Source organism: Haemophilus haemolyticus (assembly GCF_001008205.1).
GTDB classification, from domain to species: Bacteria; Pseudomonadota; Gammaproteobacteria; order Enterobacterales; family Pasteurellaceae; genus Haemophilus; species Haemophilus haemolyticus_Q.
In genome coordinates this window covers 1-42,749 of record NZ_LCTK01000024.1, presented here as the reverse complement: position 1 = coordinate 42,749, position 42,749 = coordinate 1, and the positions used below count along the sequence as shown (strand labels likewise).

The following is a 42,749-nucleotide window of genomic DNA, read 5'->3' as shown; positions in this document are numbered from 1 at the left end:
TTTTTTTAGTTTATTCATTGAGTAAATTAAAAAAATAAAAATTTTTGGCAGAGATAGTGCAATAGATCCACCTGATACCATACCGAACTCAGAAGTGAAATGTTGTAACGCTGATGGTAGTGTGGGGTATCCCCATGTGAGAGTAAGGCACTGCCAATTACTACATTTAGCGGAGTGGTAGTTCAGCTGGTTAGAATACCTGCCTGTCACGCAGGGGGTCGCGGGTTCGAGTCCCGTCCATTCCGCCAATTTATTCATACCAATAGGGGCGTAGTTCAATTGGTAGAGCACCGGTCTCCAAAACCGGGTGTTGGGAGTTCGAGCCTCTCCGCCCCTGCCATTAAAATATTCTTTTCGATTAATCATAAAATATCTTTATACTCATACCTTTTTCATATTATTTAATAATTCTTTTTATTTTTCTTTTTGAATTAGATATATAATTATCAAATTTTAAATATAAAAATAATTAGTATGAAACCTCAATATTATCTTGGCATGATGTCTGGAACTAGTCTAGATGGAGTAGATATTGTTCTCGCTGATTTTTCTCTAGAGCCTCGACTTATCTTATCTGATTTTTTTCCTATGCCAGAAAATTTACGTCATAAATTAACCAAACTCATTCAAGCTGGTGAAACAACTCTACAAAATTTAGGCGAACTCGATCATGAGCTTGCTTTATTGTATTGCGATTGTGTAAATACTTTTCTACAAAAATATAATCTTATTCCAAGCCAAATTGAAGCTATTGGTTGTCATGGGCAGACTGTATGGCATTCTCCTGCTTCAGCATTTCCTTTCACGATGCAACTAGGCGATATGAATTTATTGGCAGCGAAAACGGGAATATCTGTTATTGGTGATTTTCGTCGTAAAGATATGGCTTTAGGCGGACAAGGGGCTCCTCTTGTACCCGCTTTCCACAAAGCTGTATTCTCAAATCCTAATTTTGCCACAGTTGTTTTAAATATTGGTGGGATTAGTAATGTTTCCATATTGTTTCCTAATCAACCTGTAATTGGCTTTGATACGGGGCCAGGTAATACATTATTAGATCAATGGATAGAAAAACACCAAGGTCTTCGCTATGACAAAAATGGTGATTGGGCTTCAAAAGGTAAAGTGAATCAAGTTCTGCTTAATGAATTATTAAATGAACCTTTTTTCTCTTTATCAGCCCCAAAAAGTACAGGGAGAGAATTATTTAATTTTGATTGGTTAATTGGCAAAATAGAAAAAACATCTGAAAAACTTACCGAGCTTTGCTCCAAAATCACATTATCCCCAGAAGATGTGCAAGCGACGCTTGTTGAATTGACGGTAACAAGCATTGTTAATGCACTAAATCAACTTCAAACAGATTTACCAAAACGTTTACTAGTATGTGGCGGCGGTGCAAAGAATAGCTTAATTATGCGTGGATTGCATGATAATTTACTCGATTGGCAGGTTGGTACAACGACAGAGCAAGGTTTTAATATTGATTATGTAGAGGCCGCTGCTTTTGCTTGGTTGGCTTATTGTCGAATGAACAATTTACCAGCAAACCTGCCTAGCGTAACTGGCGCAAAAAGTGCGGTTAGTTTGGGGGCTATTTTTCCTAAAGACTAAGGTCAAAATATGAATGACATTATATTAAAAAGTTTATCCACGTTAATTACGGAACAACGAAATCCGAACTCAGTTGATATTGATCGTCAAAGTGCTTTAGATATTGTTCGATTAATGAATAAGGAAGATAAACAAGTTCCTTTAGCTATTGAAGCATGTTTGCCAGAGATTTCGTTAGCGGTAGATAAAATCGTTCATGCTTTTAAACAGGGCGGGCGTCTAGTATATATTGGGGCTGGGACGAGCGGTCGTCTCGGCGTATTGGATGCGTCAGAATGCCCCCCGACATTTGGTGTGTCTTCGGAAATGGTCAAAGGTATTATTGCGGGGGGCGGACATGCTATCCGCCATCCCGTAGAAGGGGCGGAAGACAATACGAAAGCTGTACTTGAGGATCTACAAAGCATAAATTTTTCAAAAAATGATGTATTAGTAGGCATCGCTGCAAGTGGCCGGACACCCTATGTTATTGCAGGTCTTCGGTACGCTAAATCTATTGGTGCTTTGACAATTTCTATTGCGAGCAATCCAAAATCAGCGATGGCTGAGATAGCCAATATTGCGATAGAGACTATTGTTGGTCCTGAAATATTGACGGGTTCTAGCCGCTTAAAATCTGGCACAGCACAAAAAATGGTACTGAATATGCTGACTACGGCAAGTATGATTTTATTGGGTAAATGTTACGAAAATTTGATGGTCGATGTACAAGCCAGTAATGAAAAGCTTAAAGCACGCGCTGTGCGTATTGTGATGCAAGCAACAGATTGCGATAAAGTGCTCGCTGAGCAGACATTAATTGAAGCAGAGCAAAATGCCAAGCTTGCAATTATGATGATTTTAAGTAATTTATCAAAATTAGAGGCGAAGGCATTATTAGAAAGACATCAAGGTAAATTAAGAAATGCACTTTCTAAATAACAATCCGCACGTTTTACGTGCGGATTGTTATTTTGGAATTCCACGTAGTAATCCTACGGGCTTAAAAGGTTCCATTGAAGTTGGCGCAGGCATTTCTGTAAATAATAAAATAAATGGTTTAGGCGGGATTACTTTTTCATTACGCCATAAATTGCCCATTCCGACAAGTTGGATATCTGCTGGTAAATTGTTAAGACCTGCTTGTAACACCGCTATTGTATTTGGACGAGGATGTCCTATCGCAATCGCGGTACCATGTTTCCTTGCATATTGAATTGCAGCTTGAAATTGATGTTGAACGTCAGCTAGTTCGTTACTATCATCTAAAAATACGTGGCGATCTAATGAACGAACCCCTTGTTCTTTTGCTATTTTTCCAGCTACAGATTTTCCTATTGTTCGACTATCTAAAAAGAATAAATGTTTTTCTTGAAGTGCGGTCATTAAATAAGTCATTAATTGGGGATCGGCTGTAGCTGCACTACCCATATGATTATTCATGCCAATTGCATCATTCACGATATTTTTGGCTGTATTTACCCGATCATTGACCTGTGCTGAAGACATTCCTAAATGTAGTCCTCCATCCTCTATTTTCACCGCACTCATAGGTTGCATCGGCATATGAATTAAAATGTCTCGGCCTTGAGATTTGGCTTCTTGATTACGTGCTCGAGCATGAGGCGCAGCAGGAATAATGGCGACGGAAATTTCACGCGGCATTGCAAAAATAGCAGCATCTTCTTTGAGATGATAGCCGACATCATCAATAACAATAGCAAGTTTATTTTGCGCAAGGGAGATGGAAGTATAAAGTGCGATAGAAAAAACGATGAAATTTTTCACCGCACTTTTTATGAGAAGTTTCATTAACGAATCCATCCAGTTGGATTCACTGGTGTGCCTTTTCGGCTAATTCCAAAATAGAGTGCGGAACGCGAAATTTCACCAGTATTGCCCACTTGAGCAATAGTTTGTCCCGCAGAAACAAGTTGACCAACTTTTACCAATACGGCTTGATTAAAACCATATAAACTTAAGTCGGTTTCACCATGTTTGACGATGACCATATAACCGTAGCCATTCAAATACCCAGCTAAAATGACACGTCCAGCTGCAATGGCTTTGACTGCAGTTCCAGATGAGGCACCAATAACCATACCTTTCCAACGAACTTCACCTGCCTGAATAGTTCCAAAATTATGTAAAGTTGGCCCTGAAACTGGTGCTGAATATTGTTTTTTGGCAATCCCTAAACCACTTGTACTGTTAAGCAATTGACGTTCTTGTGCTGTCGGTTGATAAGGTTTTGAAGTCCGTTTTTCTTCAGCTTGTTGTCGCTGTGAAAGCGCGTCACGCTCTCTTTTTTCTTGTTCTAAAGCCGCTTTTTCTGCACGTTGAATTTCTTGACGGAGCGCTTGTTCATTAGCCTTTAGGCTATCCAATTTATTTTGATCTCTCGCCAAATTCTTATTAAGTTCATTTAGCATAGATTGACGTTCTTGTTGTGATTTTTGTAATTCTTGTTGCTGTTTTTTTTGCGTTAAAAGTTGATCTCGATGATTTTTTTGCTGACCTAAAATTGATTCTTTTTGGGATACAATTTGAGCTTGTGTTGCTTTTAAACTATCAATTATTTCTATTCGAACTTGGTTTAAATGTTGATAGTACACTTTCATGCGTTCTGCTTTTTCCGCATTTTTAGAAAACATTCTTTCAATGACGGAAGGATTTAAACCTGATCGATAAATCATATCCATTTGTTTCGCTAAGCGTGATTTTTGTTCAGATTCTTGTTTTTCCAATTGTTTGAGTTGTTTATCTGAGTCAGAAATTTGCTTACGAATTTCTTTCAAGCTTATTTCTGTTTCATGCAGTTCACCCACGACAGCATTAATTTTACTTTCATGGTTTTTCAAATTAGCTTGTAACTTAGCTTGCACGCGTTTTTGTTCAGCAATTTTAGATTCTTGTTGCTTAATTTGCTTTTGAATCTGGTTAAGATCGGAGGCATGGCTTATTGGGGAAAAAATCAACAAACCGCAGCTAAAAAGTGCGGTGAAAAATGGCGATATTTTTTTGTTTAATCCCGAATACAGCATAATTTTTCCTAAATTCTTAAAATCGCACAAATCTTATCATATTTGTTAAAAGGCGAAAAAGTTTAGCCTCTATTTTTTGCTAAAGATCAGGAAAACTCGCCTTTCTGCTTTTAAACATACTCAATTTTTGCTATAAAGTGTGAGTTATCTTTTACTTAAATTTTAGGAGATTCTTATGGAATTAGTATTTATCCGTCACGGTTTTAGTGAATGGAATGCGAAAAACTTGTTCACTGGCTGGCGTGATGTAAATTTAACAGAACGTGGTGTAGAAGAAGCAAAAGCAGCGGGCAAAAAATTATTAGATGCTGGCTATGAGTTTGATATCGCATTTACATCTGTGCTAACTCGTGCAATCAAAACTTGTAACATCGTATTAGAAGAATCCCATCAATTATGGATTCCTCAAGTGAAAAACTGGCGTTTAAATGAACGTCATTATGGTGCTTTACAAGGTTTAGATAAAAAAGCGACTGCGGAACAATACGGTGACGAACAAGTTCATATTTGGCGTCGTTCTTATGACATTTCTCCACCAGATCTAGATCCACAAGATCCAAATTCTGCACACAATGACCGTCGTTACGCAAATATTCCATCCGACGTAGTGCCAAATGCAGAAAACTTAAAAATTACTTTAGAGCGTGCACTTCCATTCTGGGAAGACCAAATTGCACCAGCAATGCTTTCTGGCAAACGTGTTTTAGTTGTTGCTCACGGTAACTCACTCCGTGCGTTGGCAAAACATATTATCGGTATTTCTGATGCTGAAATTATGGATTTTGAAATTCCAACAGGTCAACCTTTAGTATTAAAACTAGATGATAAATTAAATTACGTAGAACATTACTACCTTTAATTTATCGCTTTACTTTTTTAATTTAACATTCAAAGTGCGGTTAATTTTAACCGCACTTTACGTTTAAGGAGACATGAATGAGAAAATTGATAACGTTCATTTTGGTGTGGTTGCCATTTTTTACAACATCAGTTACTGCAGCACCAGTACATAAAAATCAAATAAATAAAAAAATTGTAGTAACCAAATCTTTAGATAAAAAACAACAAACTAAAAAAACAAAAGAAACTAAATTAGTTCTAACCAAGAAAATGAGTACTAAAAATAAAAAACAAGCTGTGAAATTGACAGACAAAAAGCCTAAAGCTTTGGTAAAGGAAATTAGTTCGAAACCTAAGACATCTATTGAGAAAAAACCGACAACAGTTGTTTCAGCAAAACATAAAAAAGCTATAAAGGAGAAATCAGTTTATAAGCCCGTGATCGTACCACAGTGTAATGATTTTTCTGTGTCAAAAGTGCTATCTGATGCATTTAAGCAGCAAGGAGATTCAACCAAAACCAGCATGATGGTGAAACAAATTCTTCAAGCAAGAGAAACGCAATTTTATCCACAAAAAGGCATTCGAAGCTGCCATGCTTTAGTAGTGACGGATGGAAAAAGTTATCAAACAGATTACAGCATTATTTTGAATGATAAAGGCTTTTTCGTTCAGGTTGAGAATGCGATGAGTTTGTAAACTAGTTTGTTGAAATGAGCAACATTTTATCTTATTGATAAAACAAAACCCCGCAAATTGGCGGGGTTTTTTAAACAAGTCCAAATTATTTTGTGCTTGGAATTTTGAAACGGCTGTTGAAACGCTCAACACGACCACCAGTATCAACAACACGTTGTTTACCAGTGTAGAATGGGTGGCAGTTACCACATACATCAAGATTGATGTCTTTACCTAAAGTTGAACGAGTTTTGATCACATTACCACAAGAACAGGTTGCTGTGATTTCTTTATATTCAGGATGAATACCTTGTTTCATAGAAAACCTCAAAATGAAGCCACGCCGCTATAAGAACTTTCTCCTCACACCGCGTGAGTTAATAATACGCCATAATTGGCACCAAATAGATCGCGGATTATACTGAAAAAATACAGATAAACAAGCCCTATTTTCGTGTAAAATCATTCGGATTTTTAATCCGCACTTTTCTTTTATGTTAGCAAAATCTTCAAGTAACGCACCTTTTGCACAATCGGTGCTGAAATGGTATGACAAATTTGGCCGCAAACATTTGCCGTGGCAACAAGATAAAACGCTTTATGGTGTGTGGCTTTCTGAGGTGATGTTACAACAAACACAAGTCGCGACAGTCATTCCTTATTTTGAGCGATTTATTAAAACATTTCCAAATATCACCGCACTTGCCAATGCTTCGCAAGACGAAGTTTTGCATTTATGGTCTGGTTTAGGCTATTACGCTCGGGCGCGTAATTTGCATAAGGCTGCTCAGAAAGTGCGGGATGAATTTAATGGAAATTTCCCAACAAATTTTGACCAGGTTTGGGCGTTACCAGGCGTGGGGCGCTCGACAGCTGGGGCCGTTTTATCTTCCGTATTAAATCAGCCTTATCCAATTTTAGACGGCAACGTAAAGCGAGTGTTAGCTCGCTATTTTACTGTTGAAGGGTGGCCTGGTGAGAAAAAAGTAGAAAATCATTTGTGGACGTTGACGGAACAGGTTACACCCATAGATCGTGTGGCGGATTTTAATCAAGCTATGATGGATATTGGCGCGATGGTATGTACGCGAACCAAACCAAAATGTGAGCTTTGCCCATTAAATTTGGAGTGCTTAGCTTATCAAAATCATAGTTGGGAAACGTTTCCTGCCAAAAAGCCTAAAAAAGATATGCCTGAAAAAGACACTTATTTTTTGATTTTATCTAAAAATGGCAAAGTGTGCTTAGAGCAGCGAGAAAACTCGGGGTTATGGGGCGGATTATTTTGTTTTCCACAATTTGAAGATAAAGCTTCGTTACTTAATTTTTTAGCGCAAGAAAAAGTCAGCTATTATCAAGAATGGCCAGCTTTTCGTCATACCTTTAGCCATTTTCATTTAGATATCCATCCTATTTATGCAGAAATGGACGGTGGAATTAATATTGAGCAAGTGAATTTAGATTGGCGCAAAATCATGGAAAGCCCAAAAGAATATCAATCAAATCTATCAAGTGTGGTCAAATATTGGTATGATCCGCAAAATCCTGAACAGATCGGGCTGGCTCAGCCTGTGAAGAATCTTTTAATACAATTTGCAAGGAATTATTATGGCAAGAATGGTCTTTTGTGAGTATCTCAAACAAGAAGCGGAAGGTTTAGATTTCCAACTTTATCCTGGAGAACTAGGTAAACGAATTTTTGATTCAGTGAGTAAGAAAGCTTGGGGCGAATGGATTAAGAAACAGACAATGTTAGTGAATGAGAAAAAACTTAATATGATGAATGCGGAACACCGTAAATTATTAGAACAAGAAATGGTAAATTTTTTGTTTGAGGGTAAAGATGTTCATATTGAAGGTTATGTTCCTCCATCAAATTAATTGGCTGTTATACAATGAAAAAGTATTTAGTATTAGCGTTATTACCGCTTTTGTATGCTTGTAGCGATTCGTTGAATCGTGGAGGCATGAATTATGATGAGTCCTTTGCAAAAGACACGCAAGGCTTAGATATCCTCACAGGGCAATTCTCGCATAATATTGACCGTATTTGGGGCGTAAATGAATTGTTAGTAGCTAGTCGAAAAGATTACGTGAAATATACAGATTCTTTTTATACGCGTAGCCACGTGAGTTTTGATGAAGGTAATATCGTTATTGAAACCCAGCAAGATCTCAATCGATTACACAATGCGATTGTCCATACCTTGTTAATGGGGGCGGATGCAAAAGGTATTGATTTATTTGCATCTGGCGATGTGCCGATTAGCTCTCGCCCATTCCTTTTAGGACAGGTTGTGGATCATCAAGGGCAACAAATTGCTAATCAAGTTATTGCAAGTAATTTCGCCACTTACTTGATTCAAAATAAATTACAAACTCGTCGATTACAAAACGGGAATACTGTGCAATTTGTTGCGATTCCAATGATTGCAAATCACGTAGAAGTGCGCGCACAGAAATATCTACCATTAGTTCGTAAAGCGGCTGAACGTTATGGCATTGATGAAAGCTTGATCTTAGGTATTATGCAAACAGAATCTAGTTTTAACCCATATGCGATTAGCTATGCAAATGCTATTGGATTAATGCAAGTCGTGCCTCATACGGCGGGTCGAGATGTGTTTGCAATGAAAGGAAAGGGCGGTCAACCATCAACGCGTTATTTATATGATCCTGCGAATAATATTGATTCTGGCGTATCTTATTTGTGGATTTTACAAAATCAATATTTAGATGGAATTACGAATCCAACCTCAAAACGTTTTGCAATGATTTCTGCTTATAATAGCGGTGCGGGTGCTGTATTACGTGTTTTTGATAATGATAAGGATATGGCAATTTACAAAATTAACCAAATGTATCCAGAGCAAGTTTATCGCATTCTAACGACAGCTCACCCATCATCACAAGCTCGCAATTATTTGTTGAAAGTTGATAAGGCACAGAAAAAATTCCGTGTCAGACGATAGTTGGATTTTTTCAGATAATTAAAAATGCTCGCTGGGAAATGCCATCGAGCATTTTTTTATAATAAGTGCAGTTTATTTTAAAATAATTTTATTATTTCGTTGTTTTAATAAACATATTGATGATTAACTATTCAAACGCAACGTTTTTTTGTATTTTTTTAAATTTAGGTGTTGACCGAATCCCGAAAAAATAGTTTAATACGCTCCGTTGTCAGGCAGTAGCCAATAACGATAACGCCTCGATAGCTCAGTCGGTAGAGCAGGGGATTGAAAATCCCCGTGTCGGTGGTTCGATTCCGCCTCGAGGCACCATTTCCTCCTTAGTTCAGTCGGTAGAACGGTGGACTGTTAATCCATATGTCGCAGGTTCGAGTCCCGCAGGAGGAGCCAAATTCAGAAAAGCCGCTAAAGAAATTTAGCGGCTTTTTGCTATCTCTTGTTCCAGCACATAAATCATTTTCTCATTTAAAACGGAAGTTATTAAGCATTAGAATTAATTCTCTTTCTTCCAATCCCTTTGTTTTTTTATCTTCTTTCTTTTGTATTTACATTGATGATTTAAATTAATAAAGAAAAACGTTCATATGGACCTTGTGTACATTTATAAGGATTAGATCTTGTTATAGCAGGGATAATTTCTTTGATATGTTGTACAGCTTGTAATAATGAAATAAGGCCTTTGGATGGCATTCAAGGAAAACTCTTTGCTATATCTAATAATACAGGTTTTATCTTCTATAGTTTGTCGTTCTTGATATTGAATCCTGGAGAGCGTATTGTGATGGAATATGAGACGGGAAATAAGATAAATCCAATAATAGTAGATAAAACAAAACCCAGCGATTAGTCGCGGGGTTACGTTCAGTCAAATGGTGCCTGGGCGAGAAGTAAATTGGTTGTATAAGATATCGATTTAAAATAAGTTTATTTTAGTTCATTTATTTTTGGTTACTATTTTGGTTACTAAGGCAAAATCTGATAAATCACAGTATATCAAAAAACTTTTTTTCTATTATAGTCTTCACCTCTTCACTTTTGCTAAAAAAATAAGAAAAAATCCTTATTTATTATATATTTATAATGGTGAAGACTACTTATTCAAGTCTTCACCAAGTCTTCACCAAGTCTTCACCTATAAAAAATAGATAAATTCCTATCTTAAATTATCTTTTCAAACCCAAAATCACCTAAAAAAATCACTAAATAAAATATTTTACTCAACGTATCTAAACGTATCTAAACTATTGAAATTTAAGGTGTTTACTTTATATTTTTTGTATATATATTGTTCTATGGGCTTTTTATAAGCCGTCTTAATTAAGGCTAAATAAAGGACAAGTTATGCTTAAAAAATTAATTGAGTTACGCCAACAAAAGGCAGAAAAAGTCGCAGAAATGCGAGCAATGCTTGATAAAGCAGAAAAAGAAAATCGTTCATTGGATGAAACTGAATCAGTAGATTTTGATAAATTGAAAGATTTAGTGAAACAATTGAGTGATGAAATCAATAAATACGAGACCGTAGCAGATGAAGAACGTAATCTTGGTGCGCAATCTAACCCATTAGAAACCCGCAGCACGAAACAATTTTCAAATGATGAATTGCGCCATTACATTAAAACTGGTGAACTTCGCAATTTAACGACGGCTAACGGTGAAGATGGCGGCTATTCAGTCATTCCTCAATTAGATAAAGAGGTCATGAAACGCTTAACAGACGATAGCGTCATGCGCCAGCTTTGTAATGTCGTTCGCTTGCCTATCGGTGCGAAAGAATACAAAAAATTAGTATCTGCTGGCGGTGCAACCGTTGAACATGGCACAGAAGGCACAGCGCGCAACGGCACTGCAAGCCCGAAACTGCATGAAGTAACCATTGCATTAAATTCAATCTATGCTTATCCGAAAACCACTCAAGAGATTTTGGACTTCTCAAGCATTGATGTTTTAGGTTGGCTTACTGATGAAATCACTGAGACCTTCACTGAAACAGAAGAAGTAGATTTAACCTCTGGTGATGGTAACAAAAAATCAAAAGGTTTATTGACCTACGAACGCACAACTGAAAACGATAAAGTGCGCCCATTCGGCAAACTTCAAAAAATCGAAGTAGCGGGTGTGGCAAAAATTGAGGCAGACACTTTAATCGATGCATTCTATACCCTTCACAGTAAATACCGCAAAAATGCCGTTTGGGTGATGTCATCAACCATTGCAGCCGCATTACAAAAACTCAAAAACAAAAATGGCGATTATATCTGGCGCGATGGTTTAACAACCGATGCACCCGCTACATTATTAGGCCGTCCAGTTTACTTCTTAGAGACAATGCCGATTGGTGGTGCAAATCAAGCGGTAATTGCCTTTGGTGATTTCAAACGAGGTTACTTCATTGTCGATCATGAAACAGGCGTGCGAACTCGACCAGACAACTTAACCGAGCCAGGATTCTATAAAGTCCACACCGATAAATATTTGGGTGGTGGCGTAGTAGATTCCAACGCAATTAAAGTGATTGAGACAACGGCATAAATCATAGAGGGGCGAAAGCCCCTTTTTTGCTTAATAGGTGAAAAATGAAGAAAGAATTTGAAATCCGCTCTGCAACCATTTCAACGGATGAAGAGAATCAAAAGCTCGTTGGTTATGCGGTCAAATGGAACAGCCCTTCACAAGTGCTTTACTGTGATTTTGTAGAATCCTTTGCGCCTAAAGCATTCAGTGAAAGTTTAGCCAGTGGCGAAGATGTTCGAGCACTCTTTGAACACGACTACACCAAGTTACTCGGTCGAACAAGTGCGGGAACCTTAAAACTAGAAGAAGATTCAATCGGCTTACGTTTTGAACTCACACCGCCTAATACAACTATTGGGAAAGATTTATTGGTGAGTGTGGCGCGTGGTGATATTACAGGTATGTCATTTGGATTTAGAGCCAGTCAAGAAGAATGGGATTTTGATGTAGAGCCTTGCCAACGAACTGTACAAAAAGCTGAACTCTTTGAAGTTACCGTAACAAGCATTCCCGCCTATCCTGAAAGTAGCGTAGAAATCGCTAAACGTTCGATGATTGCAGCAAAAGAAAAAACACAAGAACACTCTACCGCACTTTTGAAACAGTGGCTTGATGTGATGGAGGCTTAATATGTGGAATCCTTTTAGACGAAAAGAGCAACGTAGCGAGCCAACCTCAATCGAAGAGCTTTTATCTTACATGGGCGTAAACAATACAGGTGCGGGCGAATTTGTCAGTCCACAAACTGCAGAATCGTTACCTGCAGTAATGAATGCCGTTACCGTCATTTCAGAGGCGGTCGCATCAATGCCTTGTTATCTATACGCACTAAAAGAAGATGGCCGAGAAAGAATCTATCGTCATCCTGTTGAATATCTTCTTAATGAAATGCCAAACCGCAGCCAAACACCGTATCAATTCAAAAATACGATGATGCGCCATTGTTTGCTAAATGGTAACGCTTATGCCGTGATTGAGTGGAATAACAAAGGCGAACCAATAAGCCTTACTCCCTATCAACCCAGTGCGGTAAATATCTTCCGTAAAGTAACGGGTGAATATATTTATCAAATCACAGACTTAAACGGGGTAACAAAAAACTATCTTCAAGATGAGATTTTGCATTTACGCCATAGTTCTGTTGATGGATTTATGGGGCGTTCTCCGATAACAGTTTGTCGTGAAACGGTGGGATTAGGTTTAGCCCAACAACGCCATGGCGCAGCCATTATGAAAAATGGATTGATGGCAAGCGGGCTTATTTCAACAGCAGAATGGTTAGATGATGCAAAAGCGCAGAAAGCCGTCAAAGCTCTTGAACGTTACAAGGGGGCAAAGAATGCGGGTAAAACGCCTATTCTTGAAGGCTCAATGGAATATAAACAATTAGGCATGACAAACCAAGATGCAGAATGGTTAGCCAGTCGCACGTTCACCATTTCCGATATAGCCCGAATCTACAATATTAGCCCGATTTTCTTACAAGATTATTCTAATAGTAGCTATGCGAATTTCAGTGAGGCAAGCCGCGCATTTCTTTCTCAAACCTTGCGCCCCTGGCTTACTAACTTTGAACAACAACTCAAAGATGCCTTGATGATTGATTTAGGCAGCAACAGCAATAAACGTTACTTAATCGAATTTGATACAAGCGACCTACTTCGCACCAGTCAGAGCGAACGTTTCAGTAGCTATGATATAGCAATCAAAGCGGGAGTGATGTCTCCAAATGAAGTTCGCCGCCGTGAAGGTTTACCGCCTTATGAAGGTGGAGATGAATTTAGCCAGGCTTGGAAACAAACCGTAGAAGTTAAACGCGGTGATGAACAAGAACAGGGGGCAAGCAATGGCAGTGATGCTTAAGGCTGGCAAGTATAACAAGGTGATTGGTTTACAAAAGCAAGTAAACGAACCGAACGACTATGGCGGCATTGTGAGTAAATGGAGAACTATCGCTAATGTTCGAGCTGCAGTTGAGCCATTACAAGGTAGAGAGTTCTTCTCTGGGGCAGTGCCTCTAGGGGAGAACATTGTAAGGGTTAGGGTTCGTTATGGGATAGAAGTCGATCGCACTATGCGAGTGAAGTATGGCACAAGGCTACTTGAGATAACCAATATCATAGACAGCAAGGAATCTCACCGTGAACTTCAACTAATCTGTAAGGAGTTATTAGGCAATGGCACAAATTGAACTAGAAGAAATTAAGCAACATTTAAATCTCGATCATGATTTAGATGATACGTTACTCGAAACCTATAAGGTCGCTACATTGGAAGTATGCCAAAAGCATATAGGCAAAACCTTTGGTGATGAAGAAACAGAAAATACCGTTCCGTTTACGCCATCAATTAAAGTCGGCTGCTTAATGTATATTGCCTACCTTTACACAAACCGTGAGGCTATAACAGATTTAGCCAATCTTAAACAAGCACCCATGACGATTTCCGCATTATGGGAAGTCTATAGAGAGCCTTGCGCTTACTAAGGATTTAGTAACCGATATGCCTTATCAACCGTTAAGACGTTGTAGTTATCCAGGATGTAGAAATAAAGTGAAGTCGGGCAGATGTGAAGAGCATAAGCCAAAGGACAATCGCCCAAACAGCAGCGCACGAGGTTACGATCACAAGTGGAGCAAATACCGCGAGCAATACTTAAAGCATCACCCTCTTTGCGTGATGTGCTTAGAAAAAGGTATCTACACGCCCGCTACAGTGATAGACCATATCAAGCCAGTTGAGAACGGACAAGCAGACCCGCTATTTTGGGTTGGATCTAATCATCAATCTTTATGTCGTGATTGCCATAGCTATAAAACACGAGTGATAGACCAACGCGGATTTGGTGCGAAGAAGATTGATTAGACAAGGTGGGGGAGTTTTTGAAAGAAAGTGGCAAGCCTAAAGAACCGCCCGCCCCCTTTAATTTTTATGCAAGGTAATTTTTTTGAAAATAAGGAAACACAATGACAGCCAAAAAGAAGAATTTACACACCCCGCCAAGTTTTTTAGATCCGATTGCTAAATCAGTATGGAAAGAGCGCATCCCTCAACTTCTTGAACGAGGTGATATTCAAGATGCCGATTTAATTCACCTTGAGTTATATTGCGTGAACTATTCTCTTTTCCGTGCAGCCGTTGAAGATATTCATAAAAACGGCTTTTCAATCGTCAATAGCCAAGGCACGCAATCAAGAAACCCCGCATTATCCGCGAAAGCTGATGCAGAAAAAGTGATGGTGAAAATGTCCTCACTATTAGGCTTTGATCCTGTTAGCCGTAGAAAAAATCCTGTTGAAGTTGATTCAACCGATATGATTGATGAAATCCTCACAATGTAGGCTAAATATGGCAATCTGGCACGAATACGCAGAGAAAATTCAATCAGGTGAAATAGTGGCTTGTAAGAAGATAAAACAAGCCGTAGCGCGTTATTTTAACGATTTAAACAACCCCGATTATTTCTTTGATCAAAGTGCGGTAGAAAAATTTATCGCTTTCTCGAAACTATGCCCACACGTTAAAGGACACTTACGCGGTGAGCCAATTATTCTTTCAGATTGGCAAGTTTTCCTCTTTGCCAACATTCTGGGCTTTAAACGAAAAGATACAGGATTAAGAAAATATCGCTCTGCTTACGTTCAAGTGGCAAGAAAAAACGCTAAATCAACGGTAGCAGCCGTTTTAGCCAATTGGTTTTTGGTGATGGAAGGCGGCCAACAGGATATATACACGGCAGCCGTGAGCCGAGACCAAGCCCGAATCGTTTTTGATGATGCGCGTCAAATGTGCTTACTTTCGCCTTTACTGAAAAAACGGCTCAATATTCAACAGCACAAACTCATCAACCCTAAGAACAACAGTATCATGCGACCGCTTGCCGCCAAATCTTCAACCATTGAAGGCACAAACCCTAGTTTAGCGATTGTTGATGAATATCACCTACACACAGATAACAGCGTATATAGCGCGTTAGAGCTAGGACAAGGCGCACGCCCAGAAGGTTTGCTCTTTGCCATTACAACGGCTGGCAGTAACGTGATTTCGGCCTGTAAACAGCATTATGATTATTGCGCTCAAATCCTTGAAGGTAACGAACAAAACGACAGCTTGTTCGTATTGATTTTTGAACTAGACGAAGAAAACGAAATCGACAAACAAGAGAACTGGATAAAAGCCAATCCCAATATTGGTAAATCCATTCCTTACCTTGATTTTGAGAACACGATTAAAAAAGCGAGGGGAATTCCTTCCGAATGGGTGGAAATGCTTACCAAGCGATTTAATGTATGGTGTCAAGGCACAACCCCGTGGCTCGGCGAAGGAAACTGGGCGCAATGCGAACGGCAGTACACCGAAAGCGATTTACTTCACCAAGATTGTTATTTAGGTCTGGATTTATCTAGCACCAATGACTTAACCAGCCTTTGCTATACCTTTCCACAAGGGAAGAAAGTGCGGTTAGTTACTCGGCATTATATCCCCGAATTTCAACTTAATAACGTGGCAAATAAAAACCGTGCGATGTATCGAAACTGGGTGCGTAGTGGTTGGCTGATTGCAACAGAAGGCGACTGTATCGACTACGACAAAATCAGAGATGATATTTTGAAAGATGCACAACGTTTCAATATTAAGATGATTGGCTTTGACGTATGGAATGCAACCCATTTACGCACACAATTACAAGCGGCTGGGCTTGAAGTAGAGCCATTCCCGCAAACATACCAACGATTTAGCCCTGTGGCGAAAAGTGCGGAAGTTTTAATAAACAGACTGATGATAGAACACAACGGCGATCCAGTGCTTGCGTGGGCTTTATCAAATGTAGTTATGGAAACAGATGCGAACGCCAATATTAAACCGAACAAGAAGAAAGCCGCAAACAAAATAGACCCAGCAATCGCGTTTCTTATGTCTTTCGGTACTTATCAGCTTGAATACGGTGATTTAATTTTCGAACTATCAGACGAACATAGGAAAATTATAGATGAGTTTACTGGGCTTGATTTGTAGATGGAAGCAGGAGGGTATTCCATATTTCCAACATTAAGAGAGCGACTTCTAAGAATTTAAGAAAATAACTCATAAGCACCTCCTTGACGGGCAGATTCGAACTGCCAAAGCATAAACAAAAACATGTAACCTCAAAAACAAGTATAAAAATAGTATTTAAGATAATGCAATAATTTTGATTTAAGCCGTCTCCTGCAGTTACTTCTGAATATATAAGAGCCTTATTAAAAAGTCAAGTTTACACTGAATGAGGTTATATATTTATGGAGCTATTAATAAGAATATTTTTAAGGCTTAAAATAACTTAACGAGTTGAATATATGATTAGATGTAAAGAGGCTAAGCAGAATTTACTATTATCGGCAGTAAAGCACTATAAAAAAAACAACCACACTTTTACCTTTATCAGTCTTTATGATAACGAAGAACCTTATCCAATAGAAGAAGTTATTTATGCTTTAAGGTGTAAATGTGATGCAGCAAAACGAGAAATAGACAGCCGACCAAACAGCCCTAATATGGAAGTATTAGAAACAATTTACCATATCGCACACAAAAATCTTGAAGATATGAAGAAGGCCAAAAGTCGAATTGAGCAAAAAGCATAAAAATGAACCCCCGCATCTCACAACGTGGGGGTTTTTATATCAATATATCCATCACTACCATTTTGCTAAATTGGCTCACGCCAATATAGCTATTTAATTATACTGCAAAGCAATCAGTGCCGAAATATCCGTAGCTTAACGCATCTAAACTTTGATAAAATAGAGCAAGAAACAAACAGAACGACAAGGGGGAAAGAATGATTAAATCCGTTTTATCCGCATTTGGTTCATTTGTATTTTCTGCTTTAGATTTTTTGTTATTTTTAGCCATATTGCTTTTTGTTGGCTTGTTGGTTTTCATCTTTTGGCCAATATTAAAATGGCTTTTACTGGCTTTTCTAATAGGCGCTATCGCCTTCTTTTGTTATCTAATATACAAGATAAAAGAGAAACCAAAACCGCTAGAACAAGACGAAACATTATCCAGCTGGGCAGAACAGGAATTACAACGCCCTATCATTCAACGGATTTTACAAAAACAAGAGGAAAATAAACCGTTCATTAGCGGAACAATAACGCATATTGGAAATGACGGAAAAGAAACTCGATTAGGCAATATCACTATCAATTTAAAAAAATAATTAATCAAATAAAGCGCATCTAGGCTGATCCCCGAAAGCAAAGCACCTTACTTTGTTGATGCGCTCCTACCAATAAGGGCAAATGCGAAAGGGGTATTTTATGAAAGAAAAAGAAGATTTTTTTACAGATATTAGAAGAACGTTAGGTAAAAAAATTAGCAGTGAATTATCTCGCCTTGCCTATGAAATAGAAGAATTGCTTTCTAATCTAACCCTAAAAGAAATTAAAGACACTCAAGCATGGATAGATGAAACTATTGATATGTATTATCAAGAAGAGTTGGATAATGCGATAAAAAATGCAATGGAATTTGTAGAATATGAAGAAGATGAAGATGGCTATTATTCTTCATACAATCCATATCTAACCATGATCACTAAGGATGAATATGGGCCCGATATTAATTTAATTATGGAAGATTTTAATGTTGAAACAAGAGATTCAGATTATGATTCTTCTACTTTAGAATGGTTATTGGAAATAAATTATAGAGATACCGGATTAATAGATGGAATTAAAAATTATCAAATTATGGCTATCATGGCTTTAGACTATATAGATAGATTTATAAATGGAGATAGTTTTTTTAAAGATAATAGTTTTAATAACGATAAACAATATCAAGCATTCTGGATTTATATTGCCGCAAAAGATATGAAGTACTCCTTAGAAGTTGAGACGATTAAACTGGATGTCCAAAAAGAAATTAAAAAGAAAGCAGCAGATGCGAGACACCGTGAAAATAAAAGAATGAAGGAAATGGTGATAAATAAATGGAAAAGTTATAAAAATCAAAAATTAAAAGAAGGAAAAACACCAAGCAAAAATGCTTTCGCAGAAAGAATTTTCAAAGAGCTGCAAACTGCTAATAAGAAAGATTCAAATGTAAAGGCCTATTCATTAAAGACAATTAGAACAAATTGGTTACAGGGAATCTAATATCCCCTCCTAGCATAGGATATATCCGTTTCAATAAAGCCCTATCTTTTATCGCATAGGGCTTTATTCATGCCTAAAAATTTTTATTACTCTATCTCTCGTAACGTTACGCAACCAATCGAGTTATTAAATAGCTCAATGTCATTAATCAACAATTATAGAGGTTACGAGATGAACGAAGCTCAAAAATTAAATCTGAAATTAAACCCACAACAAAAACTAATCTCTGGTGAAACCGCTTGCCATATTGTTGGCTTTGGTCGCACCAAACTCAACGAGCTTGTAAAAGCTAAGAAATTCCCTCAACCAATCCGCTTTTCACAAAACTTTGTCCGTTGGGATTTAGAAGAAGTGAATCAATGGATTGAAGAACAGAAGGCTGCACGTGCTTAATAGAAAAGACGCCATAGTGAGGAAAAAGAAACTATGGCGTAACTAGAAACGTATTTAAACAAGCAATTAAATTCAAACAGGAAATTAAAATGAACTTAATTCATAAATATTATATCAATAATGAAAATTTTTACAACTTAAACCCTTTACAAAGTGCGGTGAAATTTGGCATTATTTTCCCGCAATTAGAAAAAGTGATTGCCAGCCGTGGAAAGCTGAATTTAATAAAGGCGAACGATAGCACGCCACAAAACCGTGCTTTTTTTGTTCGTAACATTCGCACACCTCAAGAATATGCGGATTTTGTTTTCAATCTAAATCCGATCATTCTCTCAATGGTAGAGCGTAATGAGCAGTCTTTGACTGGCTGTCTTCCTTTATTGGCAGTTTTCCACCTTGTTACGCTCTACCGCCCGACCGTGGAAAGTCTAGCGGTAGTTCCTAAAAATCAAATAAAGGACACCGCAGAAATGATCTACAAATTTCTTTGCGTCAATCGCACACAATCGCATTTTAACTTATGCGTCATATCCCTTAATTCTACCACCGAAGAACAGGCACGTTTGAGCCTATCTGCTGATTATCGTTTTATTGCGGTGGTGGCGAGAATCAATCCTCAAAATGACCGCACTTTAGCCGCACTTCCTACCCTTTCAACCTCTGCTGCAATGGAGGTGGCACATGGCTAACCGCATTATCCAAGTAGAACAATGCCAGATTAATTTGTTAAAGCTCCAGATGGATGGATTAAGTCAATTAGAAAGCATGTTATTGGCGTTATATATCAACCCTGATGTGTTCGATGAAATGGATTCTTTTGATATTGCCTACACTATCAAAGGTATTAAGAACCTATTGAGCTATATCAAGGTTGATATGGAAGAACGCATAGCTTTTATTGAAGGTTTACAGGAGGAAAGCAATGACTGAGCAAGTAAACCTACCTTATCAATTAATCTTTGTTTATGACGATGGCAGCCAATTCATAGCGGGCAAATATGGCACGCTTAGAGAGGCGTTACAGGCAAAAATCAGATGTAAGCACGAAATAGGACAAGCCGATATTTGCAGCCGAGTGTTAGAAGTGATCTCGGTTTTGAAAGGGGAAGACAATGAAAGCTAAAAAAATCAAAGCATTCAAAGCACCATATACACCGACACCCGAGCAGTTAGAGAAATCTTACAAACGGATTAAACAATTCTTAGCCTTTGCAGAAGATTATCTACACTCTGGACACTACAAAGGTCTGGCGGCATCAATCGAACAAATCAAGAAAGCAGCAACAATTAGAAAGGTGGCACAACATGAAACCAAGTAACCCAATGCAACAACTTCAACAATGGAAAGCGAACAACGGCAAAAGTAACAAGCTCAAAAATGAGCTCGTTAAAAGTGCCAACCAGCCCAATTCTGGACTGGTTAAAAATACGCAAGGAAACGTAGGTAGCGAGACCAAAAACAAATATCAAGGGAAACTATGTGCTAATCCATTAGCCTTTAAATGTAGCCAGCTTACACGCCAATTCAAACTGATTTTAGATAGCAACCGTAAATGTTTAGAAGTCTATCCTGATGACTTCCATCACAAAATCAAGTTTAGAGATGAACTTACTGATCTAGTGGTGAGATTAAAAACAGGCGGAAAGTTATTTAATGAAATGGTTAAGGCGCAAGGTGCAAAACTTAGCTCAAATAACCAAGAAACAATCAGAAACTTTAATCAAGCTAATGACTACTTAATCCATAAGTTCGGTGAAGTGATAAAACAGATTGAGCAGTTACAAGTTGAATATGTTAATTCTGTGGTTTTACTCAAAAATGAGAAAAACTTAATCGTTAGTGAGGGTAAATAAGATGGATATGAATCAAAAACTAGACTATTCGAAATTAAGTGCTCTCGAATTAAAAGCGATCGCAATGAGTTATCGAAATATGCTTGAAAATAAAGGTGAAACCTTTCATTCGTCTTTACCTTATTTAAGTGGAGCAATAGAAGTATTAGCTGAGGAATTGGCTGATTGTCCAGCAATGAATATTGATGAATTAAAGATTCTTCATGATGAACTCTTAATGGTCAATAAGCATTTATTACAAATGGCACCGAAACCACCTTCATCTAATCCAGAAGAAATAGTAGCAACTTTAACTAATGATGAGATTATTGATGGATTGCTGAAAAATAGCATAGCGCTCTCTTTAGTTAAAACCTTTAAATACTTTCAAGAGGTGATTGCTGACCGTATCAATGCTATTGAAAACGGAGTGATTAAAGGGGTGAATAATGGCACGATTAATTAATGCACCGCACCTTGCGGATCAAATTCATGAACCTTACTCTGATATTTTTATTCTTGCTGGGCGTAAAGCCTGGCAAGCATGGGATAATGGAAAGGGTGAAGAATGGCTCTTGTTATGTTCTTTAATTCACGGATTAGACAGCACTATAAAACCAGTTATTCTTGCTGAAAAACAATTAGAGAATATTTCTTCTATTCGCATAGTAAAAGAAGATCAACAATCAGTAAAACTTATTCAATATGGTGAACTAGCACAAGCTGAAATAACGGCTATTTGTCAAAACTTAGCTAAAAACTCTAATGCGATAGATGTCAAACTTCTTGATGCAGCAGCGCAGACTAAAGAAGATTTAAGTGCTTATATTCAACGCTTACGCAATGATAAAGAGACTGCAGATCTCGCAGAGCAATTAGCACCGCCAGAGAAATTAAAAGAAAAAGACGGAACGAACAAAAAATCACGAGCCTTTCAAAAGTGGTTAAATTTAGATATGGCACTACAGCGTGGTTGCAGAGAAATCTATGCTTATGATGGTAAAACGTGGAATAAACAAGAAAATGATGATTTGGAAGAGAAAGCAGTTAAATTTCTTGATGAAAATGAATTTAACTACAGCGATTCTACAATTGATCGGTTAATCAAGACATTAAAAGCCCAATTGCCAAGAATGGGAGAAATGTCTAACGATTTGATAGCCTTTGAGAATGGTGTGTTAAATCGCAATACAATGGAATTTGAATCGCATAATCGGCAAAACTGGCTAACCTCTTGTATTCCTCATAAGTATGATAAGCATGCTACAGATACACCGCACTTTGACAAATGGTTGAGCTTTGTATCTGATGGAAACAAAGAGAAAGCAAGAAATATTCTAGCCGTTTTATATGCGATCTTAACCAACCGTTATAACTGGCAAATGTTCTTTGAAATTACAGGAAAAGGGGGAAGTGGGAAATCTGTGTTTGCCAGTATCGCCACTTTATTGGCTGGTGTAAAAAACACTGCATCAAGTAACTTAGAAAAGTTTGATGATGAGCGCGGACTATCTGGACTTGAAAATAAAACGCTGATTTTATGCCCTGAGCAATCAAAATATGCTGGAGACGGCAGCGGTTTAAAATCTATCACTGGAGGGGACACTGTAAGGGTGAGATATAATTATCAAGATCCATTTGATGTAAAAATCACGGCTCTAGTTATGCTGATAAATAATAGGCCTTGTTCATTTACAGAGCGTTCTGGTGGAGTTGATCGAAGACGTGTTATTTTTGACTTCAAAAAGATAGTACCAGAAGATGAACGTGATCCGCATTTTATGGATAAAATCACTCTAGAAGTGGGCGGAATTATTCGCAAGGTGTTTGATTCATTCCCTGATCCAAGTGATGCGAAAAAGGCTTTAAAAGCACAAATGGAAAGTCAGGAGGCGTTAGAAGTAAAAAAACTATCTGATCCACTTACAGATTTCTTTGGTTATTTCTACACGACAGAACAAACAGATGGGCTTTTTATTGGTGTTACAAACATGGGATTAGACAAAATAAGAACGCACCTTTACCCAGCATATTTAGCCTATACAAAGGCGATGAATATCGGTGAATTAGGGCTGAACAATTTTGTAATTGGGGTTGAGCAAGCCTTAAAACAGAATGGCAATAAACATGATTTCATCAAGAGACATACCAAAACTGGACGCAGGACAAATATCCATTTTAAGGATTTTGATAGTTTTCGAAATGAAATGTTTAGTTAAAAATAGCGGGTTAAATCCCGCTTTTTTATTGAGTGTTCACCTTTTGGTGAAGACTTGGTGAAGGGTTAAATGGGTGGCCTTCACCACTTAAATCATTGATTTACAAATAAAAAACACCAAAGGTGAAGAGGTGAAGACTAAAACCTATAAAAAACTTTTTTAATATACTAATTATAAATTTAAGTTCATTCCGCAAGATTCACAATAATCACCGATAAGCTGCATTATGGGTTTTCTTTCTTCTAAATAATTATATCGATTGTAAGTATTTTCTAAGTCGTCTCCGCCTTCTAATAAATGAGAGAGAATAGTTTCAGATACATTGCGTTCAACTTTATGAGAGGCTAAGAATGTTTTAATAAACGCACGGATGCCGTGAGCAGTTAATTTATCTTTATAGCCGATACGTTTTAGAGCAACATTTACGGTGGCTTTATTCATGGGTTGATTTTTTGATGAGCGGCCAGCAAAAACAAAAGAGCTATTTTCTGAAAACAGTTTCATCACTTCTAAAAGCTGAATAGCTTGTGAAGATAAAGGCACAGTATGCGGTCGTTTTTTGTCTGCTTGTCCTTTCATTTTTTCTTTGGGGATATTCCATAGCTTATTATCAAAATCAATTTCTGACCATTCCGCATTTACCGCCTCTTTTGGTCGTAATGCAGTTAAGAATGACCAACAAATTAATAAATAGGTTTTTTTCCCTATACGAGCATTTTCTAAGTCTTGGAATAATTTTGAGAGTTCATCAAGTTTAATAGTGGGATGTGGTGTAGAGGATTTTATATAGAAGTTTTTCACGGCCAATCTGCAGTTATGGCTTTCTATGATACCTTTTGTTATTGCATGATCCATAATTGCGCCGACAAGCTGGTGGATTTTTTTGAGTGTGTTACTTCTATCTGCTATTTTTTCATAAATGCTAACTAACTCTTTTACTTTTATTTCTGATACATGCTTATCTCCAATATAAGGGAAGATATGATTTTTCAATCGTTCCCAATTCTTTTCTCGTGTTTCTGGATTTTTAGCTTTTTCTTTGTAGATACCATTAAAGTAACTTTCTGCAACAGAATGGAACGTATCTTTTAAACGGTTTTCATATTCTTGTTGGATGCGGATTTTTTCTTCTTGTGGATCGATACCTTTCGCAAGTAACGCACGATATTCTTCACGTTTAGCACGAGCATCTGCTAATGATAATTCTGGATAACCGCCTAAGGCCATTTTTGTTCTTTTCCCAGTGAGCGGTCTAGCGTAGTTAAATCGCCAGCTTTTAGAACCACTAGGTAAGATTAGCAGCAATAAGCCCTCACCATCAGATAGGGTATATTCTTTCTCTTTTGGTTTAGCATTTTTGATTTCAGTCGGAGATAAAGGTTTTACTATTCTGGCCATCTTGTAATTTCACTGATAAGGTTTTAGTAACCATTATAAGTTTTGGTTACTATTTTGGTTACTAAAATTTGCGATTAAAGACAATTAGAGACGATTAGATATGAGGGGTGAAAGTGCTATAAACCCTTGTGAAACCTGGATAAAACAAAACCCCGCGATTAGTTTCGCGGGGCTTTGTTTAGTCAAATGGTGCTCTGGGCGAGACTTGAACTCGCACGACCTGTGGTCACTACCCCCTCAAGATAGCGTGTCTACCAATTCCACCACCAGAGCGTTAATTTTTTATGCTAATCCTATTTTATTGTGGGATGTCGCTATTTTTATTGTCTTTCGCTGGAGCTGCTTGTTGTTGAACTTGCTCGGCAGCTTGTGATAAATCGTCAAAAGCACCTTTTTGAATATTGCCTTTATGTGAATTCATGTTACCTAAAACAAGAGCAATAACAAAAAATGCGGTTGCTAAAATCGCGCTAGTACGTGTTAAAAAGTTACCTGCACCAGCAGAGCCAAACATTGTACCTGATGCGCCACCACCAAAAGATGCGCCAGCGTTCGCTCCTTTACCTTGTTGAACGAGAATAAACCCGATCAAGGCAATCGCGACAACAACATAAATAAATAAAAGAACTTGATACATTTTTTCTCTCTAATTTGCAATTTTGCAAGAAAACTGGTCGTGAATGTTATAGAAAATTCAATTTTCTCGCAAGTGCTTTGCATAAAAAAAATATTAATTGGTTTAACTTTAATCAGTTTGACCGTTTGATTTACTCGATTTTTTTACCGCACTTTTAGGTTTCGCTCTATCGGATTTAATCATTTTAATGCGGCTTAATTGTCTTAATGCATTAAGATCTACAAAACGGACTAAATCAGGCAACATTTGATTCAAGTTATGCATAAATTGCTGATAGGTTGCTTGTTTTTGACTAATGTCTGTGAGTTGCGATTCCCAATGAGCCGTCATGTCTGGTTGGGTGGCAATATCTGGTAATGCCTGAATTAAAATTCTTCCTGTTTCCGTGCTATGAATATTTCGCCCTTTTTTCGTTAAAAAACCGCGTTTAAAAAGTAATTCAATGATGCCAGCGCGAGTAGCCTCTGTGCCCAATCCATCGGTTTCTCGCAGGATTTTTTTTAGATCTTTATCCTGTACAAACCGTGCAATCCCCGTCATTGCTGAAAGTAAGGTTGCATCGGTGAAAGGCTTTGGTGGCTGAGTTTTTTTACTCATCACTTCTCCTCGTTCACAATGCAAAATTTGTCCTTTCTTTACTATTGGTAATAAGGGTTCTTGATTTTCTGTTTCGTCTTCTTTGCCTAACAATTCTTTCCACCCAGCCGTTTGTAAATTTCGCGCTTGAGCTATAAAAGTACCTCCGGAGATATTTAATGTGATTTTGCTTTTACGATATTCTGCGTCAGGACAAAATTGCATTAAATATTGGCGAGCGATAAGGTTGTAAATATTACGTTCTTCTTGTGTTAGATTTACTGGGCGATTTTTGGCAGTCGGAATGATTGCATGGTGAGCCTCTACTTTTTTATCATTCCAACAGCGATTTTTTTGTTCTGTTGAAATAACATTTGGTAAGCGTTGATAAGCTTCACAATGGGTTGAAATTGCATTTAGTACATTGTGTCGTTCGGCAAAATGTTCTTCGGGCAAATAGCGACAATCAGAACGCGGATAAGTAATTAAACGATGAGTTTCATATAGGCGTTGGCACGTATCTAATACGGCTTGAGCGGACATGCCGAATCGCTTTGCTGCATCAATTTGTAACGCAGAAAGGGAATAAGGCAAGGGCGCCGTTTCTTTTTCACGAACGTCTTTGTATTCGGTTACTTCTGCAGGTTGATTTGTAATACGTTTTACAACGTTTTCTGCTAATCCTTTAGAGAGCACCCTGCCGTCATCATCTTGGTAATCTTCACAAGCTTTGCTAGGTTGCCATAAGGCACTAAAAAGTGCGGTTGATTTCTCCTGAGTTTTTTCTTCTTTATTCTCTGGATTAATCCAAGCTAGTACTTCAAAAAAGTCTTTGGGTTGGAAGTGTTCAATTTCCAAATCTCGACGTACAATTAAGCCTAACACTGGGGTTTGCACTCGCCCAACCGAAAGCACGCCATCATAGCCAGTTTGTCTGCCACGAATGGTATAGGCTCTGGTCATATTAATGCCATAAAGCCAATCGGCGCGAGCTCGTGCGAGTGCTGAGGTAGCAAGAGGAATAAAGTTACGGTTGGATTGTAATTTTTTAACCGCTTTTTCTACCGCACTTGGATTTAGGTCGCTAATCAAGCAGCGTAAAATTTTATCGCGTTTTTCGGCAGATAAATTGGCATAACTGAACACTTCATCTACAAGTAATTGTCCTTCTCTATCAGGGTCTCCTGCATTAATGAGTGTATCAGCTTGATGGATTAGTTTTTCTACCACGGAAAGTTGTTTTTTTACTTCTTTTCGCGGTAAAAGTTGCCATTTTTCTGGAATGATTGGGAGATGTTCTAAACGCCATTGTTTGAATTTAGGATCATAGGCATCGGGTTCTGCTTGCTCGAGCAAATGCCCTACACACCAAGTTACCACATCATTATCGCCACATTTAATAAAACCATCCCCACGTTGATGGGGCTTTGGGAGCACGTCAGCAATAGCGCGGGCTAAGCTTGGTTTTTCGGCGATAAATAAACGCATAATGGTATGAGAAGATTAGTCGATTTGACGACGACCAAGAAAAGAGTGAGTAAGCGTTGTGCCGTCCACAGTTTCCAGTTCACCACCGACAGGAATACCATGAGCGATACGACTCACTTTGATATTATGTTGGCGGCACATCTCAGCGATGTAGTTTGCTGTTGCGTCGCCTTCCACTGTTGGGTTTGTAGCAAGAATCACTTCGTGGAAAGATTCTTCTACTAAACGTTTTTGCAGTAAATCTAAGCCAATTTCACGAGGTCCAATGCCATCAAGTGGTGATAAGTGTCCCATTAAAACAAAATAACGTCCTGAAAATTGCCCCGTTTGCTCAATCGCTTGAATATCTGCTGGCATTTCAACGACACAAAGCAAACCTGAGTTTTGACGGCGTGGATTATTGCAAATGTTGCAAGTGTCTTCTTCCGTAAAGTCTCGACATTGTGAACAATGGCCAATTTTAGACATGGCTTCTGTGAGTGCTCGCGCTAAATTCATTCCACCGCTACGATTACGCTGTAAAAGATGATAAGCCATACGTTGCGCAGATTTAGGCCCTACGCCAGGAAGACAACGTAAGTTTTCAATAAGATGTTCTAAAAGTGGGCTGCTTTGCATAGTGATTTAATGAGAGGAAACTGAGAGATGACGCGAGAATCTTATATTCACGCGCCTAATAATTAAAACGGAAACTTCATTCCCGGAGGTAATGGCATTCCAGCGGTAACCGATGCCATTTTTTCTTTTTGTAATTCTTCTGCACGACGTACCGCATCGTTAAAAGCGGCCGCGATTAAATCTTCTAACATTTCTTTATCGTCTTCCATTAAAGACGGATCAATGTCAATGCGACGGCAGTTATGTGCACCATTAATTGTGATTTTCACTAAACCTGCACCAGATTCACCCGTTACTTCTAGTTGCGCGATTTCTTCCTGCATTTTTTGCATTTTTTCTTGCATTTGTTGGGCTTGTTTCATTAAGCCGCCTAAACCGCCTTTTCCAAACATAATGTTATCCTTTATTAAGTCAAAATTGCGTGCATTCTAGCGAAAAAATGGGCTTTTGGGAACAGTGGGGTTAATGATTTGGGGTATTTAAAATCTCAGAAAATTTCACCGCACTTTTGAAGTAAAGTGCGGTGAAATTTAGTAGGGTTTAGAATGGGAAGAGATGGTTATTCTGGTGTAATCCATTCGACAATCCAGCTTCCTGTACCTTCTGGAACTAATGTTTTTGTGAGATAAGGCAAAATTTCTTTCATTTGGGTTTCTAATGTCCAAGGTGGATTAATTACCACCATACCGCTTGCCGTCATACCTCGTTGATCGCTATCAGGGCGAACAGCGAGCTCAATTTTTAGAATTTTTCTAATCCTCGTTGCTTCTAATCCCTTAAAAATACGTTTAGTTTGTTGACGTAATACAACAGGATACCAAATCGCGTAGGTACCAGTGGCAAAACGCTTATAGCCTTCTTCAACGGCTTTGACAACAAGATCATAATCTTCTTTTAATTCATAGGGCGGATCGATTAGCACCAAGCCACGGCGTTCTTTTGGAGGTAGCGTTGCTTTGACTTGTTGAAAGCCATTGTCACATTTTACGGTGACATTTTTGTAGTCGCTAAAATTATTTCGAAGGATTGGATAATCGCTAGGATGAAGTTCAGTCAATAGTGCGCGATCTTGTGGGCGCAACAATTCAGCAGCAATTAACGGTGAGCCAGCGTAATAACGTAGTTCTTTGCCACCATAATTGAGTTTTTTGATTATTTTTACATAACGTGCAACATCTTCGGGTAAGTCTGTTTGATCCCACAGACGTCCAATACCTTCTTTATATTCCCCTGTTTTTTCTGATTCGTTTGAGGATAAACGATAACGACCTACACCAGAGTGTGTATCCAAATAAAAAAAGCCTTTTTCTTTAAGTTTAAGGTTTTCCAAAATAAGCATTAAGACGATATGTTTTAAGACATCAGCATGATTGCCCGCATGGAATGAGTGACGATAACTCAGCATAATATATCCTTTGTTTAATAACGAAGGCGAGCCAATTGACTCGCCTGATTATGCACTTAAAGTGCGGTCATTTTTAGAAGAGTTCTTCTGGTTGTGCAGCAGGCGTTGGCGTATTACCTTCATTATTTAAGCGTTGCTGTAACTCTGTAGGAACATAATAACCACGCTCTTGCATTTCCGAAAGATAGGTGCGTGTCGGTTCAGTACCTACAATAAAGTATTCTTTTCGTCCACCAGATGGAGAAAGCAAACCTGTCATAGTATCAATACTTTTTTCCATAATTTTGGGTGGTAATGGTAATTTACGTTCTGGTTTGTCGCTCAATGCAGTTTTCATGTAAGCGACCCAAGCTGGCATTGCAGTTTTTGCACCTGCTTCTCCACGCCCAAGTACACGTTTGTTATCATCAAACCCGACATAAGTTGTGGTTACTAAGTTTGCACCAAATCCTGCATACCAAGCCACTTTTGAACTGTTGGTAGTACCTGTTTTTCCACCTATATCGCCACGTTTAATCGTTTGTGCGATACGCCAGCTAGTTCCTTTCCAGTCTAAACCTTGTTCACCATAAATCGCAGTATTTAAGGCGCTGCGGATTAAAAATGCTAACTCACCACTGATTACTCGAGGGGCATATTCAGTTTTAGATGAACCATTTTTTGCATCCGCCATTAAATTAATCGCATCTTCTTTAAGTGCGGTGACATTCGACTGTAATTCTGGCAATTCAGGCACAGTTTCAGGTTGTTGATCAACTTCTTCACCGTTTGTACTGTCATCTGATGGTTTTAAGGCATTTTCACCTAAAGGAATATTCGCAAAGCCGTTGATTTTATCTTTCGTTTCACCATAAATCACAGGGATATCATTACACTCAATACAAGCAATTTTAGGGTTTGCAACAAATAGATCTTTACCCGTGTTATCTTGAATTTTTTCAATGATATAAGGTTCAATGAGGAAGCCTCCATTATCAAACACCGCATAAGCTCTAGCCATTTCTAATGGTGTGAAAGAGGCTGCGCCAAGCGCTAAGGCTTCACTTGCAAAATATTGATCACGTTTAAAACCAAAACGTTGTAAAAATTCTGCTGTGAAATCAATACCTGCCGTCTGGATAGCACGAATAGCAATCATATTTTTGGATTGACCTAATCCTACGCGTAACCGCATTGGACCATCGTAACGATCAGGTGAGTTTTTTGGTTGCCACAATTTTTGTCCTGGTTTTTGAATAGAAATTGGGCTGTCTTGTAATACGCTAGAAAGCGTTAAGCCTTTTTCTAATGCTGCAGCGTAAATAAATGGTTTGATAGAAGAACCCACTTGAACTAAGGATTGTGTCGCACGGTTGAACTTACTTTGTTCATAGCTAAAGCCACCAACAATGGCTTCAATCGCACCATTATCTGAGTTAAGAGATACTAACGCAGAGTTAGCTGCTGGAATTTGTCCTAATTGCCATTCACCATTAGTGCGTTGACGAATCCAAATTTGCTCACCTACTTTTACGGGATTACTTCTACCAGTCCAACGCATTGCATTAGTGGAGAGCGTTATTTTTTCACCTGATGCTAATAATAGATCCGCATCACCTTTTGCCATTCCAACCACTGCTGCTGGAATAAATGGGTTAGAATCTGGCAATTTACGTAAAAACGCTAGAATACGCTCATCATCCCAAGCAGCTTCATTTTTTTGCCATAAAGGCGCACCACCACGATACCCACGACGCATATCGTAATCAATTAAGTTGTTACGTACGGCTTTTTGAGCTTCCGCTTGGTCTTTTGAAAGTACAGTGGTAAATACTTTATAACCACTGGTGTAGGCATTTTCTTCACCAAAACGGCGAACCATTTCTTGGCGTACCATTTCAGTGACATAATCCGCACGAAATTCAAATTTTGCACCATGATAACTCGCGATGATTGGCTCTTTTAATGCGGCATCATATTCTTCTTTGCTTATGTATTTTTCATCTAACATTCGGCCTAGCACCACATTGCGGCGTTCTTCAGAACGTTTTAAAGAATAAAGCGGATTCATGGTTGAAGGTGCTTTTGGTAAGCCTGCGATAATGGCCATTTCTGATAAGGTCAATTCATTTAATGATTTACCGAAATAGGTTTGCGCAGCCGCTGCAACACCATAAGAACGATAGCCTAAAAAGATTTTATTTAAATAAAGCTCTAAGATTTCTTGTTTGGTGAGGGTATTTTCAATTTCCACCGCAAGTACTGCTTCACGAGCTTTACGAATTATAGTTTTTTCTGGAGTTAAGAAAAAGTTACGCGCTAATTGTTGGGTGATCGTACTTGCACCTTGTGATGCGCCACCATTATTCACTGCAACAAATAACGCACGTGCAATGCCGATAGGGTCTAATCCGTGATGATCGTAAAAACGACTGTCTTCCGTCGCTAAAAATGCATCAATTAAGCGTTGTGGCACATCTGCTAATTTCACTGGAATACGTCGTTGCTCACCCACTTCACCAATTAATTTACCATCGGCCGTATAAATCTGCATTGGCTGTTGTAATTCAACGGTTTTTAATGCTTCTACTGAAGGCAATTCTGATTTTAGGTGGAAATACAGCATTCCGCCTGCGACTAAACCTAAAATACATAAAGTTAATAGGGTGCTAAATATTAATTTTGCGATCCGCATCGTAAAATTCTCGCTTCGTTAATGAATATTCTTGTCAAGAGACCTATGATTTGGTCTGCTAAGTATAAAAGATTCAGCCTTTAAAGAATAGGAAAGAATATGCAATTCTCCTTGAAAAATCACCGCACTTTACAAATCGGCGTTCATCGTAAGCAGGGTTATTTTGATTTTGTGTGGTTTGATGAACTTGAACAGCCACAATGTTATCAAGCCTTTGTCAATGAGCGTGATTTTAAAAATCGTTTTTTGCGACATTTAAAAACACAATCTCAAGGTAAAACCTTTTCTTTGCAGTTTGTGGCAAGTATTTCTGCTCACTTGACTTGGTCGAAAGTATTAATGTTGCCGCAAATATTAAATGCTCAAGAATGTCATCAACAATGTAAATTTGTGATTGAGAAAGAGTTGCCCATTCCTTTAGAGGAATTGTGGTTTGATTATATTTCTACTCCGTTAAAGCAAGGTTTTCGTTTAGAGATTACAGCAATTCGAGAGGCGAGTGCGCAAACTTATCTGCAGGACTTTCAACCATTTAAAATTAATGTGTTAGATGTTCTTCCTCATAGCATCTTGCGTGCATTTCAGTATTTGTTGAATGAACAAGTGCGGTCAGAAAATACCTTATTTTTATTTCAAGAAGATGACTATTGTTTGGCGATTTGTGAAAGATCTCAGCAATCGCAAATTTTACAATCTCACGAAAATTTGACCGCACTTTATGAGCAATTTACCGAACGTTTTGAAGGGCAACTTGAACAAGTTTTTGTGTATCAAATTCCCTCAAGTCATACACCATTACCAGAAAACTGGCAGCGAGTAGAAACGGATTTACCTTTTATCGCACTTGGCAATGCGCTGTGGCAAAAAGATTTACATCAACAAAAAGTGAGTAGCTAAATGTCGATGAATTTATTGCCTTGGCGTACTTATCAACATCAAAAGCGTTTACGTCGTTTAGCTTTTTATATCGCTTTATTTATCTTGCTTGCTATTAATTTAATGTTGGCTTTTAGCAATTTGATTGAACAACAGCAACAAAATTTGCAGGCACAGCAAAAGTCTTTTGAAAAATTTAATCAACAGCTTCATAAAACTACCATACAAATTGAACAGTTACGCAGTGCGGTGCAAGTTGGTGAAGTTTTGCAATCTCTCACGAACGGGCAAGTTCAAAATAGTTTGCAACGATTAAGTGAATTGCCTCTTCAGAAAGGCGAATTAAACCGATTTAAACAAGATGGTCATAACTTAAGTTTGGAAGGTCGAGCGCAAGATCAAATGGAGTTTGAGTCGGTACATCAATTTTTAAAGCAATATTTCCCCAATGTGAAATTAAGTCAAGTTCAGCCTGAGCAACATACATTGTTTTTTCGCTTTGATGTGGAAGAAGTTGGAGAAGATAAGTGAAAGCCTTTTTGAACGATCCTTTTACTCCTTTTGGAAAATGGCTAAGCCAGCCTTTTTATGTGCACAGTTTAACTTTTTTATTGCTATTAAGTGCGGTGATTTTTCGTCCCGTTTTAGATTATATCGAGGGGAACTCACGTTTCCATGAAATCGAAAATGAGTTAGCGGGGAAACGTTCAGAATTGTTGCATCAACAGAAAATTTTAACCTCTTTACAGCAGCAGTCGGAAAGTCGAAAACTTTCTCCGGAACTGGCTGCACAAATTATGCCTTTGAATAAACAAATTCAACGTTTAGCTGCGCGTAACGGTTTATCTCAGCATTTACGTTGGGAAATGGGGCAACAGCCCATTTTGCATTTACAGCTTACAGGGCATTTCGAAAAAACGAAAACATTTTTAACCGCACTTTTAGCTAATACGTCACAGCTTTCTGTAAGCCGGTTGCAATTTATGAAGCTCGAAGACAGCCCATTGCAAACCGAGATCATTTTTCAGCTAGATAAGGAGACAAAATGAAATATTGGTTTTACCTGATTATATTATTTTTTATGAATTGCAGTTGGGGACAAGATCCTTTCGATAAAACACAGCGTACCCATTCTCAGTTTGATAACGCACAAACAGTAATGGAGCAGACAGAAATAATTTCCTCAGATGTACCTAATAATCTATGCGGAGCTGATGAAAATCGCCAAGCAGCTGAAATTCCTTTGAACGCTTTAAAATTGGTGGGCGTAGTGATTTCTAAAGATAAAGCGTTTGCGTTATTGCTGGATCAGGATTTGCAAATTTACAGCGTTTTAGAGGGCGTTGATGTAGCTCAAGAAGGATATGTTGTAACAAAAATCAATCAAAATAAAGTTCAATTTATGCGTAAGTCTGGTGCTCAATGTGATAGTACTGAACAGAAAGAATTAAGTTTTTAAAGGAAGATTATGAAGAAATATCTTTTAAAGTGCGGTTATTTTTTAGTGTGTTTTTGTTTTCCATTAATCGTTTTTGCTAACCCCAAAACTGATAACGAACGTTTTTTTATTCGTTTATCGCAGGCTCCTTTAGCCCAAACACTGGAGCAATTAGCTTTTCAACATGATGTAAATTTAGTGATGGATGAGACGTTAGAAGGCAATATTTCGTTGAAATTAGACAATATTGATATGCCACGTTTGCTACAAATAATTGCTAAAAGTAAGAAGCTTACTTTGAATAAAGATGAGGGTATTTATTATCTTAATGGAGAGCAACCAGGCAAAGGTCAAATTGCAGGAAATCTTACTACAAATGAATCGCACTTAGTGAGTCACACGGTAAAACTCCATTTTGCTAAGGCCTCCGAGTTAATGAAATCTTTAACCACAGGAAGTGGCTCTTTGCTTTCACCAGCTGGGAGCATTACCTTTGATGATCGCAGTAATTTACTGGTTATTCAGGATGAACCTCGTTCTGTGCAAAATATTAAAAAATTAATTTCTGAAATGGATAAGCCTATTGAGCAGATTGCTATTGAAGCGCGTATTGTGACAATTACGGATGAAAGTTTGAAAGAACTTGGCGTTCGGTGGGGGATTTTTAATCCAACGGAAAATGCTGCGCGTGTAGCGGGCAGCTTAGCCGGTAATGGCTTTGAAAATATTGCGGATAATCTTAATGTAAATTTTGCGACAACGACGACACCTGCTGGCTCGATAGCATTACAAGTCGCGAAAATTAATGGTCGATTGCTTGATTTAGAATTGAGCGCTTTGGAGCGTGAAAATAATGTGGAAATTATCGCAAGTCCCCGCTTACTCACTACGAATAAGAAAAGTGCGAGTATTAAACAGGGTACAGAAATTCCTTATGTTGTGAGTAATACTCGTAACGATACGCAATCTGTGGAATTCCGTGAGGCGGTGCTAGGTTTGGAAGTGACGCCACATATTTCTAAAGATAACAATATTTTGCTTGATTTATTAGTGAGCCAAAACTCTCCAGGTTCTCGTGTCGCTTATGGACAAAACGAGGTGGTTTCTATTGATAAGCAAGAAATTAATACTCAAGTTTTTGCCAAAGATGGGGAAACTATTGTGCTTGGCGGCGTGTTCCACGATACGATCACGAAAAGCGAAGATAAAGTGCCAGTACTTGGCGATATACCTGGCATTAAACGATTGTTTAGTAAAGAAAGTGAAAGACATCAAAAACGTGAGCTAGTGATTTTTGTGACATCGCATATTTTAAAAGCTGGAGAAACATTAGATGCGTTGAAACAAAAAAGTGCGGGCAAAAAATAACTTTTTTAGACGATGAATTTTTTTAATTTTTGCTGTATCCACTGTCGTGGCAATCTTCATATCGCAAAAAATGGGCTATGTTCATGTTGCCAAAAACAAATTAAATCTTTTCCTTATTGCGGACATTGTGGTGTGGAATTGCAATATTATGCGCAGCATTGTGGTAATTGTCTTAAACAAGAACCTAGCTGGGATAAGATGGTCATTATTGGGCATTATGTTGAGCCACTTTCTATATTGATTCACCGTTTTAAATTTCAAAATCAATTTTGGATTGACCGCACTTTGGCTCGGCTTTTATATCTTGCGGTGCGTGATGCTAAACGAACACATCAACTTAAATTGCCAGAAGCAATCATTCCAGTGCCTTTATATCATTTTCGCCAGTGGAGACGAGGTTATAATCAGGCAGATTTATTATCTCGGCAATTAAGTCGTTGGCTGGATATTCCTAATTTGAATAATATCGTAAAACGCGTGAGACACACCCATACTCAACGTGGTTTGAGTGCAAAAGATCGTCGTCAGAATTTAAAAAATGCCTTTTCTCTTGCCGTTTCGAAAAATGAATTTCCCTATCGTCGTGTTGCGTTGGTGGATGATGTAATTACTACTGGTTCTACACTCAATGAAATCTCAAAATTGTTGAGAAAATTGGGCGTGGAGGAGATCCAAGTGTGGGGGCTAGCGCGTGCTTAATATAAAGCACTGGAAAAAAAAGCGTGATGGGCGTATTATTCCTGATACTTTCTCTCAAGTATTTAGGACATTATTATGGAACAAGCAACTCAGCAAATCGCTATTTCTGATGCCGCACAAGCGCATTTTCGAAAACTTTTAGATACCCAAGAAGAAGGAACGAATATTCGTATTTTCGTCGTTAATCCTGGCACCCCTAACGCGGAATGTGGCGTATCTTATTGCCCACCGAATGCCGTGGAAGAAAGTGATTTTGAAATGAAATATGATACTTTTTCTGCATTTATTGATGAGGTCAGTCTGCCTTTCTTAGAAGATGCAGAAATTGATTATGTTACTGAAGAGCTTGGTGCGCAACTTACCTTAAAAGCACCAAATGCCAAAATGCGTAAGGTGGCTGATGATGCGCCATTAATTGAACGTGTTGAATATGTGATACAAACTCAAATTAATCCACAGCTTGCAAGTCATGGTGGACGCATAACCTTAATTGAAATTACTGAAGATGGTTACGCAATTTTACAATTTGGTGGTGGCTGTAATGGTTGCTCAATGGTGGACGTTACGTTAAAAGATGGCGTAGAAAAACAACTTATTAGCCTATTCCCTAATGAATTAAAAGGTGCAAAAGATGTAACCGAACATCAGCGTGGAGAGCACTCTTATTATTAGTGAGTGGTAAAAAGAAGATTTATAATAACCGCACTTTTGAAAGTGCGGTTATTTTTATGGAGTAAAAAATGAAAACACTTCATCCAGATGATTTTGGTTATTGGTTGGTTACTCAAAGTTCGAATCTTTATTTGCTGAATAATGAGTTGCCTTGTGGTACGGCTAAAACCCTTGGAATAGAAGGATTGCAGGCAATGCAAATCGGTGAATGGAAAAATCATCCGTTATGGCTTGTGGCTGAGCAAGAAAGTGATGAACGAGAATATGTAAGTTTGCGAGGATTACTTTCACTGCCAGAGGATGAATTCCATGTATTAAGCCGAGGTGTGGAAATTAATCATTTCCTAAAAACTCATAAATTCTGTGGAAAGTGCGGCCATAAAACACAACAAATTCAAGAAGAACTCGCTGTGCAATGTACTCACTGTGGGTATCGCACTTATCCTGTAATTTGCCCATCCATTATTGTTGCAGTTCGACGTGGCAAAGAAATATTACTTGCTAATCACAAGCGTCATTATCACCCGAACGGAGGAATGTATACTACTCTTGCTGGTTTTGTAGAGGTCGGTGAAACATTTGAAAAATCGGTGCGGAGAGAGGTTTTTGAGGAAACCGGGATTTTGATAAAAAATATTCGTTATTTTGGTAGCCAGCCTTGGGCATTTCCAAATTCTCAAATGGTCGGTTTTCTGGCTGATTATGAGAGCGGTGAAATTACTTTGCAGGAAAGTGAAATTCATGATGCGCAGTGGTTTTCTTATGATCAACCCTTGCCAGAATTACCGCCAACAGGTACTATCGCTCGCAAATTAATTTATGTGACGCTTGAACTCTGTAAAGCGGAAAATAAATGCGATTCATAAATATTCCAACTCTTACGAATTAAGGAAATAAGATGCGAAACCCGATTCATAAACGTTTAGAAAACTTAGAAAGTTGGCAACATCTTACTTTTATGGCTGCTTTATGTGAACGTATGGCACCAAATTTCAAATTGTTCTGTCAAATGAACGAGCTTAACGCTGAAACCAAAACGTATCAAAATATTCTTAATTTGGTGTGGGAATATTTAACGGTTAAAGATGCGAAGATCAACTTTGAAAATCAGTTAGATAAATTGGAAACGATTATTCCTGATGTGAATGATTACGAGAGTTTTGGTGTTGTGCCAGCGTTAGATGCTTGTCAGGCTTTAGCTGAAATTTTACATGCTATTATCGCGGGTGAAACATTAGAAAGAGCGGTGGAAATGAGTTTAATTTCTTTAGGTACGGTAACGAGTTTATTGGAGACTGAAACGGAGCGAGATTGGTCGGAAAGTGAACTTAAAGAAAGTGAAGATATTCAAGCTGAACTCGATGTGCAATGGCAGATTTATCGTTTACTTAAAGAATGTGAAAAACGTGATATTGAATTAATTTTAGATTTAAAAAATGAGATCCGAGCCGAGGGGATATCTAATATTGGTATAGAATTTCATCAATAACGTGAGATTCGTCACAAATTTTATAAATCTTTCTTTTAATTAAGAGAAAGTTAGATTATCCTTTGCACAGCTTTTGCGGCTGGTCCGCTGGCGTATTTTAAATAGTCAAATTTTTATTTAACAGAAGGTACAAATTTATGAACAAAACAGATTTAATTGATGCAATTGCAAGTGCTGCAGAATTAAACAAGAAACAAGCTAAAGCTGCATTAGAAGCTACTTTAGACGCGATTACTGCAAGCCTCAAAAAAGGTGAACCTGTACAATTAATCGGTTTCGGTACATTCAAAGTAAATGCACGTGCTGCACGTACTGGTCGTAACCCACAAACTGGTGCTGAAATTAAAATCGCAGCATCTAAAGTGCCAGCATTTGTATCTGGTAAAGCATTAAAAGATGCAATCAAATAATTAACATTTGAATGATTTTAAACCCTGCCAATTAGCAGGGTTTTTTGTTACCTAAAATTTACTTTACAAAACAATATTCTTTAAATAAACTTTCGAAACGAAATTTATTGCATTTAAGGATAGCTTTATGAAAAAAAGTAGCCAGCCTCGTAATACTAAACAACGTCGCCATACAATTATGCAACTTTTGCAAGAACAGGGTGAGGTGAGTGTAGAACAGCTCGTGCAGTTTTTTGATATATCTGAAGTGACTATTCGTAAAGACTTAAGTGCGCTAGAAACAAATGGTTTTTTATTGCGTAAATATGGCGGCGCAATTTTAATGCCAAAAGAAATTATGGATGAAAACGAAAATGATGAACTTACGAAACGAAAGTTTGTCATAGCGAAAGCCGCCGCCGAACGTATTCGTGATCATAACCGTATTATCGTAGATAGCGGAAGTACTACGGCGGCTCTGATTAAGCAACTTAACTTAAAACAAGGCTTAGTTGTAATGACGAATTCACTTTCGGTAGCAACAGAATTGAGAGCATTAGAAAATGAGCCAACGTTGCTGATGACTGGTGGAACTTGGGATACTCGTTCGGAATCATTTCAAGGAAAAGTAGCAGAGCAGGTGCTACGTTCTTACGATTTTGACCAACTTTTTATTGGTGCCGATGGCATTGATTTAGCGCGAGGTTCTACGACTTTTAATGAACTTGTAGGATTAAGCCAGGTGATGGCGGAAGTTTCTCGCGAAGTCGTTGTGATGGTGGAATCTCAGAAAATTGGTCGAAAAATGCCAAATTTAGAATTAACTTGGCAACAAATTGATGTGCTTATTACTGATACAGGATTGTCAGAACAAGATAAACAAGCCATTTTAGCTCATGGCGTAGAAGTAATTTGCGTATAAAGTGCGGTTAAAAAAGTAGACGTATTTTTTATTTAATTAACAATAAGGAAAACTTATGTGTGGTATTGTCGGCGCGGTAGCGCAACGTGATGTAGCGGAAATCTTAATTAATGGTTTACATCGTTTGGAATATCGTGGTTATGATTCTGCAGGCGTTGCAGTGGTAAATGAACATCATGAATTACAACGCGTGCGCTGCTTAGGTAAAGTTAAAGCATTAGATGAGGCGGTATCGGAGAAACCATTGATTGGTGGTACAGGGATTGCGCATACGCGTTGGGCGACGCATGGTGAACCATCAGAAACCAATGCTCATCCCCATGCGTCAGGCACTTTTGCAGTAGTACATAATGGTATTATTGAAAATCATGAAGAACTTCGAGAATTATTAAAATCTCGTGGTTATGTTTTTTTATCGCAAACCGATACTGAAGTGATCGCTCACCTCGTTGAGTGGGAAATGCGTAGTACGGATTCACTTTTAGAAGCTGTGAAAAAAGCAGTAAAACAACTCACGGGCGCATATGGTATGGTGGTAATGGACAGCCGTCATCCTGAACATTTAGTTGCGGCTCGTTCTGGTAGTCCGCTAGTGATTGGCTTAGGTATTGGTGAAAATTTCTTAGCTTCAGATCAACTTGCACTTTTAAGTGTTACCCGCCGTTTTATCTTTTTAGAAGAAGGGGATATTGCAGAAATTACACGTCGTACAGTTGATATTTATGATACTTACGGAAATAAAGTTGATCGCGAAGTTCACGAATCTAATCTTGAAAATGACGCAGCAGAGAAAGGTAAATTCCGTCATTTTATGCAGAAAGAAATTTACGAACAGCCAACCGCACTTATCAATACAATGGAAGGGCGTATCAATCATGAAAATGTGATTGTCGATTCAATCGGTAATGGTGCAAAAGGCATTTTAGAAAAAGTTGAGCATATTCAAATTGTTGCTTGTGGTACATCCTATAATGCAGGTATGGTGGCGCGTTATTGGTTTGAATCTTTGGCTGGAGTGAGCTGTGATGTTGAAATTGCATCAGAGTTTCGTTATCGCAAATTTGTTACCCGTCCAAATAGCTTATTGATTACACTTTCTCAATCTGGCGAAACAGCCGATACTTTAGCCGCACTTCGTTTAGCGAAAGAAAAGGGCTACATGGCAGCATTAACAATTTGTAATGTTGCTGGATCTTCACTAGTTCGCGAATCAGATCTTGCATTTATGACGCGTGCCAGTGTTGAAGTTGGGGTGGCGTCAACAAAAGCATTTACGACACAGCTCGCTGCGTTATTAATGTTGGTGACGGCACTTGGTAAAGTTAAAGGTCATATTTCTGCAGAAAAAGAGCATGAGATTATCAAAGCAATGCAATCTTTACCTGCAGAAATTGAAAAAGCGTTAGCTTTTGATACAGAAATTGAAGCATTGGCTGAGGATTTTGCTGAAAAACATCATGCGCTTTTCTTAGGTCGTGGAGCATTTTATCCAATAGCAGTAGAGGCCTCTTTGAAATTGAAAGAGATTTCTTATATTCATGCGGAAGCGTATGCGGCGGGAGAATTAAAACATGGTCCATTAGCGTTGATTGATGCCGATATGCCGGTAATTGTTGTGGCGCCAAATAATGAATTATTAGAGAAAGTAAAGTCGAATATTGAAGAGGTTCGTGCTCGTGGTGGCCAATTATATGTATTTGCCGATAAAGAAGCGGGCTTTACACCAAGTGAAGGAATGAAAATCATCACGATGCCAAAAGTCAATGATATCGTTGCACCGATTTTTTATACCATCCCAATGCAGTTGCTTTCTTATCATGTGGCTTTAATTAAAGGTACTGACGTAGATCAACCTCGTAACTTAGCGAAGTCTGTTACCGTAGAATAAAGTGCGGTTGATTTTAAGATAAGTTTAAAGCACGGACTTAACGCCCGTGCTTTGCTATTTTAGTTAAACAAAAAGGATTAGGTTTGTAAACTATAAAACCTAATCCTTGAATTGAATGGATATAACCTTGTTGGGGCAAGGTTATATTTCCTTTTTATGATTTATAAATTACTGACTGTTATTTTTTAATCCCACCAAATGCACCACGGGATTTATCTGCTTCATTAGTAAATAAACCTGTCATTTCTTGGGCATTTTCACCGAAGAAACCGCCTTGAGTTTTAATACCATTCACTTCACCCGCAAAACTGTTTCCAGTGATTTTACCACCAAAGTTCATTTCTGGTACGAAATTAGGTTTTTCTTTGATATTAATATCAATAACTTTGTTAGCAAAATCTGCTGTAGCAGTCATTCCAGTTCTTTGACTATCATCCCCATCTTTCTTATAAGCAGCACCGCCATCGTACTCTACTTTGCCTGCTGTCGGGATTTGTGCTAGTGCTGTTGGATTTCCTTGAGCGTAGAAATATTGATTATCAGTTAAATTATGAAAATATGTACCAAATGCACTAGACTGAAAATCAGAATTACTTAAAATACTCTGCCCCTCTTTTACCATATGATATGGGTCACGGTATTCATCGTCCCAGCCATCTGGATCTATATTAGCTCTTCTAACAACAGGCACATACACAAATCTACCGTCTTTATCTCTAATTGCTAGATCACGAATGTCATTTGTTAATGCAGAATTTAACTCATTTTTCTCAAGATTTATTGTACCACCAGAAATAGTATCTTTCATTTCCCCACTAATACCACCGAAAACTTTATCACTTAGAGGAATACGGGCTTTTTCATCAGCTTGTAAATTTTCAAGTTTTTTTAATCTCTCTTCGGCAGCTTTTAGAGCCTCTTCAGCGGCTTTTTTCTCTGCTTCAGCCGCTTTTTTCTCTTCTTCAGTTTGCTGACCGTTTG

At 38.1% G+C, this 42,749-nt stretch carries 49 protein-coding genes, 5 tRNA genes and 1 rRNA gene; 43 read left to right on the top strand and 12 right to left on the bottom strand.

What is annotated here, in order from left to right; translation table 11 throughout:
- Window positions 1-43: 43 nt before the first annotated feature.
- From rrf to murQ, 5 genes are all read left to right on the top strand, one after another.
- Window positions 44-159: ribosomal RNA gene (gene rrf, locus AAX18_RS05695) — 5S ribosomal RNA — on the top strand.
- Between the two features lie 12 nt (window positions 160-171).
- Window positions 172-248: transfer RNA gene (locus tag AAX18_RS05690), tRNA-Asp, on the top strand.
- A gap of 16 nt (window positions 249-264) precedes the next feature.
- Window positions 265-340: transfer RNA gene (locus AAX18_RS05685), tRNA-Trp, on the top strand.
- A 134-nt stretch (window positions 341-474) separates the two neighbouring features.
- A complete protein-coding gene (locus tag AAX18_RS05680; protein ID WP_046953239.1) occupies window positions 475-1,614 on the top strand; it encodes an anhydro-N-acetylmuramic acid kinase in 1,140 nt (379 codons plus the stop codon).
- Window positions 1,615-1,623: 9 nt separating this feature from the next.
- A complete protein-coding gene (gene murQ, locus AAX18_RS05675) occupies window positions 1,624-2,535 on the top strand; it encodes an N-acetylmuramic acid 6-phosphate etherase (protein WP_005625824.1) in 912 nt (303 codons plus the stop codon).
- 27 nt (window positions 2,536-2,562) lie between these two features.
- On the opposite strand, the gene AAX18_RS05670 is transcribed toward murQ, so the two are convergent.
- Window positions 2,563-3,405, bottom strand: coding sequence for a divergent polysaccharide deacetylase family protein (locus AAX18_RS05670; RefSeq protein ID WP_005625825.1), 843 nt, complete (start codon window positions 3,403-3,405; stop codon window positions 2,563-2,565).
- Window positions 3,405-4,637: a murein hydrolase activator EnvC gene (gene envC, locus AAX18_RS05665; RefSeq protein ID WP_005625826.1), complete on the bottom strand. Its 1,233-nt coding sequence runs from the start codon at window positions 4,635-4,637 to the stop codon at window positions 3,405-3,407. The genes AAX18_RS05670 and envC overlap by 1 nt, the downstream gene beginning before the upstream one ends.
- 175 nt (window positions 4,638-4,812) lie before the next feature.
- Here envC and AAX18_RS05660 point away from each other — a divergent pair, with 175 nt between their 5' ends.
- Together AAX18_RS05660 and AAX18_RS05655 are read left to right on the top strand one after the other, a co-directional pair.
- Window positions 4,813-5,496: a 2,3-diphosphoglycerate-dependent phosphoglycerate mutase gene (locus AAX18_RS05660; RefSeq protein ID WP_005625827.1), complete on the top strand. Its 684-nt coding sequence runs from the start codon at window positions 4,813-4,815 to the stop codon at window positions 5,494-5,496.
- 77 nt (window positions 5,497-5,573) lie between these two features.
- Window positions 5,574-6,176 carry a hypothetical protein gene (locus AAX18_RS05655; RefSeq protein WP_046953238.1) on the top strand — a complete coding sequence of 201 codons (603 nt, stop codon included), beginning with the start codon at window positions 5,574-5,576 and terminating at the stop codon, window positions 6,174-6,176.
- A gap of 85 nt (window positions 6,177-6,261) precedes the next feature.
- Here AAX18_RS05655 and rpmE read toward each other — a convergent pair whose 3' ends face one another.
- The gene (gene rpmE / locus AAX18_RS05650; RefSeq protein WP_005625828.1) at window positions 6,262-6,474 is read right to left on the bottom strand and encodes a 50S ribosomal protein L31; all 213 of its coding nucleotides are present in this window, start codon (window positions 6,472-6,474) and stop codon (window positions 6,262-6,264) included.
- 175 nt (window positions 6,475-6,649) lie between these two features.
- Between rpmE and mutY the strand changes: the two genes are divergently transcribed.
- The 24 genes from mutY (at window position 6,650) to AAX18_RS05525 (ending at window position 23,231) form a co-directional block, all read left to right on the top strand.
- Entirely contained in the window at window positions 6,650-7,786 is a 1,137-nt protein-coding gene (gene mutY, locus AAX18_RS05645) for an A/G-specific adenine glycosylase (protein WP_046953237.1), read from the top strand.
- Window positions 7,764-8,036 carry an oxidative damage protection protein gene (locus AAX18_RS05640; RefSeq protein ID WP_005625838.1) on the top strand — a complete coding sequence of 91 codons (273 nt, stop codon included), beginning with the start codon at window positions 7,764-7,766 and terminating at the stop codon, window positions 8,034-8,036. Before mutY ends, AAX18_RS05640 begins: the two co-directional genes overlap by 23 nt.
- A 14-nt stretch (window positions 8,037-8,050) precedes the next feature.
- Window positions 8,051-9,127 carry a membrane-bound lytic murein transglycosylase MltC gene (mltC, locus tag AAX18_RS05635; protein WP_046953236.1) on the top strand — a complete coding sequence of 359 codons (1,077 nt, stop codon included), beginning with the start codon at window positions 8,051-8,053 and terminating at the stop codon, window positions 9,125-9,127.
- A 236-nt stretch (window positions 9,128-9,363) separates the two neighbouring features.
- Window positions 9,364-9,439 (top strand) — tRNA-Phe (locus tag AAX18_RS05630).
- Window positions 9,440-9,441: 2 nt separating this feature from the next.
- A tRNA-Asn gene (locus tag AAX18_RS05625) sits at window positions 9,442-9,517 on the top strand.
- 951 nt (window positions 9,518-10,468) lie between these two features.
- Window positions 10,469-11,659 (top strand): phage major capsid protein, encoded by a 1,191-nt coding sequence (locus AAX18_RS05615; protein WP_046953234.1) that lies wholly within the window; start codon window positions 10,469-10,471, stop codon window positions 11,657-11,659.
- Window positions 11,660-11,703: 44 nt separating this feature from the next.
- The gene (locus AAX18_RS05610; RefSeq protein ID WP_046953233.1) at window positions 11,704-12,270 is read left to right on the top strand and encodes an HK97 family phage prohead protease; all 567 of its coding nucleotides are present in this window, start codon (window positions 11,704-11,706) and stop codon (window positions 12,268-12,270) included.
- Between the two features lies 1 nt (window position 12,271).
- Window positions 12,272-13,504: a phage portal protein gene (locus AAX18_RS05605; protein WP_046953232.1), complete on the top strand. Its 1,233-nt coding sequence runs from the start codon at window positions 12,272-12,274 to the stop codon at window positions 13,502-13,504.
- The gene (locus AAX18_RS05600) at window positions 13,488-13,832 is read left to right on the top strand and encodes a phage head closure protein (protein WP_046953231.1); all 345 of its coding nucleotides are present in this window, start codon (window positions 13,488-13,490) and stop codon (window positions 13,830-13,832) included. Before AAX18_RS05605 ends, AAX18_RS05600 begins: the two co-directional genes overlap by 17 nt.
- Window positions 13,819-14,127 (top strand): head-tail connector protein, encoded by a 309-nt coding sequence (locus AAX18_RS05595; protein WP_046953230.1) that lies wholly within the window; start codon window positions 13,819-13,821, stop codon window positions 14,125-14,127. The genes AAX18_RS05600 and AAX18_RS05595 overlap by 14 nt, the downstream gene beginning before the upstream one ends.
- Window positions 14,128-14,143: 16 nt before the next feature.
- Entirely contained in the window at window positions 14,144-14,506 is a 363-nt protein-coding gene (locus tag AAX18_RS05590) for an HNH endonuclease signature motif containing protein (RefSeq protein WP_046953229.1), read from the top strand.
- 101 nt (window positions 14,507-14,607) lie between these two features.
- Window positions 14,608-14,982 carry a phage terminase small subunit P27 family gene (locus AAX18_RS05585; protein ID WP_005626376.1) on the top strand — a complete coding sequence of 125 codons (375 nt, stop codon included), beginning with the start codon at window positions 14,608-14,610 and terminating at the stop codon, window positions 14,980-14,982.
- Between the two features lie 7 nt (window positions 14,983-14,989).
- On the top strand, window positions 14,990-16,657 hold the full coding sequence (locus AAX18_RS05580; protein WP_046953228.1) for a terminase large subunit: 1,668 nt from the start codon (window positions 14,990-14,992) through the stop codon (window positions 16,655-16,657).
- Between the two features lie 320 nt (window positions 16,658-16,977).
- Window positions 16,978-17,265: a hypothetical protein gene (locus tag AAX18_RS05575; protein ID WP_230599552.1), complete on the top strand. Its 288-nt coding sequence runs from the start codon at window positions 16,978-16,980 to the stop codon at window positions 17,263-17,265.
- Between the two features lie 197 nt (window positions 17,266-17,462).
- The gene (locus tag AAX18_RS05570) at window positions 17,463-17,846 is read left to right on the top strand and encodes a hypothetical protein (RefSeq protein WP_046953227.1); all 384 of its coding nucleotides are present in this window, start codon (window positions 17,463-17,465) and stop codon (window positions 17,844-17,846) included.
- 100 nt (window positions 17,847-17,946) lie between these two features.
- A complete protein-coding gene (locus AAX18_RS05565) occupies window positions 17,947-18,786 on the top strand; it encodes a hypothetical protein (protein ID WP_046953226.1) in 840 nt (279 codons plus the stop codon).
- Between the two features lie 171 nt (window positions 18,787-18,957).
- Window positions 18,958-19,179 carry a helix-turn-helix transcriptional regulator gene (locus AAX18_RS05560; protein ID WP_005760675.1) on the top strand — a complete coding sequence of 74 codons (222 nt, stop codon included), beginning with the start codon at window positions 18,958-18,960 and terminating at the stop codon, window positions 19,177-19,179.
- An 89-nt stretch (window positions 19,180-19,268) separates the two neighbouring features.
- Complete coding sequence (locus AAX18_RS05555; RefSeq protein ID WP_230599549.1) at window positions 19,269-19,868, top strand: host cell division inhibitor Icd-like protein; 600 nt, start codon at window positions 19,269-19,271, stop codon at window positions 19,866-19,868.
- A complete protein-coding gene (locus AAX18_RS05550) occupies window positions 19,861-20,109 on the top strand; it encodes a hypothetical protein (RefSeq protein ID WP_046953225.1) in 249 nt (82 codons plus the stop codon). Before AAX18_RS05555 ends, AAX18_RS05550 begins: the two co-directional genes overlap by 8 nt.
- Window positions 20,102-20,302: a hypothetical protein gene (locus tag AAX18_RS05545; RefSeq protein ID WP_046953224.1), complete on the top strand. Its 201-nt coding sequence runs from the start codon at window positions 20,102-20,104 to the stop codon at window positions 20,300-20,302. Before AAX18_RS05550 ends, AAX18_RS05545 begins: the two co-directional genes overlap by 8 nt.
- Window positions 20,292-20,498, top strand: coding sequence for a hypothetical protein (locus AAX18_RS05540; protein WP_005629564.1), 207 nt, complete (start codon window positions 20,292-20,294; stop codon window positions 20,496-20,498). Before AAX18_RS05545 ends, AAX18_RS05540 begins: the two co-directional genes overlap by 11 nt.
- Window positions 20,485-21,033 (top strand): hypothetical protein, encoded by a 549-nt coding sequence (locus tag AAX18_RS05535; protein WP_046953223.1) that lies wholly within the window; start codon window positions 20,485-20,487, stop codon window positions 21,031-21,033. Before AAX18_RS05540 ends, AAX18_RS05535 begins: the two co-directional genes overlap by 14 nt.
- 1 nt (window position 21,034) lies before the next feature.
- Window positions 21,035-21,478, top strand: coding sequence for a hypothetical protein (locus tag AAX18_RS05530; RefSeq protein ID WP_052748876.1), 444 nt, complete (start codon window positions 21,035-21,037; stop codon window positions 21,476-21,478).
- On the top strand, window positions 21,462-23,231 hold the full coding sequence (locus AAX18_RS05525; RefSeq protein WP_046953222.1) for a DNA primase family protein: 1,770 nt from the start codon (window positions 21,462-21,464) through the stop codon (window positions 23,229-23,231). Before AAX18_RS05530 ends, AAX18_RS05525 begins: the two co-directional genes overlap by 17 nt.
- A 171-nt stretch (window positions 23,232-23,402) precedes the next feature.
- On the opposite strand, the gene AAX18_RS05520 is transcribed toward AAX18_RS05525, so the two are convergent.
- The 8 genes from AAX18_RS05520 to AAX18_RS05485 all read right to left on the bottom strand — a co-directional run bounded on the left by AAX18_RS05520 (window position 23,403) and on the right by AAX18_RS05485 (window position 32,027).
- Window positions 23,403-24,629, bottom strand: a complete 1,227-nt coding sequence (locus AAX18_RS05520) for a tyrosine-type recombinase/integrase (protein WP_046953221.1) — start codon at window positions 24,627-24,629, stop codon at window positions 23,403-23,405.
- A 187-nt stretch (window positions 24,630-24,816) separates the two neighbouring features.
- Window positions 24,817-24,902, bottom strand: a tRNA-Leu gene (locus AAX18_RS05515).
- 25 nt (window positions 24,903-24,927) lie between these two features.
- Window positions 24,928-25,266, bottom strand: a complete 339-nt coding sequence (secG, locus tag AAX18_RS05510) for a preprotein translocase subunit SecG (protein ID WP_046939867.1) — start codon at window positions 25,264-25,266, stop codon at window positions 24,928-24,930.
- A gap of 108 nt (window positions 25,267-25,374) precedes the next feature.
- Window positions 25,375-27,330 (bottom strand): DNA topoisomerase III, encoded by a 1,956-nt coding sequence (locus tag AAX18_RS05505; protein ID WP_046953220.1) that lies wholly within the window; start codon window positions 27,328-27,330, stop codon window positions 25,375-25,377.
- A gap of 15 nt (window positions 27,331-27,345) precedes the next feature.
- On the bottom strand, window positions 27,346-27,948 hold the full coding sequence (gene recR / locus AAX18_RS05500; RefSeq protein WP_005626527.1) for a recombination mediator RecR: 603 nt from the start codon (window positions 27,946-27,948) through the stop codon (window positions 27,346-27,348).
- Window positions 27,949-28,010: 62 nt separating this feature from the next.
- Window positions 28,011-28,340 carry a YbaB/EbfC family nucleoid-associated protein gene (locus AAX18_RS05495; RefSeq protein ID WP_005629464.1) on the bottom strand — a complete coding sequence of 110 codons (330 nt, stop codon included), beginning with the start codon at window positions 28,338-28,340 and terminating at the stop codon, window positions 28,011-28,013.
- 167 nt (window positions 28,341-28,507) lie between these two features.
- Window positions 28,508-29,353, bottom strand: a complete 846-nt coding sequence (locus AAX18_RS05490; protein ID WP_046953219.1) for a 23S rRNA (adenine(2030)-N(6))-methyltransferase RlmJ — start codon at window positions 29,351-29,353, stop codon at window positions 28,508-28,510.
- Between the two features lie 73 nt (window positions 29,354-29,426).
- A complete protein-coding gene (locus AAX18_RS05485) occupies window positions 29,427-32,027 on the bottom strand; it encodes a penicillin-binding protein 1A (protein ID WP_046953218.1) in 2,601 nt (866 codons plus the stop codon).
- 99 nt (window positions 32,028-32,126) lie between these two features.
- Between AAX18_RS05485 and AAX18_RS05480 the strand changes: the two genes are divergently transcribed.
- From AAX18_RS05480 to glmS, 12 genes are all read left to right on the top strand, one after another.
- On the top strand, window positions 32,127-32,924 hold the full coding sequence (locus tag AAX18_RS05480) for a type IV pilus biogenesis protein PilM (protein ID WP_046953217.1): 798 nt from the start codon (window positions 32,127-32,129) through the stop codon (window positions 32,922-32,924).
- Window positions 32,925-33,434 carry a competence protein B gene (locus AAX18_RS05475; protein ID WP_046953216.1) on the top strand — a complete coding sequence of 170 codons (510 nt, stop codon included), beginning with the start codon at window positions 32,925-32,927 and terminating at the stop codon, window positions 33,432-33,434.
- Window positions 33,431-33,952, top strand: coding sequence for a competence protein ComC (gene comC, locus AAX18_RS05470; RefSeq protein WP_046953215.1), 522 nt, complete (start codon window positions 33,431-33,433; stop codon window positions 33,950-33,952). Before AAX18_RS05475 ends, comC begins: the two co-directional genes overlap by 4 nt.
- Entirely contained in the window at window positions 33,949-34,362 is a 414-nt protein-coding gene (locus tag AAX18_RS05465) for a pilus assembly protein PilP (RefSeq protein ID WP_046953214.1), read from the top strand. The genes comC and AAX18_RS05465 overlap by 4 nt, the downstream gene beginning before the upstream one ends.
- Before the next feature lie 9 nt (window positions 34,363-34,371).
- Window positions 34,372-35,709, top strand: a complete 1,338-nt coding sequence (locus AAX18_RS05460; protein WP_046953213.1) for a type IV pilus secretin PilQ family protein — start codon at window positions 34,372-34,374, stop codon at window positions 35,707-35,709.
- 12 nt (window positions 35,710-35,721) lie between these two features.
- Window positions 35,722-36,408, top strand: coding sequence for a ComF family protein (locus AAX18_RS05455; RefSeq protein ID WP_046953212.1), 687 nt, complete (start codon window positions 35,722-35,724; stop codon window positions 36,406-36,408).
- 75 nt (window positions 36,409-36,483) lie between these two features.
- On the top strand, window positions 36,484-37,080 hold the full coding sequence (gene nfuA / locus AAX18_RS05450; RefSeq protein WP_046953211.1) for a Fe-S biogenesis protein NfuA: 597 nt from the start codon (window positions 36,484-36,486) through the stop codon (window positions 37,078-37,080).
- A 68-nt stretch (window positions 37,081-37,148) separates the two neighbouring features.
- Complete coding sequence (nudC, locus tag AAX18_RS05445; RefSeq protein WP_046953210.1) at window positions 37,149-37,946, top strand: NAD(+) diphosphatase; 798 nt, start codon at window positions 37,149-37,151, stop codon at window positions 37,944-37,946.
- Between the two features lie 32 nt (window positions 37,947-37,978).
- Window positions 37,979-38,569 carry a YjaG family protein gene (locus tag AAX18_RS05440; RefSeq protein ID WP_046953209.1) on the top strand — a complete coding sequence of 197 codons (591 nt, stop codon included), beginning with the start codon at window positions 37,979-37,981 and terminating at the stop codon, window positions 38,567-38,569.
- 137 nt (window positions 38,570-38,706) lie between these two features.
- Window positions 38,707-38,979 carry an HU family DNA-binding protein gene (locus AAX18_RS05435; protein ID WP_046953208.1) on the top strand — a complete coding sequence of 91 codons (273 nt, stop codon included), beginning with the start codon at window positions 38,707-38,709 and terminating at the stop codon, window positions 38,977-38,979.
- A 127-nt stretch (window positions 38,980-39,106) separates the two neighbouring features.
- Window positions 39,107-39,880: a DeoR/GlpR family DNA-binding transcription regulator gene (locus AAX18_RS05430; protein WP_046953207.1), complete on the top strand. Its 774-nt coding sequence runs from the start codon at window positions 39,107-39,109 to the stop codon at window positions 39,878-39,880.
- Window positions 39,881-39,935: 55 nt separating this feature from the next.
- A complete protein-coding gene (gene glmS, locus AAX18_RS05425; RefSeq protein WP_046953206.1) occupies window positions 39,936-41,768 on the top strand; it encodes a glutamine--fructose-6-phosphate transaminase (isomerizing) in 1,833 nt (610 codons plus the stop codon).
- Window positions 41,769-41,946: 178 nt separating this feature from the next.
- On the opposite strand, the gene AAX18_RS05420 is transcribed toward glmS, so the two are convergent.
- Window positions 41,947-42,749, bottom strand: an 803-nt coding sequence (locus tag AAX18_RS05420) for a transferrin-binding protein-like solute binding protein (protein ID WP_046953205.1), incomplete at its 5' end; no start/stop codon positions are given.

What these genes read in the sequence shown, in the direction of transcription:
- AAX18_RS05580 (WP_046953228.1), top strand. Translation starts at nt 14,990, where the DNA reads ATGGCAATCTGGCACGAATACGCAGAGAAAATTCAATCAGGTGAAATA.
- mutY (WP_046953237.1), top strand. Translation starts at nt 6,650, where the DNA reads ATGTTAGCAAAATCTTCAAGTAACGCACCTTTTGCACAATCGGTGCTG.
- envC (WP_005625826.1), bottom strand. Translation starts at nt 4,637, where the DNA reads ATGCTGTATTCGGGATTAAACAAAAAAATATCGCCATTTTTCACCGCA.
- AAX18_RS05600 (WP_046953231.1), top strand. Translation starts at nt 13,488, where the DNA reads ATGGCAGTGATGCTTAAGGCTGGCAAGTATAACAAGGTGATTGGTTTA.
- AAX18_RS05555 (WP_230599549.1), top strand. Translation starts at nt 19,269, where the DNA reads ATGAACTTAATTCATAAATATTATATCAATAATGAAAATTTTTACAAC.
- AAX18_RS05530 (WP_052748876.1), top strand. Translation starts at nt 21,035, where the DNA reads ATGGATATGAATCAAAAACTAGACTATTCGAAATTAAGTGCTCTCGAA.
- AAX18_RS05475 (WP_046953216.1), top strand. Translation starts at nt 32,925, where the DNA reads ATGTCGATGAATTTATTGCCTTGGCGTACTTATCAACATCAAAAGCGT.
- AAX18_RS05615 (WP_046953234.1), top strand. Translation starts at nt 10,469, where the DNA reads ATGCTTAAAAAATTAATTGAGTTACGCCAACAAAAGGCAGAAAAAGTC.
- AAX18_RS05595 (WP_046953230.1), top strand. Translation starts at nt 13,819, where the DNA reads ATGGCACAAATTGAACTAGAAGAAATTAAGCAACATTTAAATCTCGAT.
- AAX18_RS05545 (WP_046953224.1), top strand. Translation starts at nt 20,102, where the DNA reads ATGACTGAGCAAGTAAACCTACCTTATCAATTAATCTTTGTTTATGAC.
- AAX18_RS05535 (WP_046953223.1), top strand. Translation starts at nt 20,485, where the DNA reads ATGAAACCAAGTAACCCAATGCAACAACTTCAACAATGGAAAGCGAAC.
- glmS (WP_046953206.1), top strand. Translation starts at nt 39,936, where the DNA reads ATGTGTGGTATTGTCGGCGCGGTAGCGCAACGTGATGTAGCGGAAATC.
- rpmE (WP_005625828.1), bottom strand. Translation starts at nt 6,474, where the DNA reads ATGAAACAAGGTATTCATCCTGAATATAAAGAAATCACAGCAACCTGT.
- AAX18_RS05590 (WP_046953229.1), top strand. Translation starts at nt 14,144, where the DNA reads ATGCCTTATCAACCGTTAAGACGTTGTAGTTATCCAGGATGTAGAAAT.
- AAX18_RS05460 (WP_046953213.1), top strand. Translation starts at nt 34,372, where the DNA reads ATGAAGAAATATCTTTTAAAGTGCGGTTATTTTTTAGTGTGTTTTTGT.
- AAX18_RS05485 (WP_046953218.1), bottom strand. Translation starts at nt 32,027, where the DNA reads ATGCGGATCGCAAAATTAATATTTAGCACCCTATTAACTTTATGTATT.
- secG (WP_046939867.1), bottom strand. Translation starts at nt 25,266, where the DNA reads ATGTATCAAGTTCTTTTATTTATTTATGTTGTTGTCGCGATTGCCTTG.
- AAX18_RS05640 (WP_005625838.1), top strand. Translation starts at nt 7,764, where the DNA reads ATGGCAAGAATGGTCTTTTGTGAGTATCTCAAACAAGAAGCGGAAGGT.
- AAX18_RS05455 (WP_046953212.1), top strand. Translation starts at nt 35,722, where the DNA reads ATGAATTTTTTTAATTTTTGCTGTATCCACTGTCGTGGCAATCTTCAT.
- murQ (WP_005625824.1), top strand. Translation starts at nt 1,624, where the DNA reads ATGAATGACATTATATTAAAAAGTTTATCCACGTTAATTACGGAACAA.
- nudC (WP_046953210.1), top strand. Translation starts at nt 37,149, where the DNA reads ATGAAAACACTTCATCCAGATGATTTTGGTTATTGGTTGGTTACTCAA.
- AAX18_RS05605 (WP_046953232.1), top strand. Translation starts at nt 12,272, where the DNA reads ATGTGGAATCCTTTTAGACGAAAAGAGCAACGTAGCGAGCCAACCTCA.
- AAX18_RS05495 (WP_005629464.1), bottom strand. Translation starts at nt 28,340, where the DNA reads ATGTTTGGAAAAGGCGGTTTAGGCGGCTTAATGAAACAAGCCCAACAA.
- AAX18_RS05570 (WP_046953227.1), top strand. Translation starts at nt 17,463, where the DNA reads ATGATTAAATCCGTTTTATCCGCATTTGGTTCATTTGTATTTTCTGCT.
- AAX18_RS05480 (WP_046953217.1), top strand. Translation starts at nt 32,127, where the DNA reads ATGCAATTCTCCTTGAAAAATCACCGCACTTTACAAATCGGCGTTCAT.
- AAX18_RS05680 (WP_046953239.1), top strand. Translation starts at nt 475, where the DNA reads ATGAAACCTCAATATTATCTTGGCATGATGTCTGGAACTAGTCTAGAT.
- nfuA (WP_046953211.1), top strand. Translation starts at nt 36,484, where the DNA reads ATGGAACAAGCAACTCAGCAAATCGCTATTTCTGATGCCGCACAAGCG.
- AAX18_RS05670 (WP_005625825.1), bottom strand. Translation starts at nt 3,405, where the DNA reads ATGAAACTTCTCATAAAAAGTGCGGTGAAAAATTTCATCGTTTTTTCT.
- AAX18_RS05585 (WP_005626376.1), top strand. Translation starts at nt 14,608, where the DNA reads ATGACAGCCAAAAAGAAGAATTTACACACCCCGCCAAGTTTTTTAGAT.
- AAX18_RS05610 (WP_046953233.1), top strand. Translation starts at nt 11,704, where the DNA reads ATGAAGAAAGAATTTGAAATCCGCTCTGCAACCATTTCAACGGATGAA.
- AAX18_RS05505 (WP_046953220.1), bottom strand. Translation starts at nt 27,330, where the DNA reads ATGCGTTTATTTATCGCCGAAAAACCAAGCTTAGCCCGCGCTATTGCT.
- AAX18_RS05540 (WP_005629564.1), top strand. Translation starts at nt 20,292, where the DNA reads ATGAAAGCTAAAAAAATCAAAGCATTCAAAGCACCATATACACCGACA.
- AAX18_RS05520 (WP_046953221.1), bottom strand. Translation starts at nt 24,629, where the DNA reads ATGGCCAGAATAGTAAAACCTTTATCTCCGACTGAAATCAAAAATGCT.
- AAX18_RS05440 (WP_046953209.1), top strand. Translation starts at nt 37,979, where the DNA reads ATGCGAAACCCGATTCATAAACGTTTAGAAAACTTAGAAAGTTGGCAA.
- AAX18_RS05490 (WP_046953219.1), bottom strand. Translation starts at nt 29,353, where the DNA reads ATGCTGAGTTATCGTCACTCATTCCATGCGGGCAATCATGCTGATGTC.
- AAX18_RS05465 (WP_046953214.1), top strand. Translation starts at nt 33,949, where the DNA reads ATGAAATATTGGTTTTACCTGATTATATTATTTTTTATGAATTGCAGT.
- AAX18_RS05660 (WP_005625827.1), top strand. Translation starts at nt 4,813, where the DNA reads ATGGAATTAGTATTTATCCGTCACGGTTTTAGTGAATGGAATGCGAAA.
- mltC (WP_046953236.1), top strand. Translation starts at nt 8,051, where the DNA reads ATGAAAAAGTATTTAGTATTAGCGTTATTACCGCTTTTGTATGCTTGT.
- AAX18_RS05525 (WP_046953222.1), top strand. Translation starts at nt 21,462, where the DNA reads ATGGCACGATTAATTAATGCACCGCACCTTGCGGATCAAATTCATGAA.
- AAX18_RS05560 (WP_005760675.1), top strand. Translation starts at nt 18,958, where the DNA reads ATGAACGAAGCTCAAAAATTAAATCTGAAATTAAACCCACAACAAAAA.
- AAX18_RS05655 (WP_046953238.1), top strand. Translation starts at nt 5,574, where the DNA reads ATGAGAAAATTGATAACGTTCATTTTGGTGTGGTTGCCATTTTTTACA.
- AAX18_RS05565 (WP_046953226.1), top strand. Translation starts at nt 17,947, where the DNA reads ATGAAAGAAAAAGAAGATTTTTTTACAGATATTAGAAGAACGTTAGGT.
- AAX18_RS05575 (WP_230599552.1), top strand. Translation starts at nt 16,978, where the DNA reads ATGATTAGATGTAAAGAGGCTAAGCAGAATTTACTATTATCGGCAGTA.
- recR (WP_005626527.1), bottom strand. Translation starts at nt 27,948, where the DNA reads ATGCAAAGCAGCCCACTTTTAGAACATCTTATTGAAAACTTACGTTGT.
- AAX18_RS05550 (WP_046953225.1), top strand. Translation starts at nt 19,861, where the DNA reads ATGGCTAACCGCATTATCCAAGTAGAACAATGCCAGATTAATTTGTTA.
- AAX18_RS05435 (WP_046953208.1), top strand. Translation starts at nt 38,707, where the DNA reads ATGAACAAAACAGATTTAATTGATGCAATTGCAAGTGCTGCAGAATTA.
- AAX18_RS05430 (WP_046953207.1), top strand. Translation starts at nt 39,107, where the DNA reads ATGAAAAAAAGTAGCCAGCCTCGTAATACTAAACAACGTCGCCATACA.